49 protein-coding genes, 1 other RNA gene and 1 pseudogene (2 of these 51 only partly in view) are annotated in these 56,695 nt (G+C 69.0%); 19 read left to right on the forward strand and 32 right to left on the reverse strand.

Going from position 1 to position 56,695, the window contains the following annotated elements:
* From HZS55_RS21020 to HZS55_RS21045, 6 genes are all read right to left on the reverse strand, one after another.
* Window positions 1–543, reverse strand: partial view of a cobyrinic acid a,c-diamide synthase gene (locus HZS55_RS21020; RefSeq protein ID WP_179909488.1) — the 5' end (the start) only. 786 nt of this gene lie to the left of the window's left edge; the window shows 543 of its 1,329 coding nt (coding positions 1–543); the start codon lies at window positions 541–543; its stop codon lies beyond the left edge, outside the window.
* Window positions 540–1,358: a cobalt-precorrin-7 (C(5))-methyltransferase gene (locus HZS55_RS21025; protein ID WP_179909489.1), complete on the reverse strand. Its 819-nt coding sequence runs from the start codon at window positions 1,356–1,358 to the stop codon at window positions 540–542. Before HZS55_RS21025 ends, HZS55_RS21020 begins: the two co-directional genes overlap by 4 nt.
* Window positions 1,359–1,438: 80 nt before the next feature.
* Window positions 1,439–1,588, reverse strand: a complete 150-nt coding sequence (locus tag HZS55_RS21030) for a hypothetical protein (protein ID WP_179909490.1) — start codon at window positions 1,586–1,588, stop codon at window positions 1,439–1,441.
* 122 nt (window positions 1,589–1,710) lie between these two features.
* Window positions 1,711–2,169: a DUF5518 domain-containing protein gene (locus tag HZS55_RS21035; protein ID WP_179909491.1), complete on the reverse strand. Its 459-nt coding sequence runs from the start codon at window positions 2,167–2,169 to the stop codon at window positions 1,711–1,713.
* Window positions 2,170–2,248: 79 nt separating this feature from the next.
* Window positions 2,249–4,165 carry an excinuclease ABC subunit C gene (locus HZS55_RS21040; RefSeq protein WP_179909492.1) on the reverse strand — a complete coding sequence of 639 codons (1,917 nt, stop codon included), beginning with the start codon at window positions 4,163–4,165 and terminating at the stop codon, window positions 2,249–2,251.
* Window positions 4,166–4,249: 84 nt separating this feature from the next.
* A complete protein-coding gene (locus HZS55_RS21045; RefSeq protein WP_179909493.1) occupies window positions 4,250–5,128 on the reverse strand; it encodes a hypothetical protein in 879 nt (292 codons plus the stop codon).
* Window positions 5,129–5,244: 116 nt separating this feature from the next.
* Between HZS55_RS21045 and HZS55_RS21050 the strand changes: the two genes are divergently transcribed.
* From HZS55_RS21050 to HZS55_RS21065, 4 genes are all read left to right on the forward strand, one after another.
* Complete coding sequence (locus HZS55_RS21050; protein ID WP_179909494.1) at window positions 5,245–5,919, forward strand: hypothetical protein; 675 nt, start codon at window positions 5,245–5,247, stop codon at window positions 5,917–5,919.
* An 88-nt stretch (window positions 5,920–6,007) separates the two neighbouring features.
* Window positions 6,008–6,271: a hypothetical protein gene (locus HZS55_RS21055; RefSeq protein ID WP_179909495.1), complete on the forward strand. Its 264-nt coding sequence runs from the start codon at window positions 6,008–6,010 to the stop codon at window positions 6,269–6,271.
* A 96-nt stretch (window positions 6,272–6,367) separates the two neighbouring features.
* Window positions 6,368–7,414 (forward strand): ABC transporter ATP-binding protein, encoded by a 1,047-nt coding sequence (locus tag HZS55_RS21060; RefSeq protein ID WP_179909496.1) that lies wholly within the window; start codon window positions 6,368–6,370, stop codon window positions 7,412–7,414.
* Window positions 7,411–8,445: an ABC transporter permease subunit gene (locus HZS55_RS21065; RefSeq protein WP_179909497.1), complete on the forward strand. Its 1,035-nt coding sequence runs from the start codon at window positions 7,411–7,413 to the stop codon at window positions 8,443–8,445. The genes HZS55_RS21060 and HZS55_RS21065 overlap by 4 nt, the downstream gene beginning before the upstream one ends.
* Before the next feature lie 140 nt (window positions 8,446–8,585).
* On the opposite strand, the gene HZS55_RS21070 is transcribed toward HZS55_RS21065, so the two are convergent.
* The 11 genes and pseudogenes from HZS55_RS21070 to HZS55_RS21120 all read right to left on the reverse strand — a co-directional run bounded on the left by HZS55_RS21070 (window position 8,586) and on the right by HZS55_RS21120 (window position 21,075).
* Window positions 8,586–8,891, reverse strand: a complete 306-nt coding sequence (locus HZS55_RS21070; protein WP_179909498.1) for a hypothetical protein — start codon at window positions 8,889–8,891, stop codon at window positions 8,586–8,588.
* A gap of 73 nt (window positions 8,892–8,964) precedes the next feature.
* Window positions 8,965–11,058, reverse strand: a complete 2,094-nt coding sequence (ligA, locus tag HZS55_RS21075; protein ID WP_179909499.1) for an NAD-dependent DNA ligase LigA — start codon at window positions 11,056–11,058, stop codon at window positions 8,965–8,967.
* Window positions 11,059–11,136: 78 nt separating this feature from the next.
* Entirely contained in the window at window positions 11,137–11,397 is a 261-nt protein-coding gene (locus tag HZS55_RS21080) for a DUF7123 family protein (protein WP_179909500.1), read from the reverse strand.
* Window positions 11,398–11,482: 85 nt separating this feature from the next.
* Window positions 11,483–12,217 (reverse strand): bacteriorhodopsin, encoded by a 735-nt coding sequence (locus tag HZS55_RS21085; protein WP_179909501.1) that lies wholly within the window; start codon window positions 12,215–12,217, stop codon window positions 11,483–11,485.
* Window positions 12,210–13,814 (reverse strand): methyl-accepting chemotaxis protein, encoded by a 1,605-nt coding sequence (locus HZS55_RS21090; protein WP_179909502.1) that lies wholly within the window; start codon window positions 13,812–13,814, stop codon window positions 12,210–12,212. The genes HZS55_RS21085 and HZS55_RS21090 overlap by 8 nt, the downstream gene beginning before the upstream one ends.
* A gap of 175 nt (window positions 13,815–13,989) precedes the next feature.
* Window positions 13,990–14,514 (reverse strand): annotated as a pseudogene (locus tag HZS55_RS21095) (nitric-oxide reductase large subunit); the annotation flags it as partial.
* A gap of 178 nt (window positions 14,515–14,692) precedes the next feature.
* Window positions 14,693–15,805, reverse strand: coding sequence for a pyridoxal-phosphate-dependent aminotransferase family protein (locus HZS55_RS21100; protein WP_179909503.1), 1,113 nt, complete (start codon window positions 15,803–15,805; stop codon window positions 14,693–14,695).
* 207 nt (window positions 15,806–16,012) lie between these two features.
* Entirely contained in the window at window positions 16,013–16,414 is a 402-nt protein-coding gene (locus HZS55_RS21105; RefSeq protein WP_179909504.1) for an Hsp20/alpha crystallin family protein, read from the reverse strand.
* Window positions 16,415–16,576: 162 nt separating this feature from the next.
* On the reverse strand, window positions 16,577–17,749 hold the full coding sequence (locus HZS55_RS21110; RefSeq protein WP_179909505.1) for a nicotinate phosphoribosyltransferase: 1,173 nt from the start codon (window positions 17,747–17,749) through the stop codon (window positions 16,577–16,579).
* A gap of 113 nt (window positions 17,750–17,862) precedes the next feature.
* Window positions 17,863–19,215, reverse strand: a complete 1,353-nt coding sequence (locus HZS55_RS21115; protein WP_179909506.1) for an Hvo_1808 family surface protein — start codon at window positions 19,213–19,215, stop codon at window positions 17,863–17,865.
* A gap of 9 nt (window positions 19,216–19,224) precedes the next feature.
* Window positions 19,225–21,075, reverse strand: coding sequence for an Hvo_1808 family surface protein (locus tag HZS55_RS21120; protein WP_179909507.1), 1,851 nt, complete (start codon window positions 21,073–21,075; stop codon window positions 19,225–19,227).
* 104 nt (window positions 21,076–21,179) lie between these two features.
* On the opposite strand from HZS55_RS21120, the gene rnpB reads away from it, so the two are divergent.
* An RNA gene (rnpB, locus tag HZS55_RS21125) (RNase P RNA component) lies at window positions 21,180–21,592 on the forward strand.
* 59 nt (window positions 21,593–21,651) lie between these two features.
* Here rnpB and HZS55_RS21130 read toward each other — a convergent pair.
* Window positions 21,652–22,626, reverse strand: coding sequence for a sugar phosphate nucleotidyltransferase (locus tag HZS55_RS21130; RefSeq protein WP_179909508.1), 975 nt, complete (start codon window positions 22,624–22,626; stop codon window positions 21,652–21,654).
* Window positions 22,627–22,750: 124 nt separating this feature from the next.
* Here HZS55_RS21130 and HZS55_RS21135 point away from each other — a divergent pair, with 124 nt between their 5' ends.
* Window positions 22,751–23,041 carry a transcriptional regulator gene (locus tag HZS55_RS21135; RefSeq protein ID WP_179909509.1) on the forward strand — a complete coding sequence of 97 codons (291 nt, stop codon included), beginning with the start codon at window positions 22,751–22,753 and terminating at the stop codon, window positions 23,039–23,041.
* A 48-nt stretch (window positions 23,042–23,089) separates the two neighbouring features.
* Here HZS55_RS21135 and HZS55_RS22730 read toward each other — a convergent pair whose 3' ends face one another.
* Window positions 23,090–23,707, reverse strand: a complete 618-nt coding sequence (locus HZS55_RS22730) for a Rieske (2Fe-2S) protein (protein WP_246308320.1) — start codon at window positions 23,705–23,707, stop codon at window positions 23,090–23,092.
* Between the two features lie 492 nt (window positions 23,708–24,199).
* On the opposite strand from HZS55_RS22730, the gene HZS55_RS21145 reads away from it, so the two are divergent.
* Entirely contained in the window at window positions 24,200–25,024 is an 825-nt protein-coding gene (locus HZS55_RS21145) for an SDR family oxidoreductase (RefSeq protein WP_179909510.1), read from the forward strand.
* A gap of 10 nt (window positions 25,025–25,034) precedes the next feature.
* Here HZS55_RS21145 and HZS55_RS21150 read toward each other — a convergent pair whose 3' ends face one another.
* Window positions 25,035–26,105 (reverse strand): ArsA family ATPase, encoded by a 1,071-nt coding sequence (locus HZS55_RS21150; protein WP_179909511.1) that lies wholly within the window; start codon window positions 26,103–26,105, stop codon window positions 25,035–25,037.
* A 299-nt stretch (window positions 26,106–26,404) separates the two neighbouring features.
* On the opposite strand from HZS55_RS21150, the gene ddh reads away from it, so the two are divergent.
* Complete coding sequence (gene ddh, locus HZS55_RS21155; RefSeq protein ID WP_179909512.1) at window positions 26,405–27,346, forward strand: D-2-hydroxyacid dehydrogenase; 942 nt, start codon at window positions 26,405–26,407, stop codon at window positions 27,344–27,346.
* A gap of 75 nt (window positions 27,347–27,421) precedes the next feature.
* On the opposite strand, the gene HZS55_RS21160 is transcribed toward ddh, so the two are convergent.
* Both HZS55_RS21160 and HZS55_RS21165 read right to left on the reverse strand, forming a co-directional pair.
* Window positions 27,422–28,387: an NADPH:quinone reductase gene (locus tag HZS55_RS21160; protein WP_179909513.1), complete on the reverse strand. Its 966-nt coding sequence runs from the start codon at window positions 28,385–28,387 to the stop codon at window positions 27,422–27,424.
* Window positions 28,388–28,977: 590 nt separating this feature from the next.
* Entirely contained in the window at window positions 28,978–29,424 is a 447-nt protein-coding gene (locus tag HZS55_RS21165; protein ID WP_179909514.1) for a TRAM domain-containing protein, read from the reverse strand.
* Between the two features lie 368 nt (window positions 29,425–29,792).
* Between HZS55_RS21165 and HZS55_RS21170 the strand changes: the two genes are divergently transcribed.
* The 3 genes from HZS55_RS21170 to HZS55_RS21180 all read left to right on the forward strand — a co-directional run bounded on the left by HZS55_RS21170 (window position 29,793) and on the right by HZS55_RS21180 (window position 32,937).
* Entirely contained in the window at window positions 29,793–29,987 is a 195-nt protein-coding gene (locus tag HZS55_RS21170; RefSeq protein ID WP_179909515.1) for an HVO_2922 family protein, read from the forward strand.
* Window positions 29,988–30,227: 240 nt separating this feature from the next.
* Window positions 30,228–31,574 (forward strand): sodium:calcium antiporter, encoded by a 1,347-nt coding sequence (locus HZS55_RS21175; RefSeq protein ID WP_179909516.1) that lies wholly within the window; start codon window positions 30,228–30,230, stop codon window positions 31,572–31,574.
* 55 nt (window positions 31,575–31,629) lie between these two features.
* Window positions 31,630–32,937, forward strand: a complete 1,308-nt coding sequence (locus tag HZS55_RS21180) for a heptaprenylglyceryl phosphate synthase (protein ID WP_179909517.1) — start codon at window positions 31,630–31,632, stop codon at window positions 32,935–32,937.
* A gap of 33 nt (window positions 32,938–32,970) precedes the next feature.
* On the opposite strand, the gene HZS55_RS21185 is transcribed toward HZS55_RS21180, so the two are convergent.
* Window positions 32,971–34,248, reverse strand: a complete 1,278-nt coding sequence (locus tag HZS55_RS21185) for a hypothetical protein (RefSeq protein WP_179909518.1) — start codon at window positions 34,246–34,248, stop codon at window positions 32,971–32,973.
* A gap of 280 nt (window positions 34,249–34,528) precedes the next feature.
* Here HZS55_RS21185 and HZS55_RS21190 point away from each other — a divergent pair, with 280 nt between their 5' ends.
* Window positions 34,529–34,675, forward strand: coding sequence for a DUF7535 family protein (locus HZS55_RS21190; RefSeq protein WP_179909519.1), 147 nt, complete (start codon window positions 34,529–34,531; stop codon window positions 34,673–34,675).
* Between the two features lie 47 nt (window positions 34,676–34,722).
* On the opposite strand, the gene HZS55_RS21195 is transcribed toward HZS55_RS21190, so the two are convergent.
* Genes HZS55_RS21195 through HZS55_RS21205 form a run of 3 tightly spaced genes read right to left on the reverse strand, consistent with a single transcriptional unit; the run spans window position 34,723 to window position 37,597 of the window.
* Window positions 34,723–35,511: a polyprenyl synthetase family protein gene (locus HZS55_RS21195; protein ID WP_179909520.1), complete on the reverse strand. Its 789-nt coding sequence runs from the start codon at window positions 35,509–35,511 to the stop codon at window positions 34,723–34,725.
* Between the two features lie 2 nt (window positions 35,512–35,513).
* On the reverse strand, window positions 35,514–36,998 hold the full coding sequence (locus tag HZS55_RS21200) for an MATE family efflux transporter (RefSeq protein WP_179909521.1): 1,485 nt from the start codon (window positions 36,996–36,998) through the stop codon (window positions 35,514–35,516).
* A complete protein-coding gene (locus HZS55_RS21205) occupies window positions 36,998–37,597 on the reverse strand; it encodes a TetR/AcrR family transcriptional regulator (protein ID WP_179909522.1) in 600 nt (199 codons plus the stop codon). The genes HZS55_RS21200 and HZS55_RS21205 overlap by 1 nt, the downstream gene beginning before the upstream one ends.
* 179 nt (window positions 37,598–37,776) lie before the next feature.
* Here HZS55_RS21205 and HZS55_RS21210 point away from each other — a divergent pair, with 179 nt between their 5' ends.
* Window positions 37,777–38,367: a TetR/AcrR family transcriptional regulator gene (locus tag HZS55_RS21210; RefSeq protein WP_179909523.1), complete on the forward strand. Its 591-nt coding sequence runs from the start codon at window positions 37,777–37,779 to the stop codon at window positions 38,365–38,367.
* A 9-nt stretch (window positions 38,368–38,376) separates the two neighbouring features.
* Here the strand turns inward: HZS55_RS21210 and HZS55_RS21215 are convergent, their stop codons facing one another.
* The 4 genes from HZS55_RS21215 to HZS55_RS21230 all read right to left on the reverse strand — a co-directional run bounded on the left by HZS55_RS21215 (window position 38,377) and on the right by HZS55_RS21230 (window position 43,359).
* Window positions 38,377–38,808: a zinc ribbon domain-containing protein gene (locus HZS55_RS21215; RefSeq protein WP_179909524.1), complete on the reverse strand. Its 432-nt coding sequence runs from the start codon at window positions 38,806–38,808 to the stop codon at window positions 38,377–38,379.
* Window positions 38,809–38,884: 76 nt separating this feature from the next.
* Complete coding sequence (locus HZS55_RS21220) at window positions 38,885–39,757, reverse strand: VOC family protein (protein WP_179909525.1); 873 nt, start codon at window positions 39,755–39,757, stop codon at window positions 38,885–38,887.
* Window positions 39,758–39,865: 108 nt separating this feature from the next.
* The gene (locus HZS55_RS21225) at window positions 39,866–40,894 is read right to left on the reverse strand and encodes an LLM class flavin-dependent oxidoreductase (RefSeq protein ID WP_179909526.1); all 1,029 of its coding nucleotides are present in this window, start codon (window positions 40,892–40,894) and stop codon (window positions 39,866–39,868) included.
* Between the two features lie 137 nt (window positions 40,895–41,031).
* Window positions 41,032–43,359 carry a VWA domain-containing protein gene (locus HZS55_RS21230; RefSeq protein WP_246308442.1) on the reverse strand — a complete coding sequence of 776 codons (2,328 nt, stop codon included), beginning with the start codon at window positions 43,357–43,359 and terminating at the stop codon, window positions 41,032–41,034.
* A gap of 601 nt (window positions 43,360–43,960) precedes the next feature.
* Between HZS55_RS21230 and HZS55_RS21235 the strand changes: the two genes are divergently transcribed.
* The gene (locus HZS55_RS21235; protein WP_179909528.1) at window positions 43,961–44,893 is read left to right on the forward strand and encodes a PAS domain S-box protein; all 933 of its coding nucleotides are present in this window, start codon (window positions 43,961–43,963) and stop codon (window positions 44,891–44,893) included.
* Here HZS55_RS21235 and HZS55_RS21240 read toward each other — a convergent pair.
* Window positions 44,817–46,364: a PAS domain-containing sensor histidine kinase gene (locus tag HZS55_RS21240; RefSeq protein ID WP_179909529.1), complete on the reverse strand. Its 1,548-nt coding sequence runs from the start codon at window positions 46,362–46,364 to the stop codon at window positions 44,817–44,819. The two genes, HZS55_RS21235 and HZS55_RS21240, sit on opposite strands and share 77 nt — an antisense overlap.
* Before the next feature lie 212 nt (window positions 46,365–46,576).
* On the opposite strand from HZS55_RS21240, the gene HZS55_RS21245 reads away from it, so the two are divergent.
* From HZS55_RS21245 to HZS55_RS21265, 5 genes are all read left to right on the forward strand, one after another.
* Window positions 46,577–47,341: a pirin family protein gene (locus HZS55_RS21245; RefSeq protein ID WP_179909530.1), complete on the forward strand. Its 765-nt coding sequence runs from the start codon at window positions 46,577–46,579 to the stop codon at window positions 47,339–47,341.
* Between the two features lie 289 nt (window positions 47,342–47,630).
* Entirely contained in the window at window positions 47,631–48,617 is a 987-nt protein-coding gene (locus HZS55_RS21250) for an alpha/beta hydrolase (RefSeq protein ID WP_179909531.1), read from the forward strand.
* Between the two features lie 683 nt (window positions 48,618–49,300).
* The gene (locus HZS55_RS21255; protein WP_179909532.1) at window positions 49,301–49,837 is read left to right on the forward strand and encodes a hypothetical protein; all 537 of its coding nucleotides are present in this window, start codon (window positions 49,301–49,303) and stop codon (window positions 49,835–49,837) included.
* 424 nt (window positions 49,838–50,261) lie between these two features.
* Complete coding sequence (locus HZS55_RS21260; protein ID WP_179909533.1) at window positions 50,262–53,012, forward strand: HlyD family secretion protein; 2,751 nt, start codon at window positions 50,262–50,264, stop codon at window positions 53,010–53,012.
* Between the two features lie 1,404 nt (window positions 53,013–54,416).
* Complete coding sequence (locus HZS55_RS21265; protein WP_179911946.1) at window positions 54,417–54,647, forward strand: type IV toxin-antitoxin system AbiEi family antitoxin domain-containing protein; 231 nt, start codon at window positions 54,417–54,419, stop codon at window positions 54,645–54,647.
* A gap of 52 nt (window positions 54,648–54,699) precedes the next feature.
* Here HZS55_RS21265 and HZS55_RS21270 read toward each other — a convergent pair whose 3' ends face one another.
* On the reverse strand, window positions 54,700–56,695 hold the 3' portion of the coding sequence (locus HZS55_RS21270; protein ID WP_179909534.1) for a type B DNA-directed DNA polymerase. 158 nt of this gene lie beyond the right edge of the window; only the last 1,996 of its 2,154 coding nucleotides appear in the window; the start codon falls outside the window, past its right edge; its stop codon occupies window positions 54,700–54,702.

Genomic DNA, 56,695 nt, shown 5'->3' on the forward strand with positions numbered 1-56,695 from the left:
GGGGATCTCCAGGTCGTCGTCGGGCGCGATCCGGCCGAAGTAGGTCAGCCCGTCGGGCAAGGCCTCGCGGATCCCCTCGGCGTGGCGGCCGCCGTGGGCGCGCTGTGCGATCACGCCCGCCACGTCGATGTCGCGGCCGGCGTGGGCGGCGTACTCGCGGAAGCCGACGGCGGTGGCGGCGACGCTCTCCATCCCCGCCTTCGCGTCGACGACGAGGACGACCGGGAGGTCGAGCGCCTCGGCGACCATCGCCGTCGAGGAGCCGTCGCCGTCGTACAGCCCCATGACACCCTCGACGACGCACACGTCGCCCTCGCCGCGGTGGTAGTTTCGCCGCAGTCCGGCCTCGCCCTGGAGCCAGCGGTCGAGCGTCCGCGAGGGTCGGCCCGCGACCCGCTCGTGGTGGCTCGGGTCGATGAAGTCGGGGCCCGCTTTGGCGGGCTGGACGGCGACGCCCTCGCGGTCGAGGGCGCGGATCGTCGCCAGCGTCGCGACGGTCTTGCCGACGCCGGAGCTCGTCCCGCCGAGGACGAACCCCTTCATTCGTCGCTACCTCCGACCCGCTCGGGATCGGAGCTGTCGGCCCGGACGACGAGCACCGACAGATCGGAGAAGGGCGTGTCGTCGGGACCGCCCCCGCCGGCGTGGGCCGCCAACTCGCCGAGCGCGGCCCGCGTCACCGCCTCGTCGTCGTGGGTGAGTCGCTCGTAGACGAGCGCGGTGAGGGCCGGATCGGCGCCGGCGTCGAGCAGGTCGGCGGCGATATCGCCGGGCATCAGGTCGTAGGGCCGCGGGAGCACCAGCAGGTGGCGGTCGCCGACGGCGGCCCGCAGTCGCTCGCGGTCGGCGGTCAGGTCGCCTCGCCTGTGGAGCGTGACGAACGTCGCGTCCTCGATCGGCGTGCGGGCGCGACTCGCCGCGACCTGGACCGCGGAGATCCCCGGTACGACCTCGACGGGGCGGTCGACGGCCCGTTCGACGCGGCCGAGGAACTGGTACCCCGAGAAATTGGGGTCGCCCATCAGGACCGCCGTCCCCGCGGCGCCGTCGGCGACCCGCTCGGCGAACGCGGCCAGGGTCTCGCCCTGGTCGTCGTAGCCGCAGGCGAGGGGCTCCCCGTCGATCCGCTCGCGGACGTAGTCGACGACCGTCTCGAACCCGACGACGGCGTCGGCCTCGCGGATCGCCCGCTCCCCGCGCGGGGTGAGATACTCGGGGGTCCCGGGACCGATGCCGACGGCGCGGACCGGATCGGCGCCCCGCGGTCGTCGGTCGGTCTCGGCGACCGGCCGTTCGGGCGCCGCGGCGGCGACGGACTCGGGCGGACGGTCGTCGTTCGTCGGAGATGTGTCGGTCACGATATCGGGGCCACGGCGGGCGCCCCGTTGACCGTTTCGGACCGGCCGGACGGATCGGTAGACCGGCCGCGTCAGGACGGTCAGTAGATCCGCCGGGTCACGAAGACGAGGACCCCCAGCACCAGCAGGCCGATCCCCCAGTAGAGCGATGGGTACGGCAGATATTCGAGCAGGAGCGTGACGATGCCGGAACTGATGAGCGACCAGCCGATGGTCGTTCGGTAGGCCATGGTCGACCGGTCGGCCCGCCCGCGGTTAGTTACCCGCCGGTTTCGCTCGTAGCGCGAGCCTACCGGTCGACGGGGGCGTCGAAACGCCGTAGTACGGGTTTCGACAGCCTGAGGGCGCGATATCAGGCGCTCGCGGTCGACGGGCTCTCCCGCCCGACCTTCCCGCAGATCCAGGAGCCGACGACGCCACCGAGGAGACCAGCGATCGCCGCAGTACCGAGGACGACGGCGCTGAAGACGACGAACAGCAGTCCCGTCGCGGGCGCGAACGACCACGCGTCGGCGAAGCTCTCGGCGCTGGTGCGTATCGCGGGAGCGATCCAGACGTAGCCGGCCAGGCCGCCGATCACGCCGGCTCGGAGGCCTGCGGCCCCCGCGTCTGCGGCGTACCGACGGGCGAGGAAGCCGGCGATCAGGCCCCCGACGACGACCGCGTTGAACGAGAAGTGGTCGCTCGCGCCGGAACTCCAGTAGACGGCGAGCGTGAGCGGCATCGACACCGCGCCGCCGACGAGGGCGTACTGCCACGTCCGCGAGAGCGATCCGGGCGGGAGGCCGGAACCGGGACCAGTTCGGGACATAGCCGTTGGGTTGACAGTACTTCGCGCGCCGACATAAATCACGCGTCGCTCGACGGGGACGGGATCCGTCGGTCCACGCCTACAGCCGCTCGGCGAGCGTCCCGGCGGTCTTGGCGCCGACGCCGTCGACGCGCTCCAGTTCCTCGCGGGAGGCGCCGCGGACGTTCTCGACGCTGCCGAACCGCCGGAGGAGCCGCTTGCGCGTCTCGGGGCCGATCCCGTCGATGTCGTCCAGCACCGTGGACACGTCGTCCCGCAGCGTCTGGTGGTACTGGACGGCGAAGCGGTGGGCCTCGTCGCGGGCGCGCTGGAGGAGGTGGAGGTGGCCGGCGTCGTCGGGCCAGTCGTAGACGCCTGACGGGGTCACCACGAGTTCCTCGTCCTTGGCGAGCGCGACCGCGGGCACGTCCCAGCCCGCCGCCGCCAGCGCGTCCCGCGCGGCGCCGAGTTGGCCCTCGCCGCCGTCGATCAGCAGCAGGTCGGGGTCGGGCCGCTCGTCGCGACCCTCGACGGCGCGGTCGGCGCGCCACCGCACCAGCGACCGCATGTTCGCGTAGTCGTCGTTCTCGTCGGCGAGTTTCTTCCGGCGGTAGTCGGCCTTCTCGGGCTCGCCGCCGACGAACGTCACGTCGCTACCGACCGCCGACTTCCCCTGGGCGTGGCTCACGTCGAAGCCCTCGATCCGTTCGACCCGCGCGTCGAGGCCGAGCGCGTCGGTCAGCGCCCGGCCCTCGTCGTCGCGGCGGTCCCTGCGGCGGGCGTTCTTCAGCGCCAGGTCGACCAGCGTCGCCTCGCGGCCGGCGCCGGGCACCCGCAGGGCGACGCCCTCGGCATCGAGCCACCCCTCCAGGTCGCCGTCGTCGGGGTGGTCCGAGCAGAGGACCGCGTCGGGCAGCTCCCGCTCGGCGTAGTACTGCGCGATAAACGCCGCGAGCACCGCGCCCGCCCGCTCACCCTCGGGCGCGTCGAGGGTGTGCCGTTCGCGGTCGACGAGCTTGCCGTCCTCGCTGTGCAGGCGCGCGACGGTCGCCCGTTCGCCCTCGACGGCGACGCCGAGCACGTCCACCGCGCGCTCGCGGTCGGGGTCCTCGTGGCGCCCCTCGCTCGCGACGGCGTCGCCGGCCTCGCCGTGGATCGCCTCCACGGCGTCCAGCCGGTCGCGGAGGTTCGCCGCCCGCTCGAACTGCTGGTCGCCGGCCGCCGCCTCCATCTCCCGGCGGATCGGGTCGGCCAGCGCGCCCGTCTCCCCCTCGAAGAAGCGCTCGACCGCTTCCACGTCGCCCACGTAGGCCTCGCCGTCCACGTCGGTCTCGGGGACGCAGGGGCCCGAACAGAGCCCGATGTCGTGGTCGAGACACGGCCGGTCGCGGTTTTCGAACTTGTGGTCGGAACAGCCACGCAGGCCGTAGGTCTCCCGGACGGCCTTGACCACGGTTTCGAGCCGGCCCTTGTCGGTGAACGGCCCGAAGACGGTGGCACCGGGGTCGGGGTCGCGGGTGATCTCGATCCGGGGGAACTCGTGGACGGTCAGCTGGACCAGCGGGTAGGACTTGTCGTCTTTCAGCCGGACGTTGTAGCGCGGGCGGTGGCGCTTGATGAGGTTCGCTTCCAGCAGCAGCGCCTGGGTCTCCGTGTCGGTGACCGCTACCTCGACGGATTCGGCCTCGGCGACCATCCGCCGGATGCGCTCGCTTCGGGGGTCCCCGTAGGAGCGTACCCGACTCCGCAGGTCGACCGCCTTCCCGACGTAGAGGACCCGTTCGTAGGCGTCCGTCTCGGCCAGGTCGGAGTCCGTCCGGGGTTCGGAGGCGCCCCCGTTCGCGTCGTCGCCGTCGGTCGGGCTGTCGCTGCCCGCCGCACCGTCGCCGCTCGTCGGATAGGCGTCGGCGTCGCTCCCGCCCTCCCGGCGCCCCCGGGACTCCCGGACGAGGAACTGGTAGACGCCCGGCTCGGCGGGCAGGTCGCCGGCTCGGTCCCGGACCGCGTCGGGATCCATCGCCCGTCGGTAGCGACTCTGCGGATTTGAACCCTGCGTCCGCGGGCCGACCGGGCTCACCCGCGCCCGTCGCCGCCCGCCGTCTCACTCGCTTGTCTCGCGCTCGCCGGTCCCCATCACCTCGTCGACCTCCTCGGAGAAGTCCGCCCGGCCGGTCTCGCGGACGGCGCGGTCCACCTCTGACGCCTCGCGCTCGCTCGAACCGGCTCCGCCGGCGATCCCCCCGCTACGGACGGCGCCGGAGTCGCCGGCCAGCGGATCCCCGTCGCCGGTCCGCGGATCGCCGTCGCTCGTCGGCGTGTCGCGAACGCTCGCGTCGTTCGCCCCGCCGGTCTCGGCGGTCCCGAACAGGACGACTTCCAGGTCGGCGACCGCGCCGTCGATCGTCTCGTCGTCGGCCGGGACGCGGATCGGGTCGGCGTCGCCGGCGACGCCGACTTCGAGCACGCGGTCGCGGGTCAGCAGGTAGACGCCGAAGACGAAGACGGCGAACAGCACCAGCAGGGCGCCGATCGTGCGGGCGAACTCGTCGGTACGGGCGATCAGCGAGAGGAACCGCTGCAACATCGCGAGTAATCCGCCCATCCCGAGCTGGCCGGCGCCCGCGCCCGCGAAGGCGTCGGTCGGAACGAACGACCCGAAGTCGACGAAGACGCCGACCGCCAGCAGGACGGCACCGTAGATACCGAGCCGGCCGCCGTGTCGGATGAGGTTGTCCTCGCCTTCGTGGCCGGCGCGCACGTCGGCGACGTTCGGCAGCTCGACCGCGCGGTAGTTCTCCCCGTCGCCGTCCGGAGTGAACGCCAGCAGCCGATGCGAGGTGACGACGACGCGGTTGTCCTCGCCCAGTTCGAGCCGCTCGCGGACCGACTCCCCGTCGTACAGCAGGTCGTCGACCGACCCGGCCCACGCCCGCCCACCCGTCCCCCGGACGCTGTCGACGAACCGCCGGAGTCGGGACATATCTCCCCCTGTCGCGCGCTAGGTCTTGAAACTGTGGCCCGGAGTCTCGCGATCGATACGCGGGACAGTCGGGTAGGCACCTCATTACTACCTCGGTGACCGCGCGAACGCGACGCATGTTCGACGCCCTCCGGTCGAAGCCGGTCGCGGCGGCCTGTCGCTGGGCGCTGGTCGTCGCGGTCACCGGCGTCGAGGCGGCGGCGCTGTCGGTCTGGTTGGCGCTGCTCGTCGGGGCGACCCCCGTCTCGCGGGCGGTCGCCGTCGGCGTAGTCGTGCTCGCCGCCGGCCTCCTCGTCGGCCAGTTCCTGATCGACGTGGCCGTCAACGGGCCCGCCGTCGGGTTCCCGCTCGGACGGACGCTCGGCGTCGCCCTCAGCGAGACCGCGCTCTGGACGGGGTGGCTGGCCGCCGTCGCCGCCCTCGGCGGCCCGCGCGGCGCGTTCGTCGGCGGCGTCGCCTTCGCCGTCGCGCTCGCCGTCCAGCACACCGCCGAGGTCGACGCCCTCCGCGGGGCGCCGCTGGGGTCGCGACTCGTCGACCCCAGCACCGTCGGCTACAGCCTCGTCACCGCCGCCGGGGCGACCGCCTGGCTCTCCCTGGAGACGGGACTCGCGAGCGTCGGCCCGCTCGCCGGCCTCGCCGCGGACGCCGGCTTCGCGCCCGAAACGGTCGGGTTCGTCGCGCTCGCCGGCGCGTTGCTGGTCGAACACGTCGTCGGCGTCGCGGTCGCGCGTCGCGAGTGCGCCGAGCGGACGGCGCCGACCTGGTTCCGCCGGCGTTCGTGGACGTGAGCGCGGCGGCCGGGCGCCCCCGGAGACGCGGTCGCCCGCGACTGTCGGATCCGCTGGCTACAAACCCGCGCGCGTTCCACGTGAGGGTATGAGCGACGACACCGTCAGGTGCTGGCTGGTCGACCGGATCTCCCGCGACGAGAACCTCGTCACGCTGGTGTACGCGACCCCCGACGGCGAGCGCCAGCTCACCAAACAGCTCTCCTTCCGGTTGCTCTCGCGCAAGCCCACTACGGCGGCCGTCGACGTCGACCCCGAGAAGCTGGAGCCGACGGCCGACGACGAGCGCGAGCGCTACGCGACGCAGGCCCGGTCGATGGCCGACTCGCACGACCCCGACGACGAGGTCTGAGCCGGTCGCCGGCCCCGTCGCCGACGCTCGCGGATCCGTCCGTCGGAGGCCGAGAGTGTATCAAAACCTAAATCGGAGGGCGCGAAAGGCCCGGCCATGCCAGCGATCGAACTCGACGGCGTGGCGAAACGCTTCGACGACGTCACCGCCTTGCGGGGGGTCGACATGACCGTCGAGGACGGGGACGTGTTCGGGTTTCTGGGGCCCAACGGCGCCGGCAAGACGACGACCATCGACATCCTCCTCGATTTCGTCCGGCCGACCGCCGGCTCGGCCGAAGTCCTCGGGATGGACGCCCGCGAGGACTCGGAAGCCATCCGGGAGCGACTGGGGGTGCTCCCGGAGGGCTATGACCTGTACGACCGGCTGACCGGCCGCCACCACATCGAGTTCGTCGGCGAGGCCAAGCGGGCCGACCCCGACCCGGAGGCCATCGCCGAGCGCGTCGGCCTCGACCGCGAGGACTTGGACCGGACAGTCGAGGGCTACTCCCGCGGGATGGCCCAGCGGCTCGCGCTGGGGATGGCCCTCGTCGGCGAACCGGACCTGCTTATCCTCGACGAGCCCTCCTCGGGACTCGACCCCAACGGCGCGCGCCTGATGCGCCGGATCGTCCGCGAGGAGAACGAGCGCGGCGCGACGGTCTTTTTCTCCAGTCACATCCTCGGACAGGTCGAAGCCGTCTGCGACCGCGTCGCAATCCTCCAGGACGGCGAGGTGATCGCCGTCGACACCGTCGAGGGGCTGCGCGAGGCGACCGACACCGGGACGCGCCTGGTCGTCAGCGTCGCCCCCGACGACATCGAGGCGGCCGCCGACGCCGCCCGCGACGTCGACGCCGTCGAGGACGCCGCCGTCGAGGGCGACGACCTGGTCGTGACCGTCGACAGCGACGCGAAGATGACCGTCCTCACCGCCATCGAGGACGCCGGGGTCGCGGTCGACGACTTCGAGACCGAGGAGGCGTCGCTGGAGGACCTGTTCGCCGCCTACACCGACGCGGGGGCCGACGCCGCCCCGGCGGCGACCGCGGGCGGCGGGAGCGATGCGGACGCCGACGGCGACGACGGCGACGACGCCGACGACGCCGACGGTGGTGCGGAGGGAGAGGCCGACGGCGAAGACGGAGGTGAGGACCGATGAGCGCGGATTCGGGGAACGAGAGCGGCGGTCTCGACGGCGCGCTCCGGGACGCGTTCGACTGGTACCCGGTCGCCAAAAAGGAGTTCCGCGACGCCATCCGGTCGAAGGGGCTGTGGGTTCTCTCCTTCCTGTTCACGGCGCTGTTCGTCATCCCGGCCGCGCGCAACTGGTGGACCCTGCGCGGTGCCCAGCAGGTGCCGCGCCGCCTGCAGGAGTTCGGTCTGCAGACGGCGATCTCCCGGCCGTACCTGGACATCGTCACGCTGCTGGTGCCCATCGTCGTCATCTTCGCGGCCTACGCGGCGGTCTCCGACGAGCGCACCAGCGGGTCGCTGAAGGTCCTCCTGTCGCTGCCGTTCTCCCGCCGCGACGTGATCGTCGGGAAAGTGGTCGGCCGGAGCGCCGTCGTCGGCGTCCCGCTGCTCGCCGCGCTCGGGCTGACGGGCCTGTTTTTCGCCGTCTCGCCGTTCACGTTCAAGATCGGCGTCTTCGCGTGGTTCGTCCTGTTCACGGTCGCGTTCACCCTGGTCTTCACCGCCTTCGTCGTCAGCATCTCCGGCGCGATGTCGACGAACCTCCGGTCGCTGGCCGGCGCCGGCATCGTCTACTTCTATCTCTCCTTCGGCTGGAACGCGCTCGCGAACTCGATCGGCGACGTGCTCGCCAACTACGCCGGAATCGAGGGCGCGCTGCGCTGGCAGATCGTCCTGTTCGTCAAACTGCTGAGCCCGACCCAGGCGTACAAGACGCTGACCAACTCGATGCTCGGCGAGGGCGCGGGCGCCGCGACGACCGCCCGCTACGGCATGTTCCAGCAGAGTCAGGAGGCCATGAGCACCATCTGCGGCGGCGTGCTCGGTGGGACCCCGTCGGTCCGCCAGACCATGTTCGGTAACCAGACCGTCTGCGAAGCGGGCGGCTCCGGCGTCCCGTTCTACTTCTCGGACCCCGCCGTCTTCGCGAGTTTCCTCGTCTGGATCGGCCTCGCCGCCGCGATCAGCTACTACACCTTCGACCGGGTGGACCTCTAACCGTCGTTCGTTCCGGTCGTATCCGATTCGTTCGTTCCGGTCGTATCCGATTCGTTCGTCCCCTCCGGTGGCGCTTTGCTCCGAGATCGGCGACTCCGACAGCGCTCGCCGTCCCTGTCGAGAGCCGTGGCGCCGTCGTGCTAGAGTGCCGCGCCGAACAGCCCCAGGACGGTCTGGAGGAGGAGGAACACGAGCGCGAGCACGAAGAGCGCGACCACTGTCACGATGACGACCGTCTGGAGAGTCGAGTCCTCGCTCGTAGCGGCCCCGTCGCCCCTGCCGACTTCGCCGTCGCCGTCGATGTACCCCATCGACCGAAGTGTTCCGGTCGCGGAGTCGTCCGGGCCCTCCTCCCCCACGTCGACGTTTCCATCTGCACCCCCTGTCTCGGAACTGTTCAGCTCCCCTCTCCCGCGGTCCGGTCCCCCGTCGCCGTTTCGGCTCATATGTATTCGAGTCGACAGACGGGGATAAGCTTTCTCCAGCGATCCGGCCCCGACCCCGCTCGCGACGCCGGCGTCAGGCCCCCACCTCGACGCCGTACTCCCGCAGTTTCGACTCGAACGCCTCGACGCCGTCCAGTGTCTCGACCCCGTGTTCGGCGGCGTCGTCGCGTTTGGTCTGGCCCGGATTCGACCCGAGGACGAGGAAGTCCGTGTTGCTCGACACCGAACTCGTCGCCGAGCCGCCGGCCCGCTCGACCAGATCCTGGGCGTCGCCGCGGGTGTAGCCGTCGAGCGACCCGGTGAAGACGAAGGTGAGCCCGTCGAGCGCGTCACCGGTCTCCGTCTCGGCTTCCCGGGGGTCGACGTGGGCGAGCAACCGGTCGAGCACGTCGCGGTTGGCCTCGCTGTCGAAGAAGTCGCGGATCTCCGCCGCGACGGTCGGCCCCACGTCCTCGACGGCCTGGAGGTCGTCCTCGCCGGCCGCGCGGACGGCGTCGAAGGTGCCGAAGTACCGGGCGAGCGACGCGGCGACGGTCTCGCCGACCTCGGGGATGCCGATGGCGGTGAGGAAATCGGCGAGCGGCGGCTCGCGGGCCTCGTCGAGTTCGGCGATCAGGTTCTCGGCGCTCCTCGCCCCCCACCCCTCCAGGTCGGTCAGGTCCTCGACCGTCAGCTCGTAGAGGTCTGCCACGTCGGCGACGAGGCCGGCGTCGAGCAGTTGCTGGACGCGCTCCTCGCCGACCCCCTCGATGTCGAGGCCCTTGCGGGAGGCGTAGTGCTGGACCGACCGCTCGCGCTGGGCGCGACAGCCCAGCCCCCCCGAGCAGAAGGCCATCGGACCGTCGCGCTCGACGGGGCTGGCGCAGACCGGGCAGGTCTCGGGGAACGCGAAGTGACCGTCGCCGTCGGCGTCGGTGACCTCGGCGACCTCGGGGATCACGTCGCCCGCGCGGCGGACGCGGACCTCGTCGCCGATCCCCACGCCGAGGCGCTCGATCTCGGCGGGGTTGTGCAGGGAGGCCCGCGAGACCGTGACGCCGCCGACTTCGACGGGGTCCATCAGCGCCACCGGGGTGAGCCGGCCGGTCCGGCCGACCTGGACGACCACGTCCCGGACCGTCGTGTGCTCGCTGCGGGCGGGGAACTTGTAGGCGAACGCCCAGCGGGGCGCTCGCGAGGTGGCGCCCAGCTCCTCGCAGGCGTCGGTGTCGTCGACGGAGATCACGACGCCGTCGATCTCGTAGTCCAGATCGTCGCGTTCGTCCAGCCGGGCGTCGCGGTAGTCGATGGCGGCCTCGATGTCCGGTTTCAGGTCGGTCTTCTCGCAGACGCGGAGCCCCCACTCGGGAAGGGTCTCGTGCATCTCCCAGCGGGTGTCGAACTCCGTTCCGGCGAGGGTGTCGAAGAAGAACACGGAGAGCGGGCGCTCCGCCGTCACGGACGGGTCCAGTTGCCGGAGCGTCCCGGCGGCGGCGTTGCGGGGGTTGGCGAAGGGGTCGTCGCCCCGTTCGACGAGCTCGCGGTTGTACTCCTGGAACGCTGGCTTGGGCATGTACACCTCGCCGCGAACCGCGAGGAAGTCGGGGTGGTCGCCCCGGAGGCGCTGGGGGACGCTGGGGATGGTGCGGACGTTCTCGGTCACGTCGTCGCCCGCCTGACCGTCGCCGCGGGTGGCCGCCCGCTGGAAGACGCCGTCCTCGTAGACGACCTCGACGGAGAGGCCGTCGAACTTCGGCTCGCAGTAGTACTCGAGTTCGCCCGCCCAGTCGGCCGATTCGAGCCCCTGCCGGACGCGGCGGTCGAACTCCCGGACTGCCTCGGCCTCGCCGCCCTGGTCGATCGAGCGCATGGGCGCGACGTGTTCCACGTCGGGGAGTTCGTCGCGGGGCGCACCGCCGACGCGCCGGGTCGGGCTGTCCTCGGTGCGGACGTCGAACTTCTCCTCGAGGTCGCGCAGTCGGGAAAAGAGAGCGTCGTAGGCGCGGTCGTCGATAGCGGGGTCGTTCTCGACGTAGTAGCGGTGGTCGTGGTAGCGGATCGCCTCGCGGAGCCGCTCGGCCTGGACCGCGGCGTCGGCCTCGGTCAGGGCCTCGACCGGGTCGAAGTCGGTCGGCGGCTCGTCGAGATAGGGGTTGTCCGCGGGCGGGTCGGCCGCGTCGTCGCTCATTGCACCTCTCTCGCGGCGGCACCCTCTTTGAAGGTTCGGTGCGAGGTCACCGACCCGCGCGGGCGGCCTCGGGAGCGGTCACTCCCCGGCGCTCACTTTCCAGGTCGTGCTCGACGAGCGACCCCACTGCTCGATGGTCACGTCGTCGGTGCGGTCGGCGAGGATGCCCATGTTGATCCCCACCTCCTTCGACGAGAGGTCCAGGTCGTCGGCGACGTACTTGGCCTTCAGGTAGGCGGTCCCGTCGACCCGGTCGCACAGGTACGAGAGGAGTCGCGCCTGCGTCTCGGACAGCGAGGGCCTCGCGATCGACCCGTTCCGGCCGGCTGGCGTGGGCATGGTCGAGCGAACGACGCGCCGACACATCGTTATGCGCCGTATTCCGTCCGGAAAGCGGGGTGTTCTCCGACGACCGGGAACGCGGTCAGTCGCCGCGGGCGGCGCCCGGGCGGTCGGGTTCGGCATCCGGTCGCACGGCGTCGAGCAGCTCGTCGCCGGCGTCGTCGACCTCGATCGCGTCGACGTTGGCGAACAGGAAGCCGGCGAACCCGACGCGGATCAGCAGGTCCATGTACGCCCCCACGGTGCTGACGACGAACTCGTCGAACACCTGCGCGACCGAGAGCAGGGTGAACGCGATGAGCATCCCGATCAGGAAGAGGAGGAGGTTCCGCGCCTTCCAGTGGAGGAGGCGCTGCCGGTCGGGGAGTCGTTGAGCGCGCTCCCAGACCCGGCCGAGCAGGAGGTACGCGAACAGGACTTGCCCGACGATCATCACGAACAGGCCGACGATCCCGGCGGTGCCGCCGAGGATCACTCCGCCGTTGAACGCGACGACCTGGACCACCGGGACGACGACGAAGACGCCGACCATTCGGCGGGATTCGCCGGCGAGCAGGGCCGTTATCCCCCACAGTACGGAGTAGGCGATCAGGTCGTCGGCTATCCCCGGCGCGTCGAGACTGGTTCCGCCGATGTCAGTACCGACACCGAGCGCGATCAGCACCGTCGCGACCAGCGAGACGCCGAGGACGACCAGGACGGGATAACAGTACTGTCTCCGGGACGCCGAGATCTCCCGGAGCCAACCGAGCAGGACGACGAGCGCGACGGCCTGCACGGCGGCCGAGGCCCAGAAGACGACCGACGACTCAATCATCGTCGCCCCCCGCGAGCGAGACGGCGCCCGGTCCCGTCCCGTCGCCGGCCGCGCCCGCCTCGTCGCGCGTCTCGAACTCGGCGAGGCGGTCGAGCAGGTCGTCGGTCCGCGTGGAGAGGTCGTCGGCGCGCTCGCGCACGCCGGCCATCGTCTCGGCGGTCTCGGCGGCGGTGTCGGCCAGTTCGTGCGAACGGTCGGCGACGCGGCGGGCGACCTCGCCGACGGAGTCGACGGTCGCGGCGACCTCCTCGGTGGCGGCGGCGCCGTCGTCGGTGGCGCGGGCGATCTCGCCCATCGCGGCGTCGACGTCGTCGACGGTGTCGGTCAGCGAGTCAAGCGTCTCGCCGACGCCGGTCACCGTGTCGACGCTCGCGTCGATCCGGTCGCGGGTCCGGTCCATCTCGCCGGTCACGTCGTCGACGTCGGCCCGTGCCCCCTCGACGATGGCCTCGATCTCGTCGATGGCGTCCTGGGTCTCCTCGGCGAGCTGCTTGACCTCGTCGGCGACGACGGCGAACCCGTCGCCGCCAACGTCCGCGTGGGAGGCCTCGATGTTGGCGTTCAGCGCGAGGATGTTGGTCTGCTCGGCGATGTCGTCGATGATGCCGGTCGTCGCCGCCACCTCGTCCATCCGGTCGTCGAGTTCGGTGACCAGCCGGTCGAGTTCGTCGACCGTCTCCTCGACGGTCTGGATGGCCGCGATGGCCTCCTCGGCGCGCTCGGCGCCGGTCGCGCCGACGTCGGAGGCCTCGGCGGCCTGGTCGGCGATCTCGTCGGTCGTCGCGGCGACCTCCTCGATCGTCGCCGAGAGGTCGTCGACCTCGGCGACGGCGCTCTCTAACTGTTCGGCCTGGTCTTCGAGGTCGGTCGCCAGCTCGCGGATGTCCGCTGCCAGCCGCTCGTTGAGGTCCTGGACCTCCGCGGACTCGGCGGCGACGGTCGTGCTCGACTCCTTGACGCGGTCGGCGAAGGTGCGGATCTCCTCGACGGTCTCGGAGAGGCCGTAGGTCATCTCGTCGTAGGCGTCGGCGATCCGGTCGACCGCGTCGACGTCGGTGTCGGTCTCGAGGTCGCGCGTGAAGTCGCCCTCGGCGGCGGCGGTCATCGCGTCGCCGATGCGCTCGGCGTGGTCGAGCAGTTCCTCGTTGAACGCCTCGGCCTGTTCGGTCGCCGCTTCGGCCTCCTCACGGGCCCGTTCGGCCTCCTCGCGCGCTTCGTCGGACTCGTCGAAGGCCTCGCCGAGCGACCGACGCATGCTGTCGAAGGTGGTCGCGAGGCGACCGAACTCGTCGCCCCGGTCGACGTCGGCCGAGGCGTCGAGGTCGCCGTCCTCGACGGCCTCGGCCGCGTCGGTCAACCGGCGGAGCGCGACGGCCGCGTTGCCGCCGAGCACGATGGCCAGCAGTCCGAGATTGAGGACGAGGACGAACAGCGTCCCCGCGATCCCGGAGACGCCCGCGGCCGACCCCGTCGCGGACGCCGCGTGGTCCGCGAACACCGCCCCCAGCGCCACGGTCGCGGCGCCGGTCAGCGCGACCGCCGTAGCGATGCGCCGACTGTAGTGGTTTCCGATCGCTGATACTGTCGCCGTATTCATCACTGGATCGGCGTTTCGTGAGCCCACTTTTATTCGTACCTCTCCGAGTATGCGTTCTGATAACGGATTTATTATAGAACGTTACCTAGAGGAGTATTGGCGTGGGAATCGAGGGGAAAGAGTCAGAATTGATATTTGAGGGGGGGCCTCCATCCCCGTCCTGTCCGCCGAATTAGTCGTCGTCCAGCACGCCCTCGGCGACGGCCGTGTCGTCGACGGCGGGGTCGTCGGCGGTCGACCGGAGCACGAACCGCTTGCCGTACTCCCCGCGGATCTGCTCGTGGGCGTACATCTCCGCGGCGGAGCACTGGATGGCGCCGCCCCCGTATCCCTCGTCGAGGTCCGACTCGACCACGTCGCCGACGGCGGCCTGCTGGGCGGAGTCGAGGTCGCCGTACTCACCCCCGTAGCGCTCGCCGGCGTAGTAGTCGCGCATGCGCTCGACTTTCAGATCGAGCGTGTCTGCGGTGTAATCGGCGCCGTAGTAGGCGCCGTTGCTCAGGATCGACCCGTGGTTCATCAGCCCGTCGCGCTGGAAGGCCTTCTCGCCCTCGCGGATGTCCGTGCCCGTCATCACCGTCTCGCCGTCGGGACCGACGACGTTCTCGGGGATCGGCGGTGGCTCCTGGTAGGCCAGCCACGCGCCGCCGGCCATCACCACCAGGTTGAACACGAAGACCGCTGCCAGTATCTTCGCGATCGTCGCCGTTCGACTTCCATGTGCGGGCGTCGGTCGTCCCTACTTACCAGTCCCCGTCCCGCTCTCGGCGACCGGCAACCGACCCGAACACGTTCGATCGGTCGGAGTCGCTACCGTGCGATCCGGGCACAATTCTGCAAAAAGTCGGCTCGGTCCGGCCGGCGGCTGGCTCCCCGATTCAGAGGTCGGCCACGTCTTCGATCGCGTCGGTGAGTTCCTGAATACTCTCCAGGTCGTGTTCGCCCATGTGGCCGATGCGGAACGTCTGCTCGCCCAGCTGGGAGCCGTAGCCGTTCGAGAAGACGAAGTCGTACTCCTCGGAGACTTCCTCGATGGTCGCGGCCACGTCGATGTCCTGGGTGTTCTCGATGCAGGAGACCGTCTGGGAGCGGTAGCCCTCCTCGGCGAAGAGATCGAAGTGCTCCTCGGCCCAGTCGTGGACGTACTCGGTCATCTCCCGGTGGCGCTGGTCGCGGCCCTCGTGGCCCTCTTCGAGCATGTACTTCATCTGCTTGCGGTAGGCGAGCATGACCGGGATCGCGGGGGTCGAGTGAGTCTGACCCTTCCGGTCGTAGTAGTCGATGGTGCGCTGGAAGCCGCCGTACCACGAGGCCGAACCCTTGTCGAGTTCCCGGTCGTAGGCGTCGTCGCTGACGACGCAGACGGCGAGGCCCGGCGGCATGGCGAAGGCCTTCTGGGTCGAGGCGAAGATCACGTCGATGTCGTGCTCGTCGATGTCGACGTAGTCGCCGCCCAGCGCGGAGACGGCGTCGACGACGAAGTAGGTGTCCGGGTAGTCGGCGACCACGTCGCCGATCTCCTCTATCGGATTGCGGACGCCCGTCGAGGACTCGTTCATCACCGTCGCGACCACGTCGTAGTGTTTGTCGCTGTCCTCCAGTTCGGCGCGGATGTCCTCGGGCTTGATGGCCTCGCCCCAGTCGTACTCGAGGCGGTCGACATCCTTGCCGAGCCGTTCGGCGACGTTGGCGTGGCGCTCGCTGAAGCTCCCGCAGGTCGGCACGAGGATGTTCTCGTCGACGAGGTTGAGCGTCGACGCCTCCCAGAACTCGGTGCCCGACGCGGTGAGGATGACGACCTCGTTGTCGGTGCCGAGGAACTCCTTGGTGTCCTCGACGATGGTCGTGTAGAGGTCGGTCATCCGGTCCATGCGGTGGCCGAACATCGGCTGGGCCATCTCGTCGATGACGTCTTCGCGGACCTCGGTCGGGCCGGGGATGTACAGCGTCTTGTCGTCGTAGTCGCCTGTGTATTCCTGTTTTGTGGGCACGGAAACCACCGTCTGTTACCGAAACCGTCGGAGCGGGAGGGTATGGTAGTTTTGATGCCGGGGCGACACCGTCGACGCGGTCGACACAGTTCGTTCGAAACCGAGTGGTCGCGGACGCGACGACAGCGGGAAGGAGACGGCGCGGAGCGAGCGCGATAGTGAAACCGACGGGTGACGACGGTACCGAAGACGGACGACCCGGCGGCGTCAGGACAGGTCGATGTTCGCGGAGTCGTCCGCGCGGTCGAACGTGACTTCGAGGATGCCGTTGTTGTACGACGCCGAGGCGGAGTGTTCGTCGACGCGGGCGGGGAGGCGAACCCGCTCGTGGTACTCGCGGGCGTCGCCGCCCGCGTCGAGGGTGAGCACTTCGCCGTCACAGCGCAGGTCGATGTCGCGCTTGTCGACGCCGGGGATGTCCGCGACGACCCGCAGGGAGTCCTCGGCCTCGTACACGTCGAGGTGTACGTCCGCGCCCGACGGCTCCGAGGCGGCGGGCCCGCCGGCGCCGGCACCGCGAGCGCGGGCGTCGTCCATCACGTCGTTCATCATCCGCTCTATCTCCCGGAAGAACTCGTCGAAGGGGTCGTCGCGGTCGTCGCGTCGCATGCCAGAGGCTATGTGGATCGGCGGCAAAAGCTTTCGGCTCGCGGATCCGCGACCGTGCGCGGCGGTGTGGGGGCGTCTCGGCCGTCTCCGGTCGGTCCGACGCCGAAGGGACGTGGCCACCGCGCTCACCTGCGCCGGACGCGCTCGGCGCCCTGACCGCGCTCACTCTGCGGCGTCGCGGACCGGCGCCTCGAAGCCGACGGCGTCGGCGTCCTCGGCAGCGCGGTCCGCGGCGGCGTCGAGGTCGAACGAGCGGACCACCTCGCCGTCGCGGACGAGCGGCTGGAGCAGCGCCTCGCCGTCGGGGCCGTCGGCGTCGGCGAGCCGGACGTGGTGGCCGCCGTCCGCCGTGCGGTACACCTCCTTCTTCCCGGTGAGCTTGCCGCGCTTGGCCGCGAGCTCGCCCTCGATTTCGACGATATCCAGGGAGAAGTCCGTCGGGTCGGCGTTGCTGACGTGGCTCCCCACGCCGAACCCCTCGACGTACTCCCGGAGGTCGTGCAGTTCTTTCGGACCGAGCCCGCCGCTGACGAAGATGCCCACGTCGTCGAACCCCTCGGCGTCGAGCGTCCAGCGCACCTCCCTGATGATGTGTTCGAAGTCGCCGCGCCGGGACCCGGTGGTGTCGAGCCGCACCGATTCCAGGGCGTCGACGGCCTCGGCGGCCCGCACCGACTCGTCGACCTCGTCGCTGTAGGTGTCGACCAGGGCGACGCGGGGCACGTCGGGGCCGACCGCCTCGTCGAACGCCTGCCAGGCCGCCTCCTGCCCGCCGCGACCGAAGCAGATGACCAGCGCGTGGGGCATCGTCCCGCCGGCCTCGCGGCCGATCACCTCCCCGGCGGCGACGTTCGAGAAGCCGTCGAGCCCGCCCAGAATCGCCGAGCGCTCGACCATCGCGCCGATGGAGGGGTGGACGTGGCGCGACCCGAAACTCAACACCGTCGAGTCCGGCGCGGCCCGTCGCGCTTCGAGCGCCCCGGTCGCGACGCCCGTCGCGTGCGAGAGGAACCCCAGCAGCGCGGTTTCGAGCCGGCAGAACTCCAGATACGGTCCCTCGATGCGCATCACGGGGCCGCCGTCGAACAGCCGCCCCTCCCGCAACGCGTCCACGTCGACGGCCCGCCCCTCGAAGAGCCGGGCGGCGTCTTTCACGCCCGCGAGCAGTTCCCACTCGCCGGTAGCGAACTGGTCGGCGGTCACCTCGGCGACGACGCGGGGGTTGCGGTCGGCGTGCTCCAGCGTCTCGACCGTCCGGTCGAAGTAGGCGTCCGTGGCTCGGCCCCCGGCGATGGCCTCCGGCGGGACGATGTCGAAGCCCGACTCGTCAGTCATGGGCTGTCTTCCGGGGCGAGCGCCAAAAACCGTCCGCGTTCGAGTCGAGCGTCGGTCCCGAGGATCCGACGGGTCGGCGGGACGCCGGCCGGTCGCCGGGGCGCCGGCCCCGCCTACCGCGAGCGCGAGTGAACCGCACGCAGCCCGTCGACGGTGGGCGCGTTGACGACCCGAACCGTGTCGCCGTTCCGAACGACGCGGAACGCGTCGGCGAACTCGCCGTCGGGGACGACGTAGACGTTCCCGCGCGGGTTGCGTGCGTCGTGGGTCTCCAGCACCTCGCGGTAGGCCGACGCGAACTGTTCGGCGTCGCGCTCGGAGTCCCAGGCGGTCTCCCAGACGTAGGCGCCGGTCGTCCCGTTCGTGTAGGGGACGACGCTGTCGCCGCCCCAGCCGGCGGACGGGTCAGAGTCGTAGCCGTAGCGGTTCTCGGGGTCGACGGCGCCGTTGTGGACGAGCATGGCGTAGATGGACGCCTCGCCGACGGTGTCGGCGACGGGGTCGACGTCGAAGCGGCGCCACTCCCCGTTCGAGCGGTCGGCGACGGTCACGTTCACGGGGTCCTCGTCGGGGTACAGCTGGGGATGGATCAGCTGTTCGGTGCTCTCCGGGCGGGCGTCGTAGAGCTCGTTGACGCCGTCCCAGCCGCTCTGGGCGCGCACCTGGTCGACGAACTGCGAGCCCGCCGCGTAGGGCGTGTAGATGGTCAGAAACAGGCCGCGGTTGTAGTCGCTGCTCGCGGAGCCGCCCCCGCCGCCGGCGTCGGGCTTGGGGATACAGGCCCACTCGCTCCCGCAGCGGTTCTCGTAGAGGGCGTCGACGTAGCGGGCGTCGCCCTCGGTGACGCCGCGGTTGGCGAGTTGCTGGTCCTGGGTCTCGCCGTCGGCCCCGAAGCCGAAGTGCTGGTCCTGCAGGGCGTGGACGAGTTCGTGGGCCAGCGTCGTCCGGTCGATGGTCGGGGTCTCAGAGTCGCTGACGAGGACGATGGCGTCCTCCCCGGGCGAGTAGGCGCCCTGGATCGACTGGCCCAGCGTCTCGTCGGAGGAGTTCGAGAACGACGAGCGCTCGCCGACGATGAACAGCGACTCCCAGACCTGGTCGTTCCACCGGGAGTGGGTCGCCGACCCGTTGCCGCCGCCGCTCCGGTTGGCGAGGTACTGCTCGCGACTGAGCACGTCGACCGGCACCGTCGAGTTGAACTCCAGGTCGCGGATCCGCTCGACGCGGGCCATCGTGCGGGCGACGATCGCCTCGCGCTCGGTGGCGTTGTAGCCGTCGCCGCTGGTCACGTTCACCGGGTCGTCGTACCAGTAGCCGTTCTCCCACCCGATGCGGTCGCTGTCGGGGTCGCCCTCGGGGTGACCGCCGCCCAGCGACTCGAAGGCGGTACAGCCCGCGAGGAGCGCGAGGACGGCCACCGCCGCGACTGCGACGCGCAGGCGCGATTCGGGTCCGAGCCCTGCCATCGAGGGGACTCACTCCCTCCGCCGCCCGAGGAGGGCGACGAGCGCGAGCGCGACGAGCGCACCGGCGAGCCCGAAGCCGGGACCGCCCGACGCGGTGGTCTCGGCGGGCGCGTCGGTCGCCCCGCCGTCGTCCGCGTCGCCGTCACCGCCTGCGTCCGCGCCATCGTCGGTCATCGGTTCCTCGGTCGCGGTGTCGGTGGCGGTCGCGGTGTCCGAGTCGGTGTCGGGCGCGTCGGTCGCCGTCCCCTCGGCGTCGGTGGTCGTCTCGGTCCCGTCCGAGTCGGTCGCGGTCGCCGCGGCGGTGTCGGTCTCGTTCGACTCGGCGGCCGGCGCCGCGCCGGCGCGGACGGCGCTCAGTCCCTCGACCGTGGGCGCGTTGACGAGCGTCACCGTCGTGCCGGTGTGGTTGACGTAGAAGGCGTCGGCGTAGGAGCCGTCGGCGATCCGGTAGGTGTTCGCGCTGTCGTCGACGGACTGGGCGCCGTAGTAGTCGAGCAGCATCGAGTACCCCTCGACGAAGTCGGCGGCGTCGCCCTCGGAGTCCCAGACGGTCTTCCAGACGTAGCCGGTCTCGTTGGTCTCCGCAGAGTCGTCAGTGACGTAGGGGTACAGTCGGTCACCGTCCCAGCCGTCGGTGTACTGGGTCGAGTAGTTGATCGGGTCGTAGCTGCTGAGCGCCCCGCCGGCGGAGAGGTTGAAGAACGACTGCGGTCCGACCACCGGCGCTCGGGTCCGTTCCGAGTCGTAGTACGGGTAGAACAGCATCGTCGCCAGGCCCGCCTCGCCGAACTGCGCGTAGTCCACGGTGCCGTTCTCCAGGTGCGGGACGGTCCAGTCGGCGCCGGACGTGTCCGCGAAGCTCACGTTCGTCGGCTCGTCCTCGCCGTACTTTTCGGGGTGGATGGTCTGTTCGGTGCTCGCGGGCGGGTTCTCGTAGACGGCGTTGACGCCCTCCCAGCCCTCGGCCCGGTAGATCCGGTCGACGAACTTCGGGCCGTCGCTGTAGGGCTGGTAGGTCACGAGGTACATCCCGTAGTGGATGGCGGACTGACCGCCGCTCCCGCCGCCGGGCTGCATCTGCGGCATCAGACAGTCCCACTCGGCGCCACAGCGCTGGCTGTACAGCTTGTCGACGAGGTTCCCGTCGCCTTCGATGATACCGTCTCTCGCGTTGTGCAGTTCCTCGGTGTACTGGTCGAACCCGGAGATGTTGTAGCGCTGGTCCTGCAGCGCGTGGAACAGCTCCTGGGAGAGCGTGATCTCGTTCATCTTCGGCGCGGTGGTGTTCTCCGAGACGATGACGATCCGCTCCTCGGTGGGGCTGTAGTAGCCGCCGACGCTCGCGCCGGTGTTCGACTCCTGGACGGAGATGGCGTCCGTGTTCTCGCCGACCATCAGCATGGCCTCCCACTTGACGTTCTGGTGGAGGCTCCCGTTGGTCGTCGTGTTGTAGCTCGTGTTGGCGCTGAACTTCTCGCGGGAGACGACGTCGACCGGAACCGTCTCGTTGAATTCAAGCTCGCGGATCTGCTCGACGCGTGCCATCCCGCGGGCGACCACGGCGTCGAGCTCCGTGTCGTTGAGGCCGTCCGAGCGGTCGACCTGGATCGACTCGTTGTACCAGCAGCCGTTCTCCCAGCCGAGCGTGTCCGTGTGCGGGTTGCCCGGCGCCGACCCGTTCGAGACGGGCGCGCAGGCGTCGTCGCTCTGGCGGGCGTCGGTGGACGAGGCGCCTTCGGCGTTCGAGGACCGATCCGTCGTCGCGGCGTCGACCGGGTCGGCGGCGGCCGCGGCGGGGAGGGCGGCCACCGCGGACAGCACGACCAGCCCGGCGACGACTACGGAGAGGGCGGAACGCATTGCTACCGGAACATAGGAGGGGGGACATAAAAATCGCCGCACTGTCGGCCGACGCGGGCGTGCGGACCGACGGGCTTAATCCCCGGTGTCCGCTACTCCCGACCGGCAGAGGGAGCCCGGCCTCCGTGCCCAGGCCCGCGCCGACACCGTCGGCGCGCTACGGGCATGAGGAAAGTCCCCCCACCGTCCGGGCAGGTGACCGGGTGCAAACCCGGAGCGGGAGACCGCTGGCGCTGGAACAGAAACGAGACCACTCCGCTCGACTGATGACGTGCGCGAACCCGGAGCGACCGGCCTCGCCGGGAAGCGACGGGGAGCTAACCCACCGAAGGCAGACGGCGTCCGCGAGTCCAGACGGACTCGCGGGCCCGTCGGGCGCTTTGCGTCCGACGGCGGAGAACGGATGGAACGGCGAATCCTCACCGGTGCAAGTCCGCGCCGCATGGTAGCCCGGACGCGGGCGCGGACGCTCAGCCGAATGCCGGGCCGAACAGAAGGGGGCTTACTCCCCTCAGCCGTCTCACACGCCGAGCGACGGCTCTCTTCGAAGCGATGGATCGTATCGGAGGCGGCGACTCAGTGTTCGCCGTCGCCGTTGGTGATCGTGGTGTGGGCGCCGATGAGCGCGCCGGCCAGGTCGAGGTTCTCCAGGGTGGTCTCGCGGTCGATGATCGACTCGCGGATGTCGCAGTCGCGCAGCGTCGCACCGGGGAAGACGATGGAGTTGTCGAGGTTCGAATTCACGACCTCGGCGTCGTCGAGGACGTGGACGTTCTCGCCGAGCGCGGAGTTCTCGACGGTAGCGCCGTCGGCGACGCGACTGTCCCCGTCGAGGTGGTAGGCGACGGCGGTCAGGTAGCTCTCGGGCGTGCCGATGTCGAACCAGGCCTCGTCGAACGTGTAGGCGTAGACCTCGTCGTTGTCGACGAGCCACTGGATGAACCAGCCCGGCTCGTCGGGGTTGTTACCGTCTTCGAGGTACTCCTCGAATCGGACCTGGTCGGCGGGGAAGACGTAGCAGGCGATGGAGACGAGCGTGCTCGCCGGGTCCGCGGGCTTCTCCTGGAAGTCGACGACCTCGTCGCCCTCCAGCGTCACGAGGCCGTACGACTTTGCCTTCTCCCGCGAGCCCACGTCGTAGGCCGCAAGCGTCGTCGCGCCGTTGGCCTCGTAGGCGTCGATGAAGTCGCTCACGTCGAAGCTGATGAGGTTGTCGCCGGCGATGACGAACAGGTCGTCGTCGATCCCCTCGCGGTCGACCAGCTGGCCGAGCGCGCCGACGACGCCGAACTTCTCGTCCTCGCCGGTGGTGTCCTCGACCGACAGCCGCGGCTTCTCGTAGTCGCGGTCGGCGAGGAACTGCTCGAAGTCGTCGGCGAAGCGCTCGTTCGTGCTGACGAACACGTCGTCGATCCGGTCGTCGGACTCCAGCTCCGAGAGGACCCGGTCGATGACGGTCGTCTCGCCCACCGGCAACATCATCTTCGGCCGGTGGCGCGTGATCGGCCAGAGCCGCGTTGCGTAACCACCCGCGAGTACGACGGCGTCCATGCTCGATCCTCCACAGCCTCGCCTGAAGGCCTTTTTCATTGCGACGATCCTGACGGGGTTCGGCGGGCCGAACGAGCGGCGCCGCCGGCGGAACCGATTTGTGGCCGGTTACCCAAGGACCGGTATGCGCGAGGCCAGCCGGACGACGCGCCAGCGGATCGCGGACAGACTGCGCGAGGAGCCAACGGTCGCGAGCGCGCTCGCCAACGAATTCGAGGTCCGCACCGCCACCGCGCTCGACCACGTCGAACACATCTCCCAGTCGCTCGAACCGACCGACGAGACGCTGCTCGTCGCGCCGCCGACCTGCGAGGACTGCGGTTTCGACGAGTTCGACGACCTGGTCAACCGCCCGGCGCGCTGCCCCGAGTGCAAGAGCGAGGCCGTCGCCGAGCCGTCGTTCGTCATCGAGTGACTCCGGCGGGCCCGGCCGCGGCGGTGCCGCGTCGCCCGCGCCGCCCGGCTACAGGATCACGTTCGACGACGAGGACAGGTCGTCGTCGCTCTCGACCGGTCCCTCGCCGACGTACTCGAAGTCCCCGTCGTCGAGGTAGACGCCGCCGTCGGCCACTCGCACGTCGAGTTCGTTGAGGAAGGCGCCCTCGCAGGGGCCGTACGTACACTCCCCGGAGTCGGCGGCGAACAGCGCGCCGTGGTTGACGCAGATCACCTCGCCGTCCCGAACCGGCGCGCCCGAGCCCTTGTCGAGTTTGATGTGGGTCATGTGCTGGCAGTAGTTCAGCCAGCCGACGACCGCCTCGGCGTCGTCGTCCTCGCCGCCCAGCTTCAGGAGGATCGCTTCGCGCACGTCGTCATCGTCGTCCTGCATGTCGTCGGGCATCGCGATGCCGTCGTCGTCGGTCGCTGCGCCGGGGGTTTCGCCACCGTCGGTCTCGGCGTCCGTATCGGCGCCGTCAACCGCCTCGGCGGCCCGTTCGTCGGCGGCGTCGGCCGTCCGCTCGTCCGAGCGCAGGGCGGCGTCGCCGCTGGCGACGGCGTTGTCGTCCACCGAGCGCACGCGAAAGAGGAAGGTGTCGTCCGTCGAGAGGTCGCTCACGTCGGCGATCCGCGTCCCGTCCATATCCTCGGGTGGGACCGTCGCCGCTTGAACGCACCGGTTGGGGTAGTTTGGAGTGGTTAGGTTGGACTCTGGTCGTGCGCAGTCGTGTCTACCGCACTCGACAGCAAGCGATGAAAGCCCTCGACCCGCTCGCGGTCGCTGAGGCGGGATATCCGCGCTCTCGGCACCGCCTGCGCGGATAGTGCCCGCTCAGGCGACTACACTGGACGCGAGCGCGCCTCGCCCTTTCAGTCCACCAGGAACGGCACAACACAGCACCGCAACAGCAGACCGCTCCGCACAGCACCGCAGCCGGCCACGAGCCTCCCCAACCGATTCGCTCTCTCGCTTCACTCGCTCGCTCATCCCTCGCACGGCTATTTCGAGCGGCCCGCGAAGACGCGGGCACGCTCGACAGCGCGCGCCGACTGCATTGCTCACTGTGTCACTTGCACCGTCCACCGTCGAACCGGAGAGCCGAGACTTAACTGGGGGGCGTTCGTCGTCGGGCACATGACGAAGACGGCGCTGATAACGGGTTGCTCGTCGGGCATCGGGCGGGCGACCGCCGTCGACTTCCTGCGGCGGGAGTGGACGGTGTACGCGACGGCCCGGGACACCGACGACGTGGCCGACCTGGCCGAAGCCGGCTGCGAGACGGCCGAACTGGACGTGACGAGCGACGCCGACGTCGAGCGGGTCGTCGACCGGATCCTCTCGGAGACCGGTCGTATCGACTGTCTGGTCAACAACGCGGGCTACGCCCAGTACGGCCCGGTGGAGGACGTGCCCGTCGACGCCCTGCACGACCAGTTCGACGTGAACGTCTACGGCCCGCACCGACTCACCCGGGCGGTCCTGCCGAACATGCGCGAGCGCGGCACGGGGACGGTCGTCAACGTCTCCAGCGTCCAGGGGCGGATCGCCACCGCGGGCTCGGGCGCCTACAGCGGGTCGAAGTTCGCCCTAGAGGCGATGAGCGACGCCCTGCGCGTCGAGGTCGAGGAGTTCGGCGTCGACGTGGTGCTGGTCGAGCCCGGACCGGTCGCCACGCGGTTCGGCGACCGCGCCGACTCCGAGGTTGACCGCCTCGACCGCTCGGCGGGCTACGGCGACCTCTACGCCCTCTTCGAGGACACGGATGTCCTCGCCAGCGGGAACGACTTCGGCGTCCACCCCTCGGAGGTGGCGGCGGTGATCGCCGACGCCGCCTGTACGTCGGACCCCGAGGCCCGCTACCCCGTCGGCACGCTCGCGACCGCGATGGTCGCGACGCGACACCTCCCCGACGGCTTGCGCGACGCAGGCTATCGGCTGGTGCGGTGGGTGCTGTCCTGACGGCGACCGCTCACTCCTCCAGACACGCGGCGACGATCCGGAGCGTCCGTTCACCGTGGACCTCCTCGGCGAACAGCGGGACGCGCCGCACGTCGTGGCCGCCGAAGACCTCCTGAGAGCGCGCGAGCGCGTCGCGCTGCACGTCCCACCGGCGCTGACAGAACTCGCAGTCCTCCAGGTCGGGCGCGACGAACCAGTCGGCGTCCACGTCGGCCACGTCGGTCAGGTCCTGCATCACCCGGTTGACGACGACGGTCCCGACCGGCACGTCGAACTCGTCGAGCCGGGAGAGCAGGCGCTCCGACTCCAGCACCGACAGCTCCTCGGGCACCATCACGACGCGGAAGTCCGTCTGGGTCGGGTCCTGCAGCACGTCCCGCAGCTGTTCGATGCGGTCGCTGAGGACGCGCAAGTCGTCCAGGCCCTCTTCGGGGTCCACGTCACCGTCGTCGCCGCCGAACATCCCGCCGAGGTTCTCCATCATGCCGCCCATCCGCTCGCGCATCGCGAGCACCTTGCCGAGCATCGAGTCCATCACGTCCGGGAGTTCGAGCAGCCGCAGGGTGTGGCCGGTCGGCGCCGTGTCGACGACGACGCGGTCGAACCGCGGGTCGTCCATGTAGCGGATGAGCAGCCTGATGGCGGCGGCCTCGTCGGCGCCGGGCATCGACCCGCCCAGCGGGTCGACCATCTCCTCGCCCGCCCCGCCCAGCATCTCGCCCAGCCCGCCCATCGCGCCGCCCGCCCCGCCGAGACCGCCGCCGCCCTCGGCGAAGGGGCCGTCCTCCAGCGCGGCCTCGGGGTCGATCTCCGCCGCGTAGAGGGGCACGTCCTCGCGGATCTGCGCCGGCTCGGCCGGGATCTCGGTCTCCAGCGTGTCCGAGAGCGAATGGGCCGGGTCGGTGGAGACGACGAGCGTCGCGGTGCCGTCGCGGGCGCTCGCTAGCGCCGTCGCGGCGGCCATCGTCGTCTTCCCGACGCCGCCCTTGCCCCCGTAGAGGACGTACTCGGGCGCGTCGACCCCCGACGGGACCGCGTCGTCGTCGATGTCGTCGACCGCTTCCACGTCGATCTCGCTCATACGTTCGTGTGAACCCGGCGGGCGGATGTATCCGTCGGACCGTCCCGAACGGGACGGACGGTCGTCGCGCGCGCTGCTCAGTACAGGTGGTGCAGTTAGTGGTCGATCCCTAGTCGATCGTCCGCGAGCGAAGCGAGCGGTTCACCGCCGGAGCCGTCGAAGACGGCGGAGGCGGCCTTTTTCACCCATGTTTTTGCGCCGAGTGGTTCCCGCAGCGAACGGAGTGAGCGAGGAAACCCGAGGCGGAAAAAGATGGTTTCGCAGAAACAGTTACCGGCGAGCCGCGTCTACGGCCACCCATGCGACTCGACCGGATCGGCGTCGACGAGTCGGTCGCGGCGGTGTTCCCGCCGGCGCGGCTGGTCGACCGACTCGCCGACGCGACGGACGAAGCGGGTGTCGACGTGACCGCGGTCGACGGCTCGCCGGACGCCCTGGCCGACTGTGACGCCGTCGTCACGCTCGAACACCGCGAGACCTACCTCGACCTGTCGTGGGTCCACTCGATCCAGGCCGGGGTGGACCGCTTTCCCCGCGAGCGCCTGCGCGAGGGGAACGTCGTTCTGACGAACAGCACCGGAATCCACGGGGACGCCGTCGGCGAGACGGTCGCGGGGTTCGTCCTCGCCCTGGCTCGGCGCATCCACGAGTACGCCGCGGCACAGACCGACAGCGAGTGGACCAGACCCGACTGGGACGAGGCCTGGACGGTCGCGGGCGAGCGGGCCTGCGTCGTCGGTATCGGCGGCCTCGGACGGGGGATCGTCGACCGACTGACCGGACTCGGACTCGACGTGGACGGCGTCCGGCGCACGCCCGTTCCCGAACCGGGCGTCGACCGCGTGTACACGACGGACCGACTCCGCGAGGTCATCGGGGACGCGCGGTTCGTCGTCCTCGCGGTGCCGCTGACCGACGCGACCCGCGGATCGATCGGCCGCGACGAACTCGCCGCGATGGACGACGAGGCGTACCTGATCAACGTCGCCCGCGGCGGCGTCGTCGACCAGTCGGCGCTGGTCGCGGCGCTTCGGGACGACGAGATCGCCGGCGCCGCGCTGGACGTGTTCGAGACCGAACCGCTCCCCGCCGACTCGCCGCTGTGGGACCTCGAAGACGTGATCGTCTCCCCCCACTGCGCGGCCTACACTCGCGACTACTACCGCCACGTGAGCGAGATCGTCACCGAGAGCGTCCGCCGGATCGCCGACGGCGACGAGCCCGTCAATCGCGTGGTCTGAGCGATCGACTCGCCTCGGCCGGCCCCTCGTTTGACGCTCCGCCGGCGGAGTCACGGGCGCCCGTCGGCAGCAGAGTCAGGGCTCGACGACGAGCTTGCCGAAGAAGCTGTCCTCCAAGACCGCGCGCTGGGCCTCGCCGGCCTCCTCGAGGTCGTAGCTGCGGGCGCACTCGATCGACAGCCGGTCGCGTGCCATCAGGTCGGCGACGCCGGCCAGTCCCACCCGCAGGTCCGGCATGTTGAACATCGACATGAACTGGTAGGACACGTCCTTCGAGCGGGCGGCGCCGTCGTTCGTGAACCCCGGGTCGGGGCTGTTCTCGCCGATGCCGACGACGCGGGCGCCCTGGGCGGCCACGTCGGCGTCGAACTGGAGGTAGTCGTCCAGGCGGTGGTCCAACACCGCGTCGACGCCGCCGTCGGACGCCTCGGTGACGGCGTCGGCCAGGTCGTCGCGGCCGTAGTCGAGGACGGTGTCGGCGCCCAGCGCGGACAGGTCGTCGTGATAGCCCTCGCCGGCGGTCGTGATCACGCGGGCGCTGACGGCGTCGGCGACCTGGACGGCCGCGTGGCCGACGCCGCCGGAGCCGCCGTGGACGAGGCAATGTTCGGCCGGGTCGAGGGCGGCGTGGTCGACCAGCGCGCGCCAGGCGGTCACCGCAGCGACGCCCGCGGCGCCGGCCTCGGTCAGGTCGACGCCGTCGGGCAGCGCGACGACGCGGTCGGTGGGGACGGTCGCGTACTCGGCGTAGGCGCCCTGGTGGCCGCCGTTGCCGATGCCGGTGCCGAACACCCGCTCGCCCTCGGCGAACTCGGCGACGCCGTCGCCGGTCGCGGCGACGACGCCCGCGAAGTCGACTCCCGGCGTGAACGGGAGGGCGACGGGCTCGTACGAGCCGTCGCGGAAGTAGGTGTCGACGGGGTTGACGCCGGCCGCCGCCACCTCGACGAGCAGTTCGTCCGACGCCGGGGTCGGACGGTCGGTCTCCTCGACCCCGAGGGCATCGGGGCCGCCGTGGTCGTGCAGGCGGACTGCGCGCATATCGGTCGAACGAACGGGTCGGCGCCGGTTAACTGTGGCCGTCGGCTCGTGCCATCCCCTCGGCGCCCGCCTCGCGACCGACCGCCGGGCCCGTCGTCGCAGTCGACGCCCGACCGCCGGACCGCGCGGCGACGGTCGCTCGATGCCTAACTGCTGAGGCCCTGCGACCTTCCGTCTCCAGGCCCTACTCCGAGATGGCTCGTGTGACCGCGAGCCCCATCCGACCACGGATGCACCCACCCGCAACCCACACCGTCCGCACCCACCCGTTCCCGCGCTCGGGGGAGCGTAGGAACCCTACCCTTTCCGGATCCCACCGTGCCGGCGACCGCTCGACGTCCCTCGCCGCACTTCCGTTTTCACCCGCCGAACGCACCGAACAGCGGCAGTGATCGGTCGAACCGCGCCGTCGTCACCAGCCGCTCGTCACCGCCGAAGCCGCCTTCGGCGTCGCGCACCTCGTCGGCGTTCGGCCGCAGGTCCGAGCCCAGCGCCGGCCTCGGTGTCGCTGGACACGCGTTCGGCCCCGACAGCCACTTGTCAGTTGCTCCGGAGGGGACGGCGTGTCAACAGCCGACAGGGGACCGCTCTCACTCGTAGTAGCTGCGCCGCTCGACGACCTCGGCGAAGGCGACGTTCTCGCGCACGTCCGTGATCTCGACGGTGACGCGCTCGCCCTGGTCGGTGTCGGGGACGATGACGACGAACCCGCGCTCGACGCGAGTGATCCCGTCGCCCTGCTCGCCGATGTCCTCGATCTCGACGGTGCGCTCCTCTCCCTCCTCGACCGGGGGCGACCGGCCAGACCGGTCGTCGGTCCCCCGGTCGCCACGCTCCGCTCGCGTCGCGTCGTCGGCGTCGTCCCCTTCGTCGTCGCCGCCGCTCGACGGCGAGGGGACCAGCGCCACGCGATACGTGTCGCCGGCCGCGAGCGAACCCGTTCGAACCTCTCGTTTCGGGACCTCGACGACGTAGGACCCGTCCCGTTCCTCGACCTGCGCGGAAAACAGACAGCGAAGCTGATCGGAGATCTCCATTCGTAGCGTCTATCTCCCACGCAGGCGGCCGGTCCACTTGGTTCTATCGTGTGCCGAGCGACACGACGCGACCGCGGCTGGTCGATTCGAAAGCGGGCGGGCCCGGGCAGGGCCCGCCGCGAAACAACGAACGGTGGGGTGTGGGGCGGTTCGGGGTGACCCCCGAACGGAGTGGATGGCTTCAGTGTCCGTGTGTGCGGACGGATCGGTCTGAGGGCGTTCGCGTCATAAGCTTTGTCCCGACCGGGTCGCAGGCCCCGTCGCGAGACCGACTCGTCGGCCGACCCAGCGCTTTTGTCACCCGCGAACGACGACGCGTGGCGGTCGTCGGACGATTTAAGAGAGCGACGGGAGTATCGCGGCACCGAATGACGAACTCGGGAACCTTCGAAGTGTATCGGGACAGCGCCGGCGAGTGGCGGTGGCGGCTCGTCGCCACCAACGGGAACATCATCGCCGACAGCGGTGAGGGGTACAACTCCAAGCAGGGGGCCAAGCGGGGTATCGACAGCGTCCGCCGCAACGCACCCGACGCCGACGTGGAAGTCCTCCCCGACTCCTGACGCCCGCTCGACCGACTCGCCCGGCCCGCCCGGTCCGCCGACGGCCGCGACGGCGCCGCTCGCCCTCGTTGTCCCCCGAAACGCACGCATTTACCCGTTTTGACACCTATCCGTCCGATTCTCTCCCCCTCCCGCCGAACGGGCGATTCGGCCCAGTCGTCCGCCCACACCGGTCGGATCGGCCGTATCGTCGATATCTTGTGGATTATACGTTCCGGCCGGGTCGACTCCGACGAACGCATGTCTCGGTTGCGCCATCCGCTCGTCGCCGTCGCCGTCGCGCTGGTACTGACCGTGCCCTGGATCGGGGCCTTCCTCTCGTTCGGCGGGTACGGGACCGTCCACCCCGGCGAGAATATCACGCCCGTGCTGGCGGTCCTCGTCGCCGGGGCCGCGATCCTCGGGGCCGCGTTCTTGCTCGCGTGGGCCGCCGAGACCGCCGAGAAGGACGTGCCGCGGGCGTTCGCCATCGCGGTGCTGGCGGTGCTGGCGGTCGCGCCCGAGTACGCCGTCGACGCGCTGTACGCCTGGCAGGCCGGCGCCGGGTCGACCGAGGCGGCCAACCTCGCGGTCGCGAACATGACCGGCGCCAACCGCATCCTCATCGGGCTCGGCTGGTCGGGCATCGCCCTGTTCAGCATCTACCGCGCGACGCAGACGGCGGACCCGGCCGTCGAGGAACGGTCGGGCCGTCTCGCGAACGTCGTCACGCTCGACCGCGACATCTCGCTGGAGATTACCTTTCTGCTGGCCGCGACCGCCTACGCCTTCTTCGTCCCGCTAGGCGGCGGCATCGGACCGCTCGACACGGCCGTGCTCGTCGGGCTCTACCTCGCGTACCTCCTGATCGTCGTCCGCGGCGACGTGGAGGAGTCCGAGCAACACGTCGGCGTCCCCGCCTACTTTCAGGGGTTCTCGACGGTCCCGCGGGTCGCGGTCGTCCTCCTCGGGTTCGCCTTCTCCGGGGCGCTCATCTTCACCGCCGTCCACCCCTTCGCCGAGGGGCTCGAACGGCTCGGGCTGCAGTACGGCGTCCCGAAGTTCTTCATGGTCCAGTGGCTCGCGCCGCTGGCCTCCGAGAGCCCCGAGCTGATCGTCGTCGCCTACCTGGTCAACAAGGCGCGGACGACGGCGGGGTTCAACGCGTTGATCTCCTCGAAGCTCAACCAGTGGACCCTGCTCATCGGGACGCTCGCGGTGGTCTACTCCATCTCCGCCGGCGCCGTCGGGACGCTGCCGTTCGACGGGAAACAGGCCGCCGAGATCTGGATCACGGCCGCCCAGAGCTTCTTCGCCATCGCCATCCTGGCGAACTTCTCGATCAGCACTCGCGAGGCGCTCGCGCTGCTCGCGCTGTTCGCCAGTCAGGTCCTCGCCGAGTTCGTCGTCGTCCAGACGGTCGCCGAGCCGGCCGCGGCGGAACTCAGCATGGCGATCCTCTACGTCTACACCGCCGTCTACGTCGTCCTCGGCGCCGCGCTCGTCGTCCGCCGCCGCGAGAGCGTCCGCGCCCTGTTCGGCCGCACCGTCGCGACCGCCCGCGAGGCCGTCGGGTCGGAGTCGCCGCGACCAGACCACGCGGACTGATCGCCACTCTCCCGAAACCGGGAGTTTAACCTTCGACAGCCACCTCCCGGACGGTATGTCGCTCGGCTCGTCGCTCGGTCGCTCGCTGCGACGATGCGTCGCCGCGGCCGGGATCGGCGCGGAGACGCTCGGCTCGCTGGACACGAACCCGGTCCCCGCCGACTGGCGCCACGTCACCAAAGTCGACCCGGAGACGGCGAAGCTGCTCCCGGTCGCCTACCCGCTCTACCTCCGTCACACCGACGCCGTCTCGGTCGGCGGGTCGAGCGCCGTCACCGCCGAGAACACCGAGGAGACGTTCCGCCTGCTGGCCCGCGCGCCGGTCCCCGCCTTCCACGAGCCCAGCGAAGCGCGTCACGTCACCGAACGGACCCGCGAGCTGGCCGCCTTCCTCGCGCTGCCGGAGGTGCTCAACGGCGAGACGGAGGCGCTCGTCGGCACGCTCGGCGAGGGGCTGGCCTACATCCGCGACGAGATGGTCCCCGCGTTGCTCCGCGAGAAACTCCCCGGCCCCCTCTACCGGCTGGTCGGCGACCCGCTCGTCGACTTCGCGACGAGCTGGCTGCTGGCGGAGGCGGTCTTCGAGGCGTACATCGTCCAGAACCCGGCGAGCGCGGCGGCCCGCCGCAGCGGCGTCGACGAGTCGGACGTGCTCTCGCCCGCCGTCGCCCGGGAGCGAGCGATGGTGGCCGACCGCCACCTCGACAGCGAGGTCGTCTACGTCGAGTACTCGGGCACCTACGGCGGCGACGAGGCCGCCGACGTGCTCCGGGCGGTCGCCGACTCGGTCAACGGCGCGCGGGTCTGGTACGGCGGCGGGATCGACGACCGCGAGAAGACCGTCGAGATGCTGGCGGCGGGCGCCGACACGGTCGTCGTCGGTGACTGCTTCCACGACGTGGCCGACGAGGAGGTCGCGGTCTGCGCCCGCGCGGTCGAGGCGCTCGGCGTCGCCCCCTCGGCCGACGAGATCCGGTCGTGGTTCGACGCCGAAGTCGACCCCGCCGAGACGGCCGCGGCGCGCTACCTCCGGACGACGCCCGGAGTCGACGACCCCGTGGCCGCCGCCGAGCGCGCGCTACTCGCCGCGCTCGCGCTCTGTTTCGGCGCGCTCCCGGCGGCCGTCGGCGAGGAGGGGGAGCCAGCGGCGAAGCGCGCGGACCGGCTGCTCTCGGCGGTCGACCCCGGCGCCGTGACCCGGCTGGCGGCCGCGCTCACGGACGGGGACGGCGACGGGAGCGGGAACGCCGACGCCGCCCTCGGCGACTACTGCGGCCGCGTCGCCGCCGCGCTGTCCGATACCGACCCCGAGCCCCAGCGGGTCCGGCACCTGAGTCTCTCGAAGCTCTCGGTATCCCGGTGAGCGCGGCGAACGGGCGACCGAACGACGGCAGAACTACCGGTCTCGGCGCCCCGGACTGCCCGGGAGGACGCCGGGGTCGCCCGAGAGGTAGATGTACTCGGCGGCGATGCCCGTCAGGATGGAGTCGGAGTCGACGGCGTACTCGATCGCGCGGTCGAGGTACGTCGCGGAGATGTCGACGACGCGGTCGTAGGCCTCGGCGTCGTCGTCGGCGACGATGTACTCGGCGGTGACGGGGGTCAGCTGGGTCTCCGCGCGGTCGGCCGCGAAGTCGTCCACGTCGTCGAGCCAGACCTGCGCGCCGATGATCGCCAGGACGACGGCGTGCTCGAACGCCGGTTCGACGGCGATATCGGCCGCCCGGAACATCTCGATCATCCCCTCGTAGATGACCCCGACCCGCTCGTACTGGGTCTTGCAGTAGGGCCACCCCTGCTCCTCGGCGGTCAGCGACCCGGCCTCGCCCTCGAAGTCGGCGAACTTGTACTCCGCCTCGATGCGCTCGACGGCGGCCTCGGGGTCGCCGTCGTTCCCGTCCGCGTCACCCTCGCCGAGCGCCCGCGCCATCAGCTCGCGGAAGTGCTCGTCGTCGGCCTGGTGGGTGTTCGACTCCGCGACGGCGGACTCGTAGGCCTCCCGGACCGCGTCGGGGACCCCCTCCATCTGCGCGTCGACGCGTTCGCGGAGCCGCGACTGGGCGATCCGGGCGGCCCGCTCGCGCTCCGCGTCGTCGAGCGCCGGGTCGGTCTCGAAGTCCTCGTACTCCGCGTCGTTGATCGCGTCGCGCATGTCGCCGTCGAGTAGCGCCTCGGTGCAGAGGCGGGCGACCCGCTCGACGCGGCCGACGAACTCGACCTGCTCGCTCGCCTCGCGGCGCAGTCGCTCCCGACGGGTCGGGTCCGTCCCGCCGCCGAGCGACGGGACGGGCCCCCCGGCCGACCGCGTCGGTTCGTCGGTGACCGGGTTGTAGCCGTCGCAGTCGTCGAGCGCTCGGCGGTAGAGATAGCCCAGCGTCAGCTCGACGGGCAGCGTCAGCTTCGTCTCGTATCGGAACTCGACGTCCTCGTAGCCGAGTTCGGCCTCGAGTTCGGCCTCGATAGCGCCGTAGGCGTCGTCGAGAAATCCCTCGAGGGTGTCGTCGACCCACGACTTGATCCGCAGCGCCGTGAGGTCGAGTTCGCCCGTCCGCGCGTAGAACCGGGCGACGGCGCGGAACGACAGCGGCAGCCGGTCCCGCTCCGACGCCCACCGCGCGGCCGAGCCGAGCGGGGTCGAGCCGAGCGAGGGCGACGAGCCCGATCCGGAACTCATGGCGCGTCTGTTCCCCGGCGGCGTTTGTATAGCTGTTGAAACCGCCGGCCCCCGTCGGCAGCGGTGCCGACCGGCGTCGAAGCGCTCGCTTCGCCGCCTCGGCTGACCGACCAGTAATCTACGACACGGAACGAACGATCCGTTTCGACTTCGAACGCTGCCGTACTCCCGCAAAAATCGCCTGGAAGCCCATCTCCGCCGTCTGCGTGCCCGACCGTTCGCTGCGGATCGTACTAACCGATCAGTTAGCTTTTCGGTCGGTCGGTGCGTACGCTCGGCCATGGCGAGATCCGTCAGTCCGCGCCGGTCGGACAGGTCGAACACCGAGATGACGACCGTCGGGTATCTGGTCGCGGTGCCGCTGTTCGCGCTGTTGCTCCCGATCGCGCCCGTGTTGCTCGTCCTCTGGCTGGTCGACCGGCTCTGAGCGGCGCTCGTCCGGCCCTCGGTCGAGCGGGTCCGACCCCCCCGCGATCACTCGCTCCGCCCTGCGTCGCCGAGCCGACGAAGCGGCGACGCGTCGGCACTCGACGGCAGCGCAGCGAGCGCTCGCTGTCCTTCTTCCCGGCGGCGGGTCGCGTATTCGTCGAGTCGCTCCACCGGGCGCTCGGGGACGACCACCATCGCCGAACCGGGCTCGCGGTCGAGCGCCCGTCGGATCGTGCGCGCCGCGGCGAAACAGCGGCCCGCCCGCGCGAGGGGGTCGCGATGGCGCTCGTCCGCGTCGGTCAGCCGGGCGCCGAGGACGGCGGCGGCTTCTCCGAGCCGTCCCGCGGTCCGTTCGACGAGCGCGACCCGGTCCGGGAGCGACTCGCCCGTCTCGACGTAGGTGTCCGCGAACGCCCCGGAGACGGCTTCGAGCGCGTCCGTAACCTCCTCGAAGCGGTCGCCGTGACCCGGGTCGTCGGCGGCCGCGAGCGCCGAGTACGCTCCCGAAGAGAGGTAGTCGCCCGCGAGGAGCGTGGCGACCTCGTCGCGGGTGAACGCGTGCGGGCGGCTGTCGGTGAGCTGGACGAGCAGTTCGCTTCGGAGCCGGCAGTACCCGCAGAGCAGCTCCACCGCCGCCGCGGCGGGGACCGCTCGCTCGGTGTCCGGCTCGTCCGCGAGCGACCGGTAGGCGCCGGCGACCAGCTGGCCGTACCAGCGGTCCTCGGCGGCCTCGACGGTCTCGCGAGCGAGCGCGAGTCCGGCGCCGTCGGCGCCGTCCAGCGCCGATTCGAGCCGCGACTCGATCGCCGAGCGCGGGACGACGGTCGGCCCCACGGTCAGTCGTCGCCCGTCGAGCTCTCGACGCCCGTCGGCTCGGCGTCGACGCTCTGTTCGGTCAGTTCGGTCCCCTTCCAGGTGCCCCGGCGATACCACAGGACGGCGATCACCGCGCCGACGACGTTCGAGACGGCGAAGGAGAGCCAGACCCCCGTCTCGCCGAGCGGGTCGGCGGCGAACCAGGCTATCGGGAATCGGACGACCCCGAGCATCGCGACCGAGATGGCCGCGGCGGTGAGCGTCCGGCCGGCGCCCCGGAAGCTCCCGGTGTAGGCCCGGGTGATCCCGATGAACCCGAACGTCAGCGCGACGTAGCGGAGGAACTGCGCGCCCGCCGAGACCACCTGGTCGGCGTTCGCTTGGTCGGCGCCGACGAACACCGAGACGATGGGCTCGGGCACGAGGAAGACGACGACGCCCGCGAGCGTGAGGATGCCGAACAGCACCTTGGCCGCGAGATTGGCAGCCGCTTCCGCCCGTTCGGGTTTGTCCGCGCCCATGTTCTGGCCGGTCATCGTCTCGACGCCGCGGGCGACGGCGATGGCCGGCAGGACGATGACCGAGAAGACGCGCGTCCCGATGCCGTACGCGGAGACGACGGGGTCGGAGAACGTGGCGACGACGAACAGCAGGAGGTTCATCGACAGCGCTCGTCCCATCCCCTCGACGGACGCCGGGAGACCGATCCGGACGAGCCGGCCGAGATACGACAGGTCCGGGACCATGTCGCCGAGGTGGATCTGGACGCCGCGGTCGCCCCGGAACATGATCGCCAGCCCGACGACCAGCGCGAGCCCGCGGGAGAACACCGTCGCGACGGCCGCGCCCTGTATCCCGAGTTCCGGGAAACTGACCGTCCCGACCAGCGGCGCCGACTCGACGACCGTCCACCCGAAGATCAGGAACGGGTCGAGGACGATGTTGAGGACGACCGACCCGAACATGACGAGCATCGGCGTGATCGTGTCGCCGTAGCCCCGCATGAGCGCGATGAACACGAAGAAGCCGAACATGAACAGCAAGCCCAGGGAGATGACCTCCATGTAGCTCGACGCCAGCGGCAACACGTCCTGGGAGGCGCCCATCAGCGAGAGGAACTCGCCGACGACGAAGTAGCCGACGACGCCAAGGACCAGCGAGACGATGGCCGCGAACGTGACCGTCTGGGAGGCGGCGTACTCGGCCTCGCGGGGCTCGTCGGCGCCGGTGAACTGCGCGACGAGGACGCTCCCGGCGACGGAGATACCGGTCCCGAAGGAGATGAGCAAGAACACCATCGGGAACGCGAAGCTGATCGCCGCCAGCGCGTCCGTGCTGTACTGGCCGAGCCAGAACGTGTCCGCCAGGTTGTAGGCCGTCTGGAAGAGGTTCGTGACGACGATCGGCATCGCGAGGAAAAAGAGCGGTTTGCCGATCTCCCCCGACGTGAGGTCGAAGTCCTCGGGCCCCTTGAACAGGGCGTCGAGTCGGCTGCGCAGTCCCATCAGCCGGGCACCTCCGTCGGCCCGTCGGCGACCAGATGACGCTCGGCGTAGCGCGTCATCGTCTCGGCCAGGCGGTCGGACGAGCGGTCGACGGTCGCCCGTCGCGTGTGCGCGCCGGAGATGGCCGTCACGATGAACTCGGCCGCGACCGCCGGCTCGACGTCGTCGTCGAACGCACCGGCCGCGACGCCGTCGGCGACGATCGACTCCACCCGTTCGAGGAGGAACTCGTCGAACCGCTCCAGCCGCGTCCGGATCGCGTCGTCGTAGGGCGCCTGCGCGTTCACCGCCAGCATCGCCGTCCGCAACTGCTCGCCGGCGGTCCCCTCCCCGTCGGCGAGGACCGTCTCGAAGAGCCCGACGAGCCGCTCGCGCGGCGCCTCGCCCTCGACAGACTCGATCCGCTCGGTGTAGCGGTCGTAGAGGTAGTCCAGAAACTCCGCGAACAGCGTCTCCTTGTCGTCGTAGTAGTAGTGGATCAGCCCCTTGCTCGTCTCGGCCTCCGCGGCGATATCTTCGAGGGTCACGTCAGCGTAGCCACGGTCGCAGAGCGCTCGATGCGTCGCCGCCAGAATCTCCGTCGCTGCGTCGTCGTCCATCGGTCGATAGCGAACTTACTAACTAGTTAGTCAAAAACGTTTGGACTCGGGATCGGTCCGATATCGGGGGAGAGTGGGCGCTACCGACGCCGGTGGTGACCCGACTGTCCGCTATCCGTGGGTATCGACTGACGAGGTGGTCACAACTGTTAACCCGGCGAGCGCGGAACTGATAGGTGATGGCCGATCCAACGGAGGGGAGCTTCTCGGAGCCGGAAACGGAGATCATGCGGGCGACGTATCGGGCGCTCCGGGAGCACGGGTACGCCGACCTCACGATCAAGCGGATCGCCGCGGAGTACGGGAAGTCGACCGCCGCGGTCCACTACCACTACGACACGAAAGACGAGCTGCTCGTCGCCTTCCTCGACTACCTGCTCGAACGCTTCGTCGACACGATACGCGACGTGGAGACGACCGACCCCCACCAGCGCCTCGACCTGCTCCTCGACGAGCTGATATTCGCTCCCGAGGAGCACCGCGACCTGGCGATCGCGATGCTGGAGATGCGCGCCCAGGCCCCCTACAAGCCCGACTTCCGCGAGCGCTTCCGCGGGAACGACGAGTACACCCGCTACATGATCAAGGCGGTGATCAACCACGGGATCGACGAGGGAGAGTTCGACGACGTCGACGCCGACCACGTGACGCGCGGCCTGATGACCATCGTCGACGGCGCCCGGACCCGGGCCGTCGTCCTCGACGACACCGACGCGCTCGAAACCGCGCGGCGGACCGCCGAAGAGTACGTCGACGCCACGCTGACCTGACGAGGCCGGTCAGTCGTCCGAGTCCTCCGCCGCGTCGACCGGCTCGACTTCCAGCCCCGAGAGGTCCGTCGTACACCAGTGACAGAAGTCGATGCTCGGGTCGAGTTCCCGACCGCAACTCGGACAGTGCGTGACCGCCCCGTCCGGTGTCGCGGTGATCCGGGCGACGGCGTTGTGCGCTCGAGCGACCAGGTACGCGTCGATCACGCTCAGGGCCCCGACGAAGACGACGGGCGCGACCGCGAGCGGGTCGACCGGGTCGCCGCCGACCAGCGCCGTCAGCGCCGCTCCGTCGACGAACAGGAAACTCACGCCGAGCAGGGCGACCAGCCACCCGGCCGCGCGGCGCACCCGCCGGAGGTAGACGTGTCCGAGCCCCGTCGCGAGCACCGCGAGCACCGCGGCGAGCCACGGTCGCTTCCGCGAGACGGATCGGTCCATGGAGTTACTAACCGATTAGTCAGCCATAAGTCTTGTCCGATCTCGCGACGGGACCGGCGACGGGACCGGCGGCCGACTACGGCTCGGGCGTCGCCGACGCCGTCCGGAACCGGACGTCGATCCCGTCGGGGTCGGTCACTTCGAAGCCGTCCTCGCGGTCGGTCACCGGAACGCCGGCGGCCGAGAGGCGACGGCGGGCGGTCGCGACCGTGTCCGCGTCGGGCAGCAGGAACTCGAACCACGCCAGGCCGCGGCCGCCCGCCGGGTCGGTGCGACCGTTCCAGCTGTTGATCCCGACGTGGTGGTGGTAGTCGCCCGCGGCGAGAAACGAGGCGCCCCGCGCCTCGGTCCGGACGCCCAGTCCCAGCCGGTCGACGTAGAACGCCCGCGCCCGGTCGAGCGACGACACTTCGAGGTGGACGTGTCCGATATCCGTCCCGGGCGGTGCCTCGGCGGCGCCGTCCGACTCGGCGGCGAGGTCCGACAGGTCCAGCGGCACCGTCCCGATCTCGACCGTGCCGTCGTCGGCGCGCGGCCACTCCTCGCGCCGACGGTCCGTGTACACCTCGACGCCGTTGCCCTCGGGGTCCGTGCAGTACAGCGCTTCGCTGACGTGGTGGTCCGAAGCGCCGTCGAGCGCCCCGCGCTCGCGGATCCGTTCGAGCGCGGCGCCGAGCGCCCCGCGGTCCGGGACTCGGAACGCGGTGTGGAACAGCCCGGCCTGTTCGCGCCGCCTCGGCGCCGCGTCCGGGTCACCAACCAGTTCCAGCAGCGGCGTCTCGCCGGCGCCGAGCGTCGCCGCCCGTTCGCTCCGGGTCCGAACGGCGAGCCCGACGACGTCCCGGTAGAACGCGACCGTCTCGTCCACGTCCGCGACGGTCAGCGCCGTCCGGCCCATCCGGGCCGTCTCCGGAACGACGGGGTCGTTCGTCTCGCTGGCGTCGGTCATCCCCTCGACATCGGAGTCGAGCGCATATGTAGTTCAGGCGGCATCAGTGTAACCGGCTCATCCGGTGGGGCTGAACCCCACGCGGCACCGACCGTCGGGACCGGCCCGTCACCGGCCGTCGAGGCCGACCCCGTCGGCGAGCAACTCGTGGGACCGCAGCGCGTCCTCGTGAGTCGGCGCGGACTGCTGGATCATCACCTCGTCGACGCCCACGCGGTCGGCCAGTTGGTCGAGCAGGCCGGCCAGCGTCTCCGGACTCCCCGAGATCGATCGCGGCCACTCGTCGGCGTCGAGCCGATCGGGCGTCGGCTCGGGAACCCCGCCGAGTTCGTCGATCGCCTCCTCCACCGTTGGCGGCGACCCGACCTCGCCGCGCTGCATCCGGCGGAAGACCGCCTCGGTGACCGATCGCAACCGAGCGGCCTCGCCGTCGGTCTCGGCGCAGACGGCGTTGACGGCGACCATCCCCCGCGGTTCGTCGATCCCGCCGGTCAGCTCCGAGGGTTCGAACGCCGCGCGGTAGGTCTCGAAGGCGCGGGTCGCGAATTGCGGGCGGATGAACGCCGCGAAGCAGTAGGGGAGGCCGAGTTCGGCCGCGACCTCCGCGCTCGACGGGCTCGATCCGAGCACCCACGGCACCGCCGGTCCCTCGGCCGACCCCGGGATCTCGATATCGCCGTAGGGGTGCTCGTCGGGGAAGTCGCCGTAGAGGTGCGAAGCGACCGCTTCGACCTTCTCGGCGTGGTCGCCGTCGGGGTCTTCGACGTGACGGTCGGTCCCGAGCGCCCGGTCGACCGCGGGAGAGCCGTTCGCCCGGCCGAGCCCGGCGTCGACCCGCCCCGGCGCGAGCGCGTCCAGCGCGCCGAACTGCTCGGCGACCTTCAGCGGGCTGTAGTGGTTGAGCAGGACCGCACCCGAGCCCAGTCGGATCGCGTCGGTCTCGGCCGCGAGGTGGCCCAGGAGCACCTCGGGCGTCGTCCCCGCGAGCGTCTCGGCGCGGCCGTGGTGTTCGGCCACCCATAACCGGGTGTAGCCGAGTCGCTCGGCCTGCTGTGCGGCTTCGACCGTATTCGCGTACGCCTCGGTCGCGGTGCCCGAGTCGGGGACGGGAGAGAGATCGACGATGGACAGATCCATACCGACGCTGTGGGATGGCGGGGGAAAACGGTTCGGCTCGCGGCGATCCGCGGACCGGCTCCGGAGGTGGTCGACCCGCGGTGAGGCGTACTACGTCCTGCTCACCCGGTCGGCGTGGGCCTCCCGGACTAGCGTGGTCACCGTCTCGGCCGCATCCGCCTCGACCGACGACGGGACCGTTGCGGTCGGCGAATCGCCGACGCGCCCGGCCGCCGAGACAGACCGAATCCCGACGGGGCGAGCGACCGGGACCCGCTACCCGCGAGGTCGTCGGCCGACACCTCGGTGCCGTTGATCCGGATCGTCACGTTCGTCTCGGCCGAGATCCGTGTGAAGTTCTCGATCGTCCCCTCGAACCTGTAGGCGTCGCCGTACCCGGCGTTGCCGGTGAACCCGTCGATGATCGTCCGCCCGTCGTCGGTCCGCCTGATCTCGTCGTTGGCCTCGGCTTTCACTCGCTGGGAGACGTTCGCCTTCTCGGCGGTGCCGTCGAGGACGATCTCGTACTCGTACTCGCCCTGCTCGCTCGCGACGATCTCGAGCAACGACTTGCGCGGCGAGCGGACCTCCGAGGGGTCGAGCACGCGAACGTCGTCGTAGATCCAGCGGTCGCCCGCACCGTGGCCGAAGAAGCCGATGCCGCCGCTCGTCGGTGCCCCCTGTGGCTCGGGTGCGCGGATCGTCCCGAGCGGCGCGCTCGCGTTCGCTATCGGCGCTTCGTAGACTCTGAGGGCGATATCGTCGGTCGAGGCGGCCCAGTCGACTTCGACCGTGTAGAACGTGTCCCGTCGGAAGTCGACGGCGGTCGTGCCGAGCGTCCGGTCGGAGCCGTTGGGCCGGTCGTACTGCAGGCGGACCGTGTCCGTCTGCGGCTCGAGCTCGACCTCGTACCGGTTGTTGAACCCGCTGTCGGGCTGCTGGCCGAACTGGAACGTCGTTCGGAAGTCCCAGTCCCCGTACGTTCCGACGTCGAACCGGAGCACGTCTCCCCTCTCGGGGTAGGTGTCGAGGCCGCTGAACGACGCGATCTCCGCGGGGTCGTCGCTCCCCGCGTACTGCAACGCACCGTCTCCCTCGGTGGTCGTCGTCGTGTTCACTCGCCAGGCCTCTTTCGATCCGGCGAGGGGGACGTACTCCGAGAGGGTTCCGTCCTCGAAGTCGTCGACCGACTCCGGCCGGATCGGGTCGGCGCTCCCGACCGCGACCGCTTCCGTCCCGACGTCGCTGGCCCCGCAGGTCTTCTCGACGGCGAGTCGCACGCTGTTAGTGCTGGCGTTGTCGTAGCTGTGGGTGACGTTCCGGCCGACCGCGTCGACGACGCCGTCGTTGTCGAAGTCCCAGCGGTAGGCGACGATCTCGCCGCCGTTCGGGTCGCTCGCGTTCGCGTCGAACTCGACCGGCTGGCCCGCGACGGGGTCGCTCGGCGTGTACTCGAAGGCGGCCTCGGGCAGCGGCGCGCACGGCGCCTGATAGCTCCCCGTTCCCGACCCGGCGTCGCCGCCGCGCTCCGCGGTCAGTTCGACCGTTCGGTTCGTCCCGTCGGTCGCCGTGTCGTTCGTCGTGTAGGTGACCCTGTACTCCGCGGTGAGGCTCTCGCTGATGTCGGCGTAGATGTCCGCGAGCTGGGAGCTGTTGGGGGACCTGTAGTAGCTCCCGCCGGTCTCCGCCGCGAGGCGGCGGAGGTTCCCCTCGTTCACGTCTCGTCCCAGTCCGATCGTGTACACCGGGACGCCGGTCGCCTGCGCGTCCTCGATAGCGGCGTTCACGTCGTAGGGCGGGTAGTTGTTCCGCCCGTCGGTGAGGACGATCACGGCCGAGCGACCGACCCTCGACCCCGCCTCTTCGATGCCCTCGCTCGTGGCGCGCCAGAGCGCGGTGTCCCCTCCGGTGGCGATCCCGCCGACGGCGCGGCCGAGGCGGTCTGTATCAGTCGTCCACCGCTGAGTGAACTCGATCCGGCTCCCGAAGTCGATGGCGAGCCCCTCGTCGCCGGCGCCGAGTTGGTCGACGAACCGGCCGGCCGCGGTCCTGGCGTCCCGGATCTTCGTCCCTCGCATGCTCCCGCTCCGGTCGATCACCAGCGCCGCACTGACGTTCGAACCCCGCACCCCGGTCGCGGGTTCGACCGACTCGATCGGCTGGTCGGTCCCCTCTTCGGCGAGGTCGAAATCCTCGGCGGTGAGGCCCGTGACGGGGTCACCGCTCTCGTTCCGCACGCTGACGTAGGCCGTGACCGTCGGGAACTCCGGGCGAGCGATCTGCCTGACGGTCACCTCGAGGCTCCCGTTCGACGCCGAACCGTTGTCGGTCTGCTGCCGGGCCGAACGGTGTCCCGCCGGTTCGGACCGTTCGTCCGCGACCTCGCTCGTTGCGGGGGGCTGCCAGGTCTCTCCCCCCGACGAATCGGCGCCGTTCGACCCGGCAACCGGAACCGCGACCACCGGCGCGACGACGCTCACGAGCATGACCACGACACCGAACGACGCTCCGATCGCGCGCTTCGACGGCCGCCGCTCGAGTATCCGGCCCCCCGACGGACGACTCCGGCTCACGGGCGCGACACCTCCCGTCGCAGGGGTCGACCGCCCGACCGGCCGCGATACCCCGGCGAGCGGCGACGCGCGTCCCGCGCCGCCCGCCGCGGACTGTTTCCCCCGGCCGACCGCACTCCGCCGTCCGACGGTCCGCCCGACACTCGATACCGTACCGACGGTCTCCCGGCGCGGGCGCCGTCCGCAGCCGGTGCCCGTCCGCGCTCTCTTCGATATCGGGTCCGATGCTCGTTTCGCCGCCCGAAGGGTCCACCCATGTCACAATATACCAAACACTGCCTAAAACCAATACTTGCCACAACGTGAGGGAGTTCGACCGACGATAGTTGCCAACTGAACGGGATATTAGTGACGGATGAAATTCAGTTTCCTCCGATGAGATTTCCGGTCCGGGCGGCCGGTGATTAGATTCGACACGGGAATTTTTGATGGCTGCTACGTACCCTCCAGTGTGGTTCGGACGGGTTCGGGCTCCGATGTCGTCTGCGTGGGCGTTCGGCAAGCGGACCGTCTCGTGGAGCGCCTCGAAACCGAACTGGAGCACGCTTCCGTCCGGGCGGTCCCGTCACCGGCGACGCTCACCGACCGAACTCCGGGGGCCGACGCGTGTCTCGTCGCTGTCGTCGACGAACGGGCGCTGGAGATCGACGACATCGAGCGACTGACGTGCCACGAGAGGCCCGTCGTCGCCTTCGTCACCCCGTCGGCCGGCCGGGCCGACGCGGCGCTGGCTTCGGGTGCGACCGATGTCGTCACGGCAGCCGGTCCCGACCGGTTCGCGGTACTATCCCACCGTCCCGAAACCCTGGGCGTGGACCACGCCAGCGGCGGTGCCGACCGGGCGCCCACCGCGCAGTTCGAAGCGCTCACGAACAACGATTCGTTCGCGGTCCTGACGGTCGACACGGAGAGTTGCGTCCAGTACGCCAGTCCCGCAACCGAGGGGATCTTCGGCTACCCGCCGGCCGAACTGGAGGGGGAGTCGCTGACGACGATCATGCCCGAACGGTTCCACGAGAGCCACCACGAGGGGATCGCTGCGTACCTCGCGAGCGGCGAGCGCTCGCTGGACTGGTCGTGGATCGAACTCCCGGGGCGCCACCGGGACGGCACCGAGATCCCGCTGGGAATCTCCTTCGGGGAACACGTCACCGAGGACTCGCACCTGTTCAGCGCGGTCGTCAGGGACATGCGTGACCGATACGACCGGGAGTCGGACCCGCCATCGTCACCGACGCCAGCTGGCCTGGGCCCCGTGGAGACGGTTCGCCATCGAGACGGACGACGCGGTGGACGAATCCGTTTCGAACGGGGAGACGGGGGCTTCGACCGGTCCCTTGAACGGATCTCCACGATGGGACCGTCGCGCATCAGACCGGTCGGCCGCTCGTACCACAGCCGACGACCTCGAACCTGGTCCCGCCGTGAGCACTTTCGGTCACTCTGACCGTCCAGCCGTGGGCTTCCGCGATCTCTTTCACGATCGGAAGGCCGAACCCGGTTCCTCCCTCTCTCGTCGTGTAGCCGAAATCGAACACGGCGGTCCGCTCTCCCGCGGGAATCCCCGGGCCATCGTCCGCGACGTAGAAGCCGTCGCGTATCTCCCCGACGGTGATCGTCACCGTCGGGGAGCCGTGCTCGACGGCGTTGCGAAAGAGGTTCTCGAACAGCTGTCGCAGGCGGCTCACGTCCCCTTGTACCGTTCGCGTCGCCTCGATAGTCAGGTCCCCAGCGCCCGTCTCGATCATGTCCCAGCTCTGGGCGGCACAGTTCGCAAGCGAAACCGGCTCCGGGTCCTCGATGGACCTTCCCTGGCGAGCCAGCGTCAGAACGTCCTCGATGAGTTCGTGCATCCGCTCGTGAGCCGTCGCCACCCGGTCGATGTGTGGGGTCTCGGCGTCGTCCGGAACCATCTGGAGGTGGCCCATGGCCACGTTCAACGGGTTCCGCAGATCGTGGCTGATCACGTGTGCGAACTGTTCGAGCTGTTCGTTCCGGCGCCGAACTAGTTCCTCGGCCTGCTTGCGTTTGACCAGTCCGCCGAGATTTTTCGCAACGTCGGTCACGTCCCTGACGAGCGCTCCGTCACTGTCGCGCGCGTCGCGCAAGAAGAACACGAGGACCGCAACAACGGATTCCCCCTCCTCGGCTTTCACAGGGACGCCCAGGGCGGCGTGGAGGTCGCTTTCCGCGGCCAATTCGGTCCGGTGGAAGACGGACGCTGGCTCCTGTGAGGCGTCAGAGATCCACTCCTGCCGGCCTGACTCGTAGACACGTCCGGGAAGCCCCGAGCCGGGCACGAACGTCACGTCCGTGCTCCCCTCGAGGAACCGCTCGCAGTCGGCATCGTTCGTGTGGCCAGCGACGAATCTGAGTTCGTCACTCGTCTCCGCTGGTTGCCACACTTCGCCGTACGTCCACTCGGTGTAGTCACAGATCGACTGGAGCGCCGTCCGGAAGCCGTCTCGAAGCGTTTGTGCCGTGCCGATACAGCGACTCGTTTCGGTCAGCAACTGGCGTTTCTGTTTGGCCCGCTCGCGCTCGGTGATGTCCGTATAGAGGGCGATTCCGTCGATCGACTCCGACTCGGGACACGGGATGCTCCTGTGGAGGAACTCCCGAAGCCCACCGGCTGTCTCGCGTGTGAGCTGGTGTGAACTTATCTCGCCGCCTTCCGTGGTGCCGTCGATGTCATGCGCCTCCTCCTCGAAACCTGCCGGAACGATCCAGTCGTTGAGTGACTCTCCACAGATGTCCGCTGCTCCGTATCCGAACGTCTCTTCGAAGGCGTCGTTGACGTTCCGGACGATCGGCTCGTCGTCGACGAATTCGAACTCGACGACCGCATCCTGAATGTTCTCGATGAGATGCTGATACCGAACAGTCGGGTTCCGGTCCTCCAGGGTGAGAGCTGTCACCGACTCTTCCGCATCAGAGCGATCCACTCTGTGAACAGAAACCAGATAGAACGTATAAAGAAATCTGGTTGAAGCACTATTTGCGGCGGTGGACTCGATATGGGTGCGAGATCCATCGTTTCCGTCGCTGTTCGTTCGTGTCCACTCGGGTCGGTGTCATTGGCGCCACCCCGCGCAGAACCCATATACGGGTGAGAGCCAATACGTCGGTAATGGACGATTCGCTCCCCGCACGGACGCAGCCTCGCATCCACACAGCGCCGCGAACGGACGTGTCGCAGGATCAGGGCAAGTTCCGGATCCACTTCAACTTCCCCGGCCGGGCCGTCCCCGACCACGACGACCACGGCTACGGACCGCTCGCGACCGTCGTCGAGTCGTTCATGGACCCGGGAACGTTCATCCGGATGCACCAGCACCGCAACGAGGAGATCGTCTCCTGGGTCCCCGACGGTGTGATGCGCCACGACGACCGACAGGACAACGCCCTCGTGACCGACCCCGAGCATCTGATGGTGATGAACGCCGGCAGCGGCTTCTGGCACTCCGAAGAGACGCTGGCAGACGACCCACCGCTTCGGATGCTCCAGATCTTCGTCCGGCCTCACAGCCTCGACCTCGAACCGGGCATCCAGCACGAGCCGATTCCCGACCCCGTCCCCAACGAGTGGCGCCACCTGTTCGGGCCCGAGGGAACCGACGCCCCGCTGTCGGTCCGCAACGACGTCGACTGCCACGACTGTCGCCTGGAGGCCGACGCTACGACCACGCTGCCGTCCCGATCGGGCTGGCACACCTATCTGTACGTCTTCGACGGCGCCGTCGACGTCGGGGAAGAGTCCGTGGGCTACACCGAGAGCGCACTCGTGACCGACGAGAGCGAGGTCCCCGTCACCGCGACCGAGGACTCGACCGTCGTCGCGTTCACCATCAACCCCGATGCCCCGGTCACGCGCCAGGGTACGATCGGCCGCTGAAATACGGGCGAACGAACCACCGGTCGTGTGTCTCGTCCCCCGAGCGGGCGCGGACTCTCGATAGGGCCGCATTGTCGGGCGATAGTGGCACTCATCCGACCGGAGTTCCGGACCAGTTGTCTCCTCTGCGTCCCCCCGATTCCCCTGCAGCGTCGAACGAATGCCGCTGGTCGGACAGAGGCGTTGTCGCTCTCGCGGCGGCCAATCGGGTCTGGGTCGATCCACTCCAGTCGAGGCGAGTGCCGGAAACCGTAGTTCTATACCGGCTGCTCTGTCTTCTTCGGATATCATGATGGACGATGTCACCGTCCACGAGGGGATCACGTACGCCGACCGCGAGCCCGGCGAACTGAAACTCGACCTCTACGTCCCACACTGTGACGACCCACCGCTCGTCGTCTACGTTCACGGCGGCGGGTGGATCGCGGAGACGCGCTCGAACATCCCCGACCCCGAGCGGTACGCCGCCGAGTGGGACTGTGCGATCGCCAGCGTCAGCTACCGCCTCCAGGAGGCGCCCGACGGGGCGGCCGTCGAGGAGATGTACGACCCGACGAACCCGACCCCACGGGGGAGCTTCCCCGACCACTTCGTCGACGTGAAGGCCGGGATTCGATGGCTGCGCGCCCACGCCGGCGAGTACGGCTACGACGCCGACCGGGTCGCCGCGTGGGGCTCCTCCGCGGGCGGTCATCTCGCCCTCCTCGCGGGTGTCGTCGACGACGTCACCGACCTCGGAGATGCTTTTGCCGACGAGGTCGAGAAGACCGTCGCGCCCGACGAATCCGGTGCCGTACAGGCCGTCGTCAGCTGGTACGGCGCCGCCGACTTCACGCTCGTCGAGGACGACGTTGAGGGAATCATCCCACTGCTGATGGGCGGCCCCCAGTCCGACCACCCCGACCGGTACGCGCAGGCCAGTCCCGTCACGCACGTCACACCCGAGAGCCCGCCGACGCTGTTGATGCACGGCCGCGAGGACGAGGTGGTCGACGTGGAGCACAGCCACCGGTTTTTCGACGCCTTGGAGGAAGCCGGCGTGAACGCGGTCTTCTACGAACTGCGGGACCTGAACCACGTCTGGGTCGAGCGTGTCGAGGACATCGAGTCCGAACGCGTGGCGATGGACCTGCTCGCGGCCGACCTCACCCACGCCCAGTCGGTCTACGAGGCGACACACGTCGACGGGGGCGGGTCCCCCGACCCCCTGCTTGCGGACCTCCCGCCCGCGGGTCCCGAGGCGATCCAGCAGTTCCTCGACCGAACGATCCGATGAGTCGTTCCTGCGGTCGGGTAGCGGTTGCTGGGAGGGCCTACGGCGCCATCGATTCTCGGATCGTCGGTGACGGCCCGTTCGATGGATGTGGAGACGGGGTCGATCTGCTCGCTTGCTCGTCCGAAACCGGACTCGGATCGGGAGAAGGCAGAAGCCTCTGAGGGACTTAATTTCTGAACCCGGGTGCGAGAATTGAACTGGAACGGATGGTTCGCCCACTCCACCCTAGTCGCCAGCGACATATCGCTCGCCACCTACAACGGGATACTCCTCTGTGACACCAGTACATATCCAACCAAGAGGACACACTCCGACTGAGGGGATGCCATCCGCACCGCCCGCGCGGATAGTTGCCCGTGCAGGCGACTGTAGTGAACGCGAGCCCACCTCGCCCTTTCAGTCCATCAGGGTCGTAGTTGGGTTCACTGGTTTGGCCATTGGTTGGTCAAGTGTGTGGTGACGGCCCGCCCCGCTCGCCGCTTGCCGCCCTCCGCTTGCTCACGGCTCCCTTCGGTCGCCGTTCGCATCGAGGCGCTCCCTACGGTCGCGCCTCGCTTCGCTCGCGACCGACTATTCCGGGCATGCGGCGAGCAAGCTCGCCGTTCCGGGCTAAAATGCAGGTCCCCTCGCGCCAGCGGTTGGACAGACGCCAGTCCTCGGACAGGGAAGCACGGACGCGCGAGGTGGTCGGGTTACAGACGCGATACGCCCAGGAGGAGCCCCCTGAAGATCCACGAACCAAGCTGAGTCAGGAGCAATTGGCGGAGGTCAATGAGCGCGCTGCACAGATAGTTGAAGAGTTGGATGGACGCTCCAGGGCGGGGGCGGCGTATCGACTCGCCAAAAAGGTCGCCGAAGGCGTGGACATGCTGAACGCGGCGTTGCTGGTCAAAGAGGAATTGCACGCATCCCCAGCGGTTCCAGTCCCGATCGAGACGCTCGAGGAGGTGCCTCGCTCGACGGTGGACATCGAGGGTGAAATCGTGCAGTTATGGGAGCCGAATAACGCGAAGATTCAGTCGGTCGGACTCATTGAGGACGACTCGGGACGGACGAAGTTCACCATCTGGGAGCGAAGCGGGCAGCCGTGGGTAAGCGAGGGGGAGCGCGTGCGGTTGCGAAGCGTCGAGAAGAGCTGGTACGAGGGGCGTGTCTCGGTGGCCGTGACAGGCTGGTCGGAAATCGAGTTGCCCGAGCGCGAGCGGTGGTGGACCGAGTAGGGCGCGAACTCTCTTTGTTTTTTGCGTGCCGGACCGGCCCAACCCCAACCTCCCCACCCTCCGCTCCGTGCTCGTACCTGTGCGCGCAGCCACGACCGTTGTCGGCTGGTTTCGGTCGCTCGTTTGACTGACTGTGCCGTTCGGCGCGCTTCTCGTGGCCGAGTCAACGGGACACTTTATGGCCTCAGGTGTAACCGCTCCTCGCGCGTACACAGGACGATTCAACCGGGGGACTGCATGTAACCGAAATTCCAAACCGATATCTCATACGTAATATCAACCCAGTATTGTAGAAATGAAAACAAATATATGTAACCAGTAAGCGTGTGGATGTAATGGGGCACTGGGCCGAATCGGGGCACTGGGCCGAATCGGAGCACTGGGGTGTGTCCTCATGTTGGTACTGGCAGCGATTCCCCCCGTTGTGGGTGGTACGACCGGATCTGCGACGATCGGGAATGCAGGTAACGAGGCGGCGCTCGCCGGCGCGGGCAACGTTCCGTCGGGGCCGCCGGCCGCGCTGAAAGTCGAGGCCGCGGCGGCGATCGACGACGCGAGCGTCGAGAAAGAGCGGTTCGCGTCGGCGCGCGATCGCGCGTTCGAGCGGATCAACGGAACACTCGACGACTATCGCGATCCCGTGCGGCTAGCGTCGATGGAGTCGTTCACTGACGACGCGGTCGGCGTGCAGGCGCTGGCGAAACTCGCCCGCTCGGAGGCGAACGGCACCTCGCTACGGGCGAGTCGCTACGTCGCCTTCGCGGACAACCGGACGACCTACCGGACGATCCTCGACGCGCGACGGGCACTGAATCAGACCGAGGGCGAACTGGACAATCAGGGGCTGCGCCGGAGCGCCGAGGCACACTTCGACAACGCCCAACGGCAGTTCGACCGCGCACAGCGCCGACTCGACCGGGCGAACAGGTCGGACGGGCGGCAAGCGATCAGTCAGTACGCCCAAGCGATCCGGGCGCTGCGGACGAGCTGGCAGCAAGCACAGCAATCGCTCCATATGATCGATCGGGAGGTTGACCCCAGCGTGGCGATCGTCAATCGCGCAGACCCGATCCGAACCGGCTCTGTGGGAGTGAACCGAAGCGTGAGAGTGCGGTTCTCGGACCCGCGACCGTGGACGCTCGGCAATCTCACCGTGTACGTCGACGGCGAACAGCGCCGTTCACAGCCGGTCGATCAACTTCGAACTGGACCGATGGAGAATCGAACACTTGGCGTGCCCGTGCGGCTCTCCGATCGCGTGGCGAACGTCACTGTCGTTGTCAGATACACAGACGTGAAGCTTGGTCGGAACGGAGACGGCCAGACCACGCAGGCGAGCGCGACGCTGTTGCTCGACGGCGACGGGCTCGACGAGTCGACCGAGGGCACACTCGGGACTGACCCGCTCGATCCGGATAGCGACTCAGCCAAAACCGACCGCGACGAGAGCGACGACGGTGTGATCGACGGCCACGCGGACTTCGACCGCGACGGCCTCGGCACGCTCGCGGAGTTCGACCTGAGGACCGACCCGCTCGTTGCGGACACTGACGGGGACGAATTGTCGGACGGCAACGAGACATCGGTGACACGAACTGATCCGCTAGCGGCGGATACCGACGACGACGGCACGGGTGACGCGCAAGAAGATCCTGACGGCGATACCCTGTCAAACGCCGAAGAACTGGCTGTGGGGACTGACCCGCTGTATGCGGACATCGATGGTGACGGGCTCGACGACGCCGCGGAACTCGCGAACGGAACGGACCCGCTGAACCCGGACACCGACGACGACTCACTGGCCGACGGTGACGAGCTACAGGCGCCGTTCGAGACGGACCCGCTCGATCCGGACACGGACGACGACGGCGTCTTCGACGGCAACGAGACGTTCACGACGACGACCGGCAACGAGACGCTCGGTGCGACCGTCGACATCACCGGCGAGGGCAACGTCGCCGGAACGACGACCGTCGAGGAACCGACGCACGTCCGCTACCAGGACGAGTACACGCCCAACGCGTCGGTCGCACCGTTCGTCGACTTCGAGTCGCAGGCGAACTTCTCGCGAGCGACCCTCACCATCGCCTACAACGAATCGCGCGTCGCCAGTAGCGAGGGGAACCTCTCGATCTATCGGTTCAACGAGAGCGCCCAGCGCTACGAACACGTCGAATCGACGGTCGACCCCGATTCGAACACGGTCACCGCGACGACCGAGCACTTCTCGACGTACACGGTCTTCGACGACCAGCAGTGGCTGCACTACCTCCAGCACCGCAACGACATCCTCTCGCTGCGGCCCGACGGCACGAACACGGAACGGATCGCCAACTGGACGTTCGAGTCGATGCCCTCGTCGATCGGCGCGAGCAACTGGACCTGCAACGTCGAGGACCGCGGCGGCGGGTTCAAGGACCAGCCCGCCGACGGCGGCTGTGAGATCGAACCCGACAAGGACGCCATCCGGGTGTGGGAGAAGACTAATCGCCAGCGGTTGTTCAACCGCACGACCACCTTGCCCGAGGACGGTCCGCTGTTCGTGAAGGTCAACGTCACCGCCCACATCCAGAGCAGCTGGTCGCACGCGGCGGCGGTGCTGTCGATCGACGCTGGCGACGGCGAGACCGACATCTACCGGCTGGAGAGCGATTACGATAGTGGCTCGAAAACCAAGACGGTCGTCCGACGCGTGAATATCTCCGAACACGCCGGCGAGACGGTCACCGTGTCGCTGCGCGCAGATGCTCGCCACACGGGCGGCGACAACTCCTGGCTGCGCGCCCACTACATCGACTTCGAGCAAGCTACCGAAGGTGTCGCCACACGCGATTCAGACGGCGACGGCATCCCCGACTTCCGCGAAGTGAGGGGCGTCCCGCTCGCGAACGGACCCACTGTCACGCTCGACCCGTTCGACGCGGACACCGACGGCGACGGCCTCGAGGACGGCGAGGAAATCAACCTCGACGCCCGGGTCACCCAGGAACCGCCCAACAGTCAGGCCGTCGTCAGTGGAGGGATAATCGAGAGGAAACACTCTGGATGGCGGTCTTTACCGACAGCCCAGAACACGACCCGTCGAAGGTGCCGTCTCGGTTTGGCCTTTCTCAGGCCGAACGAATTCGGGCTGCCACAGCAAAAACAGCGGTGCATGAACTTGGCCATCATCTGAGAGTTGAGGAAGCAGAACCATACGATGCAGCACACCTGTACGAAATATACAGTGGTGCACAGAATGACTCGACTCCAGAACAGGTCGAAGACCGATTCGGAATTCCCCGCAAACAATGGAGTGTGATGAGCTCTGGCGTCAATGACATCAATTTCGTTCCACCAACAGGGGCAAACTATACTGCGTTCAGTATCGAAGAACTGCTCACAATTCGTGATCCGGAATGAATCTTCGGAAGCTGCTACTAATGCTGACGGTTTCGCTGGTCTTGATAGCTGGTTGTACGTCTCAATCAAGCCCGACCCCCTCTGTTACCGAGAGCCTGACTGACAGTGGCGAAGGCCACGACACAAACGCTGGCGACTTGAGTATGTCAACCCAACATCTGGTCACAAAGAATGGGACGTTCGAGTATCAAGCTCGGATCTCTTTAGATTTCTACATCGAAGATCGAACGTTTTCGAATGTTACTCTGTGTCTCTACAACGAGGAGGGGAGAGTCTTAAATTCGACTGTTATTGGAGATTTCAGTTCGCCGGTGGATCACGAAATAGTGCGAATATCTGCGAACACCACCCCGAAATATGTTGTCGCAGATCATATCGGTTTCCACCAGTACGAGAAGATGCAGGTTATGTTTCTAGTTCGCAAGCCGGACGGATTCACCTCCAGCTATTCGTACGACGCGATTGAGTTTGACTATCCGAGGCCAAATCGACCGGAAAAGTGTCTCTGAGAAGGTCCGGCGAATGTCTTGGCGTTAAGTTGTCGTTTTTACAAGCCGCACTCGGTCGGTGGATGCTTCTCAAGTAGCCTGCGGAAGAGGGCGTCATACAACTGTTCACACACACTCGTTTCTTCTCGCCCTCAGTTCGCTCAGTACAGGCTCTCAGAACAGGCCGTTCTTGTCCCCGAATCCATCTCGCGAGCCAGATCGAACGCCTTTCGCGAGAGGCTGGCGCTATTTCGGGGCGAAATAAACTCTGACTCACGGGTCACGAATCCCCGATCAGATGGCCACACGGGACCGCCCGACGATCGGCCGGACCGCGTAGTTGGACCCCGAGCAGCTCACGGCCGCACTGCGGACACCGCTGGGGCAACCCCTCAGTCGAGGACGAACAGTAGTCCTCCGGCTGACCAACAATTTCGTTCGTCACAGACTGGCCCCTCCGTGGGCCGCTGTACCAGCGTGCCTTCCGCCGAGGAGCTCAACCGCGATTCTCACAGTGTCTGATCGCGAGTCGTATCGCACGTAGCCACCACATGGATTAATGACACGTAGGTATAAAAAACCTCATTAAATAATGTTTCTAATCACATGAACTTATTATTGGAACCTGATAAGACCCCGCCCGTCGATGTAGGGGCAACGTGGCCAATCGTCGTACGCCGCCGGGGTGGATGCAGTTGCCGATAGACGATCGTATCCTCGAATGTCTCTCGTCGTCGGGGTTGATTCTCTCGCCGTCGGTCATCGCAATCAACATCGACAAGTCTCGGGACGAGGTGAATCGTCGACTGACGACGCTGACCGACAAAGGATACGTCGAGCGCGTTAAACGGGGGTACTACCGGATCACTGAGTTGGGCGAGCGGTACTTGCAGGGCGACCTGGACGACGAATCCGACTAGCGGCTGGAAGTGGCTGCGGAGAAGGTCTCTTATGAGCCGGCGGTGAAATCGGTTATCCCGAATACGCTCCGAGGGTCGCGTCAGTGGTCTCGGCGAGCCACTGGCGAATCTCTTCTCGGTCCCATCCCAACGGTGCAAGGACGCTCTCAACGGCGCGGACGAGTTGGGTCTCGTAGTACGCCGTGTCGTAGCTGTCGATTCCCTCGTGGGCGAGTGAAACCCGATCGCGCGAAGACTTGTCGTCGTCGACGACGATATACGCGATCTCCTGGCCGGGATGGATGTCTAGACCCTGGTCGCGAGCGCGTTCGAGCGCCGCGACGGTGTGGGTGTACTGCGTGTAGGCCTCAACCGGTTTCGAGATACGGATCCGCTCGGCCAGCCGATCGGGGTCGACCCGGCCGGCCCGCAGCCGTCCGATCGCCGCGTGGAGCCGTTCCAACACTGGTTCGGATGCTCGCGTTTCATCGAGCCGGTCGAGACAGTCGCGCTGGACGCGCTCGACGAACGACGGTGTCGACCGTTGGCGTGCCTCGATGCCGCGGATCTTGAACTCTCCAGAGTCGGCCAGTCGGCCGAAGTACTTCGTCAGCGCGCCGGCCGGGTCGTCGCGTCGCGGGACGAACGCGACCCAGTCGTGGGCGGCCTCGTATTCGAGACGGATCCCCACACTGTCGGTAATCTCAGCGGCAAGGGTATCGAGATCCGTTCGCTCCCCGTCCGGGACATCCGGTGCCGGCCGCACCCAGATCGAATCGACGATGCCGTGGACGACCTCCCACCCACCGGCTTCCAGCCGTTCTTTCGCCGTCAGCAGGATCTCCCGGGCGAAGGCGTTGATCGCCTCGTGGCACTCGATCCGCCCGAACTTGGCGTTCGCGAAGCCCTGATAGCCGAAGCAGGCGACGAGGATCCACTTCAAGGCCTCCGAGCGGCCTTCGAGTGCGGCCAGGCGGGCCTCGTCGGGGTCCTCGGCTGCACGCTCCTCGCGGATGGCCGCCTTGATCGTATCGCGGTCGTCGATGATCGGTTCGAGGACGTCGACGAGATATCCACGCTCGTCGCAGATCGCGTAGTCGAGCCCGGGCACGTCGGCGCGGTCGCGATGGCAGTCACAGCGGATCACGTCGGGGGAGACGTTTCGGGTGGAGATGATGTTCGGATAGAGGCTCGAAAAGTCGAGTTCGTGGACATTCTCGTGGACGCCCGCGTCGGGGGCGAAGATGAACCCGCCGCGGTCGGCGTCGTGCAGCGTGGCCATCGGCTTGAACAGCTCGTGGCGCCAGGAGTTCCAGGGGACGAGGACGCCACGGGCGGCCGCCTCGCGGACCTGGATCGCCGTGAGGACGGTGCCGATCGACGCCCAGGCGAGTTCCTGGACGGGCTTGTGCGAGCGCCCGACCAAGTCAAGGACGCCGTCGAGGTTGGTCTCGTCGTACAGGAACGTCGCCGACTCGTCGACGATTGCACGGCCGGGCACGTTGTACCGCGCCGGTGAGTGACCCACGCGGCCGTAACTCGTGTAGGTCGACTGGCCGGCCAGTTGCTGGTAGTCGACGCCGGGCCACCGACTTAGCGTGAACTCGTCGCGGCCGGCTTGGTCAGCCATGCTATAGAGGGTGGGGACGATCTCGGCCGTCGAGCAGACGAGCACATCGGGATTTTGGTCTTCGACGGCGATCCCGACGGCGTCGAGGATCGTCGCCGGTGAGCCGGTGACGGTGTCGCCGTCGACGGTCAGCGTCTCGTAGGCCCCATCGGTCGTTTCGGGAACCGGGACCGACAGCGAGAGGGTGGTCAGATCGGTCTCGGGTGTCGGGTCGACGCCGCGTTCGAGACAGTAGCGAAACCCGCGGGTGAAATCCACGTTGTAGCAGGCCAGCTCGCCCACGGGGTAGGCGTCGAGCTGGCGAGCCTGCCGGGCCAGCGACGTGACGCGGTCGACGTGGCAGGCGTCGACGGCCAGCAGGCGTTCGGCCTCGCGGCGAAAGCCCGGCCGTCGCTCGACGACCTCGACACCGACGACGTCCGGGTGGCGCTCGTAAACC

The organism is Halosimplex rubrum (assembly GCF_013415885.1).
Taxonomy (GTDB): Archaea; Halobacteriota; Halobacteria; order Halobacteriales; family Haloarculaceae; genus Halosimplex; species Halosimplex rubrum.

Coding starts and splice junctions, on each gene's coding strand:
- HZS55_RS21220 (WP_179909525.1), bottom strand. CDS start 39,757: ATGACCGACGCCAGCGAGACGAACGACCCCGTCGTTCCGGAGACGGCC.
- HZS55_RS21070 (WP_179909498.1), bottom strand. CDS start 8,891: ATGAGCCGAAACGGCGACGGGGGACCGGACCGCGGGAGAGGGGAGCTG.
- HZS55_RS21130 (WP_179909508.1), bottom strand. CDS start 22,626: ATGGACGCCGTCGTACTCGCGGGTGGTTACGCAACGCGGCTCTGGCCG.
- HZS55_RS21245 (WP_179909530.1), top strand. CDS start 46,577: ATGGACGATTCGCTCCCCGCACGGACGCAGCCTCGCATCCACACAGCG.
- HZS55_RS21170 (WP_179909515.1), top strand. CDS start 29,793: ATGACGAACTCGGGAACCTTCGAAGTGTATCGGGACAGCGCCGGCGAG.
- HZS55_RS21045 (WP_179909493.1), bottom strand. CDS start 5,128: ATGTCCCGACTCCGGCGGTTCGTCGACAGCGTCCGGGGGACGGGTGGG.
- HZS55_RS21145 (WP_179909510.1), top strand. CDS start 24,200: ATGACGAAGACGGCGCTGATAACGGGTTGCTCGTCGGGCATCGGGCGG.
- ligA (WP_179909499.1), bottom strand. CDS start 11,058: ATGAGCGACGACGCGGCCGACCCGCCCGCGGACAACCCCTATCTCGAC.
- HZS55_RS21115 (WP_179909506.1), bottom strand. CDS start 19,215: ATGGCAGGGCTCGGACCCGAATCGCGCCTGCGCGTCGCAGTCGCGGCG.
- HZS55_RS21205 (WP_179909522.1), bottom strand. CDS start 37,597: ATGGACGACGACGCAGCGACGGAGATTCTGGCGGCGACGCATCGAGCG.
- HZS55_RS21265 (WP_179911946.1), top strand. CDS start 54,417: ATGCAGTTGCCGATAGACGATCGTATCCTCGAATGTCTCTCGTCGTCG.
- HZS55_RS21065 (WP_179909497.1), top strand. CDS start 7,411: ATGAGCGCGGATTCGGGGAACGAGAGCGGCGGTCTCGACGGCGCGCTC.
- HZS55_RS21135 (WP_179909509.1), top strand. CDS start 22,751: ATGCGCGAGGCCAGCCGGACGACGCGCCAGCGGATCGCGGACAGACTG.
- HZS55_RS21175 (WP_179909516.1), top strand. CDS start 30,228: ATGTCTCGGTTGCGCCATCCGCTCGTCGCCGTCGCCGTCGCGCTGGTA.
- HZS55_RS21060 (WP_179909496.1), top strand. CDS start 6,368: ATGCCAGCGATCGAACTCGACGGCGTGGCGAAACGCTTCGACGACGTC.
- HZS55_RS21055 (WP_179909495.1), top strand. CDS start 6,008: ATGAGCGACGACACCGTCAGGTGCTGGCTGGTCGACCGGATCTCCCGC.
- HZS55_RS21250 (WP_179909531.1), top strand. CDS start 47,631: ATGATGGACGATGTCACCGTCCACGAGGGGATCACGTACGCCGACCGC.
- HZS55_RS21230 (WP_246308442.1), bottom strand. CDS start 43,359: ATGCTCGTGAGCGTCGTCGCGCCGGTGGTCGCGGTTCCGGTTGCCGGG.
- HZS55_RS21085 (WP_179909501.1), bottom strand. CDS start 12,217: ATGATTGAGTCGTCGGTCGTCTTCTGGGCCTCGGCCGCCGTGCAGGCC.
- HZS55_RS21030 (WP_179909490.1), bottom strand. CDS start 1,588: ATGGCCTACCGAACGACCATCGGCTGGTCGCTCATCAGTTCCGGCATC.
- HZS55_RS21215 (WP_179909524.1), bottom strand. CDS start 38,808: ATGGACCGATCCGTCTCGCGGAAGCGACCGTGGCTCGCCGCGGTGCTC.
- HZS55_RS22730 (WP_246308320.1), bottom strand. CDS start 23,707: ATGGACGGGACGCGGATCGCCGACGTGAGCGACCTCTCGACGGACGAC.
- HZS55_RS21035 (WP_179909491.1), bottom strand. CDS start 2,169: ATGTCCCGAACTGGTCCCGGTTCCGGCCTCCCGCCCGGATCGCTCTCG.
- HZS55_RS21110 (WP_179909505.1), bottom strand. CDS start 17,749: ATGACTGACGAGTCGGGCTTCGACATCGTCCCGCCGGAGGCCATCGCC.
- HZS55_RS21105 (WP_179909504.1), bottom strand. CDS start 16,414: ATGCGACGCGACGACCGCGACGACCCCTTCGACGAGTTCTTCCGGGAG.
- HZS55_RS21080 (WP_179909500.1), bottom strand. CDS start 11,397: ATGCCCACGCCAGCCGGCCGGAACGGGTCGATCGCGAGGCCCTCGCTG.
- HZS55_RS21040 (WP_179909492.1), bottom strand. CDS start 4,165: ATGGATCCCGACGCGGTCCGGGACCGAGCCGGCGACCTGCCCGCCGAG.
- HZS55_RS21150 (WP_179909511.1), bottom strand. CDS start 26,105: ATGAGCGAGATCGACGTGGAAGCGGTCGACGACATCGACGACGACGCG.
- HZS55_RS21120 (WP_179909507.1), bottom strand. CDS start 21,075: ATGCGTTCCGCCCTCTCCGTAGTCGTCGCCGGGCTGGTCGTGCTGTCC.
- HZS55_RS21090 (WP_179909502.1), bottom strand. CDS start 13,814: ATGAATACGGCGACAGTATCAGCGATCGGAAACCACTACAGTCGGCGC.
- HZS55_RS21180 (WP_179909517.1), top strand. CDS start 31,630: ATGTCGCTCGGCTCGTCGCTCGGTCGCTCGCTGCGACGATGCGTCGCC.
- HZS55_RS21225 (WP_179909526.1), bottom strand. CDS start 40,894: ATGGATCTGTCCATCGTCGATCTCTCTCCCGTCCCCGACTCGGGCACC.
- HZS55_RS21190 (WP_179909519.1), top strand. CDS start 34,529: ATGGCGAGATCCGTCAGTCCGCGCCGGTCGGACAGGTCGAACACCGAG.
- HZS55_RS21165 (WP_179909514.1), bottom strand. CDS start 29,424: ATGGAGATCTCCGATCAGCTTCGCTGTCTGTTTTCCGCGCAGGTCGAG.
- HZS55_RS21210 (WP_179909523.1), top strand. CDS start 37,777: ATGGCCGATCCAACGGAGGGGAGCTTCTCGGAGCCGGAAACGGAGATC.
- ddh (WP_179909512.1), top strand. CDS start 26,405: ATGCGACTCGACCGGATCGGCGTCGACGAGTCGGTCGCGGCGGTGTTC.
- HZS55_RS21200 (WP_179909521.1), bottom strand. CDS start 36,998: ATGGGACTGCGCAGCCGACTCGACGCCCTGTTCAAGGGGCCCGAGGAC.
- HZS55_RS21160 (WP_179909513.1), bottom strand. CDS start 28,387: ATGCGCGCAGTCCGCCTGCACGACCACGGCGGCCCCGATGCCCTCGGG.
- HZS55_RS21185 (WP_179909518.1), bottom strand. CDS start 34,248: ATGAGTTCCGGATCGGGCTCGTCGCCCTCGCTCGGCTCGACCCCGCTC.
- HZS55_RS21050 (WP_179909494.1), top strand. CDS start 5,245: ATGTTCGACGCCCTCCGGTCGAAGCCGGTCGCGGCGGCCTGTCGCTGG.